Source organism: Streptomyces flavotricini, assembly GCF_020639365.1.
Lineage (GTDB): Bacteria > Actinomycetota > Actinomycetes > Streptomycetales > Streptomycetaceae > Streptomyces > Streptomyces flavotricini.
The window spans coordinates 2857107-2914777 of the sequence record NZ_JAINUL010000001.1; the positions used below are offsets into that span (position 1 = coordinate 2857107).

At 72.1% G+C, this 57671-nt stretch carries 46 protein-coding genes and 2 pseudogenes (1 of these 48 only partly in view); 14 read left to right on the forward strand and 34 right to left on the reverse strand.

The features are described 5' to 3' along the window. Nucleotides 1–265 (forward strand): hypothetical protein (locus K7B10_RS12595; RefSeq protein WP_229336182.1); only part of this gene is annotated, 265 nt, incomplete at its 5' end. Between the two features lie 209 nt (nt 266–474). Here K7B10_RS12595 and K7B10_RS12600 read toward each other — a convergent pair. The 3 genes from K7B10_RS12600 to thyX form a co-directional block, all read right to left on the reverse strand. Continuing rightward, nucleotides 475–2160: a ribonuclease J gene (locus K7B10_RS12600; RefSeq protein ID WP_229336183.1), complete on the reverse strand. Its 1686-nt coding sequence runs from the start codon at nt 2158–2160 to the stop codon at nt 475–477. A gap of 121 nt (nt 2161–2281) precedes the next feature. Next, nucleotides 2282–3181, reverse strand: coding sequence for a 4-hydroxy-tetrahydrodipicolinate synthase (gene dapA, locus K7B10_RS12605; protein ID WP_229336184.1), 900 nt, complete (start codon nt 3179–3181; stop codon nt 2282–2284). A gap of 249 nt (nt 3182–3430) precedes the next feature. After that, complete coding sequence (gene thyX / locus K7B10_RS12610; RefSeq protein WP_053693203.1) at nt 3431–4171, reverse strand: FAD-dependent thymidylate synthase; 741 nt, start codon at nt 4169–4171, stop codon at nt 3431–3433. Between the two features lie 247 nt (nt 4172–4418). Between thyX and K7B10_RS12615 the strand changes: the two genes are divergently transcribed. Beyond that, nucleotides 4419–4658 carry a hypothetical protein gene (locus tag K7B10_RS12615; RefSeq protein ID WP_229336185.1) on the forward strand — a complete coding sequence of 80 codons (240 nt, stop codon included), beginning with the start codon at nt 4419–4421 and terminating at the stop codon, nt 4656–4658. A gap of 47 nt (nt 4659–4705) precedes the next feature. Further along, entirely contained in the window at nt 4706–5272 is a 567-nt protein-coding gene (locus K7B10_RS12620) for an SCO5741 family PH domain-containing membrane protein (protein ID WP_229336186.1), read from the forward strand. 95 nt (nt 5273–5367) lie between these two features. On the opposite strand, the gene K7B10_RS12625 is transcribed toward K7B10_RS12620, so the two are convergent. From K7B10_RS12625 to eccD, 6 genes are all read right to left on the reverse strand, one after another. Then, nucleotides 5368–5826, reverse strand: coding sequence for a hypothetical protein (locus tag K7B10_RS12625; protein WP_229336187.1), 459 nt, complete (start codon nt 5824–5826; stop codon nt 5368–5370). 19 nt (nt 5827–5845) lie between these two features. Further along, a complete protein-coding gene (gene dapB / locus K7B10_RS12630) occupies nt 5846–6601 on the reverse strand; it encodes a 4-hydroxy-tetrahydrodipicolinate reductase (protein ID WP_229336188.1) in 756 nt (251 codons plus the stop codon). 75 nt (nt 6602–6676) lie between these two features. Beyond that, a complete protein-coding gene (locus K7B10_RS12635; protein WP_229336189.1) occupies nt 6677–8056 on the reverse strand; it encodes a M16 family metallopeptidase in 1380 nt (459 codons plus the stop codon). Then, nucleotides 8053–10275 carry a polyribonucleotide nucleotidyltransferase gene (locus K7B10_RS12640; RefSeq protein WP_229344979.1) on the reverse strand — a complete coding sequence of 741 codons (2223 nt, stop codon included), beginning with the start codon at nt 10273–10275 and terminating at the stop codon, nt 8053–8055. Before K7B10_RS12640 ends, K7B10_RS12635 begins: the two co-directional genes overlap by 4 nt. 313 nt (nt 10276–10588) lie before the next feature. Beyond that, nucleotides 10589–10876, reverse strand: a complete 288-nt coding sequence (gene rpsO, locus K7B10_RS12645; RefSeq protein WP_030859744.1) for a 30S ribosomal protein S15 — start codon at nt 10874–10876, stop codon at nt 10589–10591. 173 nt (nt 10877–11049) lie between these two features. Then, nucleotides 11050–12567 carry a type VII secretion integral membrane protein EccD gene (eccD, locus tag K7B10_RS12650; protein ID WP_229336190.1) on the reverse strand — a complete coding sequence of 506 codons (1518 nt, stop codon included), beginning with the start codon at nt 12565–12567 and terminating at the stop codon, nt 11050–11052. Between the two features lie 218 nt (nt 12568–12785). Between eccD and eccCa the strand changes: the two genes are divergently transcribed. Together eccCa and K7B10_RS12660 are read left to right on the forward strand one after the other, a co-directional pair. Further along, nucleotides 12786–16751 (forward strand): type VII secretion protein EccCa, encoded by a 3966-nt coding sequence (gene eccCa, locus K7B10_RS12655; protein ID WP_229336191.1) that lies wholly within the window; start codon nt 12786–12788, stop codon nt 16749–16751. 159 nt (nt 16752–16910) lie between these two features. Then, nucleotides 16911–17156, forward strand: a complete 246-nt coding sequence (locus K7B10_RS12660; protein ID WP_229336192.1) for a DUF397 domain-containing protein — start codon at nt 16911–16913, stop codon at nt 17154–17156. Between the two features lie 79 nt (nt 17157–17235). Here K7B10_RS12660 and K7B10_RS12665 read toward each other — a convergent pair whose 3' ends face one another. The 4 genes from K7B10_RS12665 to eccB all read right to left on the reverse strand — a co-directional run bounded on the left by K7B10_RS12665 (nt 17236) and on the right by eccB (nt 21053). Continuing rightward, complete coding sequence (locus K7B10_RS12665) at nt 17236–17544, reverse strand: WXG100 family type VII secretion target (RefSeq protein WP_134070720.1); 309 nt, start codon at nt 17542–17544, stop codon at nt 17236–17238. Between the two features lie 63 nt (nt 17545–17607). Continuing rightward, the gene (locus K7B10_RS12670; RefSeq protein WP_030859748.1) at nt 17608–17943 is read right to left on the reverse strand and encodes a WXG100 family type VII secretion target; all 336 of its coding nucleotides are present in this window, start codon (nt 17941–17943) and stop codon (nt 17608–17610) included. 213 nt (nt 17944–18156) lie between these two features. Further along, nucleotides 18157–19437: a type VII secretion-associated serine protease mycosin gene (gene mycP, locus K7B10_RS12675; protein WP_229336193.1), complete on the reverse strand. Its 1281-nt coding sequence runs from the start codon at nt 19435–19437 to the stop codon at nt 18157–18159. Nucleotides 19438–19448: 11 nt separating this feature from the next. Further along, nucleotides 19449–21053, reverse strand: coding sequence for a type VII secretion protein EccB (eccB, locus tag K7B10_RS12680; RefSeq protein ID WP_229336194.1), 1605 nt, complete (start codon nt 21051–21053; stop codon nt 19449–19451). Nucleotides 21054–21327: 274 nt separating this feature from the next. On the opposite strand from eccB, the gene eccE reads away from it, so the two are divergent. The 3 genes from eccE (at nt 21328) to K7B10_RS12695 (ending at nt 26045) form a co-directional block, all read left to right on the forward strand. Continuing rightward, nucleotides 21328–22605: a type VII secretion protein EccE gene (eccE, locus tag K7B10_RS12685; protein WP_229336195.1), complete on the forward strand. Its 1278-nt coding sequence runs from the start codon at nt 21328–21330 to the stop codon at nt 22603–22605. Next, nucleotides 22602–23300: a hypothetical protein gene (locus K7B10_RS12690; protein WP_030859752.1), complete on the forward strand. Its 699-nt coding sequence runs from the start codon at nt 22602–22604 to the stop codon at nt 23298–23300. Before eccE ends, K7B10_RS12690 begins: the two co-directional genes overlap by 4 nt. 225 nt (nt 23301–23525) lie before the next feature. Beyond that, nucleotides 23526–26045, forward strand: coding sequence for an SCO5717 family growth-regulating ATPase (locus K7B10_RS12695; RefSeq protein WP_229336196.1), 2520 nt, complete (start codon nt 23526–23528; stop codon nt 26043–26045). Nucleotides 26046–26135: 90 nt separating this feature from the next. Here the strand turns inward: K7B10_RS12695 and K7B10_RS12700 are convergent, their stop codons facing one another. The 8 genes from K7B10_RS12700 to rimP form a co-directional block, all read right to left on the reverse strand. Beyond that, a complete protein-coding gene (locus K7B10_RS12700) occupies nt 26136–27092 on the reverse strand; it encodes a bifunctional riboflavin kinase/FAD synthetase (RefSeq protein WP_229336197.1) in 957 nt (318 codons plus the stop codon). 331 nt (nt 27093–27423) lie between these two features. Next, nucleotides 27424–28332, reverse strand: a complete 909-nt coding sequence (gene truB, locus K7B10_RS12705) for a tRNA pseudouridine(55) synthase TruB (protein ID WP_229336198.1) — start codon at nt 28330–28332, stop codon at nt 27424–27426. Continuing rightward, entirely contained in the window at nt 28329–28781 is a 453-nt protein-coding gene (rbfA, locus tag K7B10_RS12710; protein ID WP_031148855.1) for a 30S ribosome-binding factor RbfA, read from the reverse strand. Before rbfA ends, truB begins: the two co-directional genes overlap by 4 nt. A 28-nt stretch (nt 28782–28809) precedes the next feature. Continuing rightward, nucleotides 28810–29103 carry a DUF503 domain-containing protein gene (locus tag K7B10_RS12715; protein ID WP_229336199.1) on the reverse strand — a complete coding sequence of 98 codons (294 nt, stop codon included), beginning with the start codon at nt 29101–29103 and terminating at the stop codon, nt 28810–28812. 152 nt (nt 29104–29255) lie between these two features. After that, on the reverse strand, nt 29256–32384 hold the full coding sequence (gene infB / locus K7B10_RS12720) for a translation initiation factor IF-2 (RefSeq protein ID WP_229336200.1): 3129 nt from the start codon (nt 32382–32384) through the stop codon (nt 29256–29258). A 148-nt stretch (nt 32385–32532) separates the two neighbouring features. After that, on the reverse strand, nt 32533–32820 hold the full coding sequence (locus K7B10_RS12725) for a YlxR family protein (protein ID WP_229336201.1): 288 nt from the start codon (nt 32818–32820) through the stop codon (nt 32533–32535). Between the two features lie 118 nt (nt 32821–32938). Beyond that, a complete protein-coding gene (gene nusA, locus K7B10_RS12730) occupies nt 32939–33949 on the reverse strand; it encodes a transcription termination factor NusA (protein WP_229336202.1) in 1011 nt (336 codons plus the stop codon). A gap of 2 nt (nt 33950–33951) precedes the next feature. Next, nucleotides 33952–34449: a ribosome maturation factor RimP gene (rimP, locus tag K7B10_RS12735; RefSeq protein ID WP_030859760.1), complete on the reverse strand. Its 498-nt coding sequence runs from the start codon at nt 34447–34449 to the stop codon at nt 33952–33954. A 113-nt stretch (nt 34450–34562) separates the two neighbouring features. On the opposite strand from rimP, the gene K7B10_RS12740 reads away from it, so the two are divergent. From K7B10_RS12740 to K7B10_RS12755, 4 genes and pseudogenes are all read left to right on the forward strand, one after another. Next, nucleotides 34563–35165 (forward strand): hypothetical protein, encoded by a 603-nt coding sequence (locus tag K7B10_RS12740; protein ID WP_229336203.1) that lies wholly within the window; start codon nt 34563–34565, stop codon nt 35163–35165. Then, the gene (locus K7B10_RS12745) at nt 35162–35620 is read left to right on the forward strand and encodes a ferritin-like domain-containing protein (protein ID WP_229336204.1); all 459 of its coding nucleotides are present in this window, start codon (nt 35162–35164) and stop codon (nt 35618–35620) included. The genes K7B10_RS12740 and K7B10_RS12745 overlap by 4 nt, the downstream gene beginning before the upstream one ends. Nucleotides 35621–35636: 16 nt before the next feature. After that, complete coding sequence (locus tag K7B10_RS12750; RefSeq protein WP_229336205.1) at nt 35637–36539, forward strand: aminoglycoside phosphotransferase family protein; 903 nt, start codon at nt 35637–35639, stop codon at nt 36537–36539. 60 nt (nt 36540–36599) lie between these two features. After that, a pseudogene (locus K7B10_RS12755) lies at nt 36600–37401 on the forward strand (slipin family protein); the annotation flags it as partial. Between the two features lie 20 nt (nt 37402–37421). On the opposite strand, the pseudogene K7B10_RS12760 reads toward K7B10_RS12755, so the two are convergent. From K7B10_RS12760 to K7B10_RS12815, 12 genes and pseudogenes are all read right to left on the reverse strand, one after another. After that, nucleotides 37422–37514, reverse strand: a pseudogene (locus K7B10_RS12760) (3-deoxy-7-phosphoheptulonate synthase); the annotation flags it as partial. Nucleotides 37515–37628: 114 nt separating this feature from the next. Then, the gene (locus tag K7B10_RS12765) at nt 37629–39329 is read right to left on the reverse strand and encodes a proline--tRNA ligase (RefSeq protein WP_229336206.1); all 1701 of its coding nucleotides are present in this window, start codon (nt 39327–39329) and stop codon (nt 37629–37631) included. A 42-nt stretch (nt 39330–39371) separates the two neighbouring features. Then, nucleotides 39372–39944, reverse strand: coding sequence for a GNAT family N-acetyltransferase (locus K7B10_RS12770; protein WP_229336207.1), 573 nt, complete (start codon nt 39942–39944; stop codon nt 39372–39374). Nucleotides 39945–40045: 101 nt separating this feature from the next. Next, the gene (locus K7B10_RS12775; protein WP_229336208.1) at nt 40046–40891 is read right to left on the reverse strand and encodes a GNAT family N-acetyltransferase; all 846 of its coding nucleotides are present in this window, start codon (nt 40889–40891) and stop codon (nt 40046–40048) included. A gap of 172 nt (nt 40892–41063) precedes the next feature. Further along, entirely contained in the window at nt 41064–42221 is a 1158-nt protein-coding gene (gene ispG, locus K7B10_RS12780; RefSeq protein ID WP_229336209.1) for a flavodoxin-dependent (E)-4-hydroxy-3-methylbut-2-enyl-diphosphate synthase, read from the reverse strand. Nucleotides 42222–42406: 185 nt separating this feature from the next. Then, nucleotides 42407–43708: a M50 family metallopeptidase gene (locus tag K7B10_RS12785; RefSeq protein WP_229336210.1), complete on the reverse strand. Its 1302-nt coding sequence runs from the start codon at nt 43706–43708 to the stop codon at nt 42407–42409. Continuing rightward, the gene (gene dxr / locus K7B10_RS12790; protein WP_229336211.1) at nt 43705–44958 is read right to left on the reverse strand and encodes a 1-deoxy-D-xylulose-5-phosphate reductoisomerase; all 1254 of its coding nucleotides are present in this window, start codon (nt 44956–44958) and stop codon (nt 43705–43707) included. Before dxr ends, K7B10_RS12785 begins: the two co-directional genes overlap by 4 nt. 20 nt (nt 44959–44978) lie before the next feature. Then, on the reverse strand, nt 44979–46337 hold the full coding sequence (locus K7B10_RS12795; protein ID WP_229336212.1) for a hypothetical protein: 1359 nt from the start codon (nt 46335–46337) through the stop codon (nt 44979–44981). Between the two features lie 91 nt (nt 46338–46428). Next, on the reverse strand, nt 46429–48363 hold the full coding sequence (locus tag K7B10_RS12800) for an acyl-CoA dehydrogenase family protein (protein WP_229336213.1): 1935 nt from the start codon (nt 48361–48363) through the stop codon (nt 46429–46431). Between the two features lie 153 nt (nt 48364–48516). Then, nucleotides 48517–49962 (reverse strand): aldehyde dehydrogenase family protein, encoded by a 1446-nt coding sequence (locus K7B10_RS12805; protein ID WP_229336214.1) that lies wholly within the window; start codon nt 49960–49962, stop codon nt 48517–48519. Nucleotides 49963–50132: 170 nt separating this feature from the next. Next, nucleotides 50133–51713 (reverse strand): PucR family transcriptional regulator, encoded by a 1581-nt coding sequence (locus tag K7B10_RS12810; RefSeq protein WP_229336215.1) that lies wholly within the window; start codon nt 51711–51713, stop codon nt 50133–50135. Between the two features lie 113 nt (nt 51714–51826). After that, nucleotides 51827–53986: an ATP-binding protein gene (locus K7B10_RS12815; protein ID WP_229336216.1), complete on the reverse strand. Its 2160-nt coding sequence runs from the start codon at nt 53984–53986 to the stop codon at nt 51827–51829. A 249-nt stretch (nt 53987–54235) separates the two neighbouring features. Here K7B10_RS12815 and gabT point away from each other — a divergent pair, with 249 nt between their 5' ends. Next, complete coding sequence (gabT, locus tag K7B10_RS12820; RefSeq protein ID WP_229336217.1) at nt 54236–55582, forward strand: 4-aminobutyrate--2-oxoglutarate transaminase; 1347 nt, start codon at nt 54236–54238, stop codon at nt 55580–55582. Between the two features lie 133 nt (nt 55583–55715). After that, nucleotides 55716–56510: a phosphatase PAP2 family protein gene (locus K7B10_RS12825; protein ID WP_229336218.1), complete on the forward strand. Its 795-nt coding sequence runs from the start codon at nt 55716–55718 to the stop codon at nt 56508–56510. On the opposite strand, the gene K7B10_RS12830 is transcribed toward K7B10_RS12825, so the two are convergent. Further along, on the reverse strand, nt 56507–57671 hold the 3' portion of the coding sequence (locus tag K7B10_RS12830) for a chitinase (RefSeq protein WP_229344981.1). Its footprint extends 635 nt past the window's final position; the window shows 1165 of its 1800 coding nt (coding positions 636–1800); the start codon falls outside the window, past its right edge; its stop codon occupies nt 56507–56509. The two genes, K7B10_RS12825 and K7B10_RS12830, sit on opposite strands and share 4 nt — an antisense overlap.

Here is a 57671-nt window from a genome sequence, read left to right on the forward strand (position 1 = left end):
ATCCACCGAAGTGGACGGGGTATCAACTTCTGGCGTTGATTTTTGGCACGCTGTTGAGTTCTCAAGGAACGGACGCTTCCTTTGTACTCACCCTCAGCAACACTTGCTGGGGCTTTCCTCCGGGCTTTCGTTCTTCATTCTTGCGTTTCCGACTCTATCAGAGTCAGTTCCGCTCGCTTTCCAGGTTCTTCGCTTTCGCGTTTTCCCTTTCCGGCGGTTCCAACCTTACCAGATCTTTTCCCCTCCGTTTCCGGAGTGGAATTGAATTCGGTGGCCGTTGGAGGGCCTTTCCCTTTCGGGTGGATCAGACTTTATCAGGTCTCCCTGGTCTCAAATCCCACCCGCTCGCACATGGCACGTACGGGCACACGTGTGTGCCCGGGTGTTGTGCGAGGTGGAGACGTAAACGTACTGGAGCGGGGCCCCGGATGCAAATCCGGTTGCCCCGCTCCGGTGACGGCGCTACGGCGAGGCTCAGACCTCGACGACGACCGGGAGGATCATCGGGCGGCGGCGGTAGCCGTCCGAGACCCACTTGCCCATGGTCCGGCGGATGAGCTGCTGGATCTGGTGCGGTTCCGCGACGCCGTCGGCGGCTGCGCGGGCGATGGCTTCCTCGATCTTCACCATGACGGACCCGAAGGCCGAGTCCTCGATGCCGGAGCCGCGGGCCTGGATGTTCGGGCCGCTGACGACCTTGCCCGTGCTGCTGTCCACGACCACGTAGACCGAGATGATGCCCTCGTCGCCGAGGATCCGGCGGTCCTTGAGCGAGGCCTCCGTGACGTCGCCGACCGAGAGGCCGTCCACGTACACGTACCCGGCCTGGACCTTGCCGGAGATCCGGGCCTTGCCGTCGATCAGGTCGACGACCACGCCGTCCTCGGCGATGACGATGCGGTCCTTCGGAACGCCCGTCATGGCGCCGAGCTCGGCGTTGGCGCGCAGGTGGCGCCACTCGCCGTGGACCGGCATGAGGTTCCGCGGCTTGCAGATGTTGTAGAAGTACAGCAGCTCGCCGGCGGAGGCGTGGCCGGAGACGTGCACCTTTGCGTTGCCCTTGTGCACGACGTTGGCGCCCCAGCGGGTCAGGCCGTTGATCACGCGGTAGACCGCGTTCTCGTTGCCCGGGATCAGCGACGACGCGAGGATCACCGTGTCGCCGGGGACGATCCGGATCTGGTGGTCGCGGTTGGCCATGCGGGACAGGGCCGCCATCGGCTCGCCCTGGGAGCCCGTGCACACCAGCACGACCTCGTCGTCCGGCAGGTCGTCGAGGGTCTTGACGTCGACGACGAGGCCGGCCGGGACGCGCAGGTAGCCCAGGTCACGGGCGATGCCCATGTTGCGGACCATGGAGCGGCCGACGAACGCGACCCGGCGGCCGTACTCGTGGGCGGCGTCCAGGATCTGCTGGATGCGGTGGACGTGGCTCGCGAAGGAGGCCACGATGATCCGCTTCTGCGCGCTCGCGAAGACGCCGCGGATGGCGTTCGAGATGTCGCGCTCCGGCGGGACGAAGCCCGGGACCTCGGCGTTCGTCGAGTCGGAGAGGAGGAGGTCGATGCCCTCCTCGCTCAGACGCGCGAAGGCGTGGAGGTCGGTCAGACGGTTGTCCAGCGGGAGCTGGTCCATCTTGAAGTCGCCGGTGCACACGACCATGCCCGCACCGGTGCGGATGGCGACGGCCAGGGCGTCCGGGATGGAGTGGTTGACCGCGATGAACTCGCAGTCGAAGGGGCCCAGGTTCTCGCGCTCGCCTTCCTTCACCTCGAGGGTGTAGGGGCGGATGCGGTGCTCCTGGAGCTTGGCCTCGATGAGGGCAAGCGTCAGCTTGGAGCCGATCAGCGGGATGTCCGGCTTCTCCCGGAGGAGGTACGGGACGGCGCCGATGTGGTCCTCGTGGCCGTGCGTGAGGACGATGCCCTCGACGTCGTCGAGCCGGTCCCGGATGGACGAGAAGTCCGGCAGGATCAGGTCGATGCCCGGCTGCTCCTCCTCGGGGAAGAGAACGCCGCAGTCGACGATCAGCAGGCGGCCGTCGAACTCGAAGACGGTCATGTTGCGGCCGATCTCGCCGAGACCGCCCAGGGGGGTGACCCGGAGGCCGCCCTTGGGGAGCTTCGGCGGCGGACCGAGTTCAGGGTGCGGATGGCTCAAAAGTATCTCCTCACCACACACGCCACGTACCTCGTCGTAAGGCACGCGGCGCGCATGTCATTCGTGCACTTGCATTCGTCTGTTGTGTTCGTCTTGTCTTATTCAGTTGTGAAGTCTGATGTCAGAGCTGTACCCCGCCGGCGGCAAGATCGATCTTGAGCTGGGCCGTCTCTTCGGCCGTCAGGTCGACCAGCGGGAGGCGGAGCGGGCCCGCGGGCAGGCCCTGCAGGTTCAGCGCGCCCTTGGTGGTGATCACACCCTGCGTGCGGAACATGCCGGTGAAGACGGGCAGCAGCTTCTGGTGGATCTCGGTGGCCTTCTGGACGTCGCCGCCCAGGTGGGCCTCGAGCATCGCGCGGAGCTCGGGGCTGACCACGTGGCCGACCACGGAGACGAAGCCCACGGCGCCGACGGACAGCAGCGGCAGGTTCAGCATGTCGTCGCCGGAGTACCAGGCGAGTCCGCTCTGGGCGATGGCCCAGCTGGCGCGGCCGAGGTCTCCCTTGGCGTCCTTGTTGGCCACGATACGGGGGTGCTCGGCGAGCCTCACCAGGGTTTCGGTGTTGATCGGGACTCCGCTGCGGCCGGGGATGTCGTACAGCATCACCGGGAGCTCGGTGGCGTCCGCGATCGCCGTGAAGTGCCGGAAGAGGCCCTCCTGCGGCGGCTTGCTGTAGTACGGGGTGACCGCGAGCAGGCCGTGGGCGCCGGTGCGCTCGGCCTGGCGGGCGAGCTCCAGGGTGTGGCGGGTGTCGTTGGTGCCGATGCCGGCGACGACGTGGGCCCGGTCGCCGACCGCTTCGAGGACGGCTCGTACGAGGTCGTTTTTCTCCGCGTCGGTGGTGGTCGGGGACTCACCGGTGGTCCCGTTGATGATCAGGCCGTCGTTGCCTGCGTCCACCAGGTGGACGGCGAGCCGCTGCGCGCCGTCGAGGTCGAGTGCGCCATCCGCCGTGAACGGCGTGATCATGGCGGTGAGGACCCGCCCGAAGGGGGTCTGCGGAGTCGAGATCGGAGCCATGGGTAACACGCTACTCGCTGCCATGCTCGCGTTGTCCCCTCGGGGGACGTCAAGAGGGTGTGGCTCCCGGCACGCGCCCGGGAGGGTTGTTGGATCCCGGCACTGCCTGCTCGGGGGTTCAAGCAGTGCCGGGTCCGTTTGATCAGCCTAGATGAACTTTACGAAACGTGGCAATACGGACACTTCGGACTTGACTCCGTACATCTGTACGTCACGGGCTCATCCGTCCCCATCGGGCCGTACCGACCCTTACGGGGCGACCCGTCCGTTGGCGTTGTACGCGGCGTACGTGAGCGGCATGAGCGAGGCCCAGTGCCGCTCCATCTTCTCGCCGACCATCTCGATCTCCCGCTGCGGGAAGGACGGGGTGGTCGCGAGCTCGTGCTGCGTGCGCAGGCCGAGGAAGTGCATGAGGGAGCGCGCGTTGCAGGTGGCGTACATCGAGGAGAAAAGTCCGACCGGCAGGACCGAACGGGCAACCTCCCGGGCCACGCCCGCCGCCAGCATCTCCTGGTAGGCCTCGTAGGCCTGCCGGTACGAGTCCTCCATGACCCGGCCCGTCAGTTCCTGCTGGGCCGCGGTGCCCTCGACGAAGACGTACTTGCCCGGACGGCCCTGCTGGACGAGCTTGCGCTCGGCGTCGGGAACGTAGAAGACCGGCTCGAGCTCCCTGTAGCGGCCCGATTCCTCGTTGTACGACCAGCCGACGCGGTGCCGCATGAACTCCCGGAACACGAAGATCGGGGCGCTGATGAAGAAGGTCATCGAGTTGTGCTCGAACGGGCTGCCGTGCCGGTCGCGCATCAGGTAGTTGATGAGGCCCTTGGAGCGCTCCGGGTCCTTCTGGAGCTCCTCGAGCGACTGCTCGCCGGCCGTGGAGACACGGGCGGCCCACAGCACGTCGGAGTCGGCGGCGGAGTGCTTCACCAGCTCCACCGTCACATCACTGCGGAAGCTGGGTTTCAGGTCTGAAGCGGCGGTCTCGCTCACCGGGGGTCCTTCCGAACGACTCTCTTGGGGCGCGCCCACTCTACGGCGCGGCCCGAGGCGGGGCGCACAGCTCTCCGTCCGGCCCGGAAGGCGCCACGGTCACCCTTTCGGCTGACGCCCAGCCATAAAATTTGGTTAATGTCCCGAATTCGGGCACCGATTGGGCGGTTCGTACGTCTTTCCCAGTACACGCCACACGCACCTGTCATCGCCGCCCCCGGGCCCCGACCGTGAGGAGAGTCGCTCTATGTTTCGCCGGAGCGAGCCCGTTCCGTTCGCCTTCGTCGCCGAGGCCGACCGCTTCCGCAGCAACGTCACTCCGCCGCCGCGCGAGCGTCTGGGCACGGCCCAGATGGCCGCCCGTAGTCTGGTCGGGCTGACCGTGGTGGCCGGGCTCGTCGGCTCCCTGCTCTTCGGCATTCCGGCACTGCAGCCCCACCAGGCACCCGCCAAGTCGCAGCAGTCGGAGGCCTCCGAGGGGCGGTAGCCTCACGGTCAAGCCCAACCGAACGTGCATGTGAGTGAGGTACAGCCGTGCCCCTGCCCTTCTTGACGGCCGACCGCGCGTTCGACGCGCACGAAGACAGTGCCGGCGAGGACGTACTGGCCCACGAGGACCCCGACCGCTGGCGCCGGCCGTACCGGCCGGGGCCCTGGCGGGTGGCCGGCGCCGCGCTGCTGCTCCTGCTGGCCGCGTTCATGCTGCTCTCCACGATGATCATCGCGTTCGCCGGCACCTGGGCCGGAGCACTCGTCTGCCTGGCCGCCGCGCTCTGCGTGATCGGGTCCGCGCTGCGGATGCTCATGTCGGGCGTCTGGGTGAGCCCCGCCGGGCTGCGCCGGGTGTCCTTCTTCCGGACCCGTTCGATCGCCTGGAACGAGATCACCGAGGTCCGTACGGTCCAGCAGCCGGTGCGCTGGCTGGGGCTGCCGCGGACCGTCCAGGGCCAGGCCCTGACGGCGGCCGGGCGCGGCGGTGCGGAGCTGCCGGTGCTGCTGACCGACCACAACGCCGATTTCCTGTCGCGGACCGAGGCGTTCGACCGGGCCGCCGACATGGTCGAGGCCTGGGCCGAGGAGTACCGGGCCGTGCCCGCCTGAGGCGGACCCCGCAGAGCCCTGGAAGCCCGTACGGGATCCGCCGAGGCGGGCCGTACGGGCTTCCGGGTTCCACGGGGCTCGCGGGCCCGGCGGGACTACCGGGCGGCCTGCCGGCGCGCTCCGCCGTGCAGGGCGATGGCCCGCTGCATGGCCTTGCGGGCCCGCGGGGTGTCGCGGGCGTCGTGGTAGGCCACGGCGAGGCGGAACCAGCTGCGCCAGTCCCCCGGCGCGTCCTCCGTCTCGGCCTTGCGGCGTGCGAAGACCTCGTCGGCGGAGTCGCGCAGGATCCGGCCGTACTGGTCCCGCTCCAGCTCGTCGACGGGCAGCCCGCCCTCGGCCTCCAGCTCGGTCGCGAGCTGGTTGGCCCTGGTCACGAACTGCGTGTTCTTCCAGAGGAACCAGACGCCGATGACCGGCAGGATCAGCACCGCGGCGCCGAAGACCACGGTCAGCGGGGTGCCCTGCCGGATCAGCAGGACCCCCCGGCTGCCGGCCAGGACGAAGTAGACGACCAGGACGGCGGCCGTGAGGAAGTAAGTGATCTTCGCGCGCATGGGTACTACTGCCTGCTCATCAGCCGAGGTCGAGGAAGTTTTCCAGGCCGAACGTGAGGCCCGGGTGCTGCACGACGCGCCGCGCGCCGAGCAGGATGCCCGGCATGAAGCTGCTGTGGTGCAGGGAGTCGTGACGGATGGTCAGGGTCTCGCCCTCGCCGCCGAGGAGCACCTCCTGGTGGGCCAGCAGGCCGCGCAGGCGGATCGCGTGCACCGGGACCCCGTCGACGTTCGCGCCGCGCGCGCCGTCCAGGGCGGTGGCGGTGGCGTCGGGCTGCGGGGCGCAGCCGGCCTCGGCGCGGGCGGCCGCGATGAGCTGCGCCGTACGGGTCGCGGTGCCGGAGGGGGCGTCGACCTTGTTGGGGTGGTGGAGCTCGACGACCTCGACGGACTCGAAGTAGCGGGCGGCCTGGGCGGCGAACTTCATGGTGAGGACGGCACCGATGGAGAAGTTCGGGGCGATGAGCACACCGGTCTGCGGGGAGCCGGCCAGCCAGGTGTCCAGCCGGCCGAGGCGCTCCTCGTTCCAGCCGGTGGTGCCGACGACCGCGTGGATGCCGTGGCCGATGAGGAAGTCGAGGTTCCCCATGACCGAGTCGGGGGTGGTCAGCTCGACCGCGACCTGCGCGCCGGCCTCGGCCACCGTCTCCAGTTCGTCGCCGCGGCCGAGGGCGGCCACCAGCTCCATGTCCTCGGCGGCCTCGACGGCCTTGACCGCTTCGGAGCCGATGCGGCCCTGGGCGCCGAGGACCGCTACCCGCAGCTTGCTGCTCATGCTTCTTCGCTTCCTGTCGTACGGGCCGGGCACCGGCCGGCGGCGGCCGGTGCCCGGCCTCGGGGTGTCAGCGTCTCAGGCGACCGCTTCGTCGAGGCGGGCGGCCTGCTTCTCCTTCAACGGGCCGACCACCGCGAGCGACGGCCGCTGGGCCAGTACGTCGGCGGCGACCGCGCGGACGTCGTCCGGGGTGACGGACGCGATCTCGGCCAGCATGTCGTCGACGGACATCTGGTCGCCCCAGCAGAGCTCGCTCTTGCCGATGCGGTTCATGATCGCGCCGGTGTCCTCCAGGCCGAGGACGGTGGAGCCGGACAGCTGGCCGATGGCCCGCTTGATCTCCTCGTCGGCGAGTCCCTCGGAGACGACCTTGTCGAGCTCGTCGCGGCAGATCCGCAGCACGTCGTGGACCTGGTTCGGGCGGCAGCCCGCGTACACGCCGAAGAGACCGGTGTCGGCGAAGCCCGAGGTGTACGAGTACACGCTGTAGGCCAGGCCGCGCTTCTCCCGGACCTCCTGGAAGAGGCGGGAGGACATGCCTCCGCCGAGGGCCGTGTTCAGCACGCCGAGCGCCCAGCGGCGCTCGTCGGTACGGGCCAGGCCGGGCATGCCGAGGACCACGTGGGCCTGCTCGGTCTTGCGGTTGACCAGCTCGACCCGGCCGGCGGTGCGGATGCGCTTGGTGCCGCCGCGCGGGCCGATGGGCTCGGCGTCGGTGTGCCCGAGGGCGCCCGCCTTCTCGAAGGCCGCGCGGACCTGGCGTACGACCTTGTTGTGGTCGACGTTGCCGGCCGCGGCCACCACCAGGTGCCGGGGGTCGTAGTGCTTCTTGTAGAAGCGGCGGATCCGGTCGGCGCCCAGGGCGTTGATCGTGTCGACGGTGCCGAGGACGGGGCGGCCCAGCGGGGTGTCCCCGTACATGGTCTGCGCGAACAGGTCGTGGACCATGTCGCCCGGGTCGTCCTCGGTCATCGCGATCTCTTCGAGGATGACGCCGCGCTCGGCGTCGACGTCCTCCTCCCGGATCAGCGAGCCGGTGAGCATGTCGCAGACGACGTCGATCGCCAGCGGCAGGTCGGTGTCGAGCACCCGCGCGTAGTAGCAGGTGTACTCCTTCGCCGTGAAGGCGTTCATCTCGCCGCCGACCGCATCGATCGCGGAGGAGATGTCGAGGGCGCTGCGCTTGTGCGTGCCCTTGAAGAGGAGGTGCTCCAGGTAGTGCGTGGCGCCGTTGAGCGTGGGCGTCTCGTCCCGGGAGCCCACGTGCGCCCAGATGCCGAAGGTGGCGGAGCGGACCGAGGGCAGTGTCTCGGTGACGACGCGCAGTCCGCCGGGGAGGACCGTGCGCCGGACGGTGCCGATGCCGTTCTCGCCCTTGAGGAGGGTTTGGGTACGGGCGACGGCCCGCCCCTCCGAAGAGGGGCGGGCCGTCACACGGGAACTACGCGACGTCACTTGTCGGAGTCGTCCTTGTCAGCATCGTCGCCGGCGGTCTCGCCGTCGATCACGGGGACCAGCGAGAGCTTGCCGCGCTGGTCGATCTCGGCGATCTCGACCTGGACCTTGGTGCCGACCGCGAGCACGTCCTCGACGTTCTCCACGCGCTTGCCACCGGCGAGCTTGCGGATCTGCGAGATGTGCAGCAGGCCGTCCTTGCCCGGCATGAGGGAGACGAAGGCACCGAAGGTGGTGGTCTTGACGACCGTACCCAGGTAGCGCTCGCCGACCTCCGGCATGGTCGGGTTGGCGATCGAGTTGATCGTGGCACGGGCGGCCTCGGCGGCCGGGCCGTCGGAGGCACCGATGTAGATGGTGCCGTCGTCCTCGATCGTGATCTCGGCGCCGGTGTCCTCCTGGATCTGGTTGATCATCTTGCCCTTGGGGCCGATGACCTCACCGATCTTGTCCACGGGGATCTTGACCGTGATGATCCGCGGGGCGAACGGGGACATGGCGTCCGGCGTGTCGATCGCTTCCATCATCACGTCGAGGATGTGGAGACGGGCGTCGCGGGCCTGCTTGAGGGCGGCGGCCAGGACCGAGGCCGGGATGCCGTCGAGCTTGGTGTCCAGCTGGAGCGCGGTGACGAACTCCTTGGTGCCGGCGACCTTGAAGTCCATGTCGCCGAAGGCGTCCTCCGCACCGAGGATGTCGGTGAGGGCGACGTAGTGCGTCTTGCCGTCGATCTCCTGGGAGATCAGGCCCATGGCGATGCCGGCGACGGGGGCCTTGAGCGGCACACCGGCGTTCAGCAGCGACATGGTGGAGGCGCAGACCGAGCCCATGGACGTCGAACCGTTGGAGCCGAGGGCCTCGGACACCTGGCGGATCGCGTACGGGAACTCCTCGCGGGTCGGCAGCACCGGCACGATCGCGCGCTCGGCGAGCGCGCCGTGGCCGATCTCGCGGCGCTTGGGCGAGCCCACGCGGCCGGTCTCACCGACGGAGTACGGCGGGAAGTTGTAGTTGTGCATGTAGCGCTTGCGGGTCACCGGGGAAAGGGTGTCCAGCTGCTGCTCCATGCGGAGCATGTTGAGGGTGGTGACGCCCAGGATCTGGGTCTCGCCACGCTCGAACAGCGCCGAGCCGTGCACGCGCGGGATGGCCTCGACCTCGGCGGCGAGGGTACGGATGTCCGTGATCCCGCGGCCGTCGATGCGGACCTTGTCCTTGATGACGCGCTCGCGCACCAGGGCCTTGGTCAGGCTGCGGTAGGCGGCGGAGATCTCCTTCTCGCGGCCCTCGAAGGCCGGGAGGAGCTTCTCGGCGGCGATGTCCTTGACGCGGTCGAGCTCGGCCTCGCGGTCCTGCTTGCCCGCGATGGTCAGCGCCTGGGCGAGGTCGCCCTTGACGGCGGCCGCGAGGGCCTCGTACACGTCGTCCTGGTAGTCCAGGAAGACCGGGAACTCGCCCTCGGGCTTGGCGGCCTTGGCCGCCAGGTCCGCCTGGGCCTTGCAGAGGGCCTTGATGAAGGGCTTCGAGGCGTCGAGGCCGGCGGCCACGATCTCCTCGGTCGGCGCCTCGGCGCCGCCCTTGACGAGGGCGATGGTCTTCTCGGTGGCCTCGGCCTCGACCATCATGATCGCGACGTCGCCGTCCTCCAGGACGCGGCCCGCGACGACCATGTCGAAGACGGCGTCCTCGAGCTCGGTGTGCGTCGGGAAGGCCACCCACTGGCCGCGGATCAGCGCGACGCGGACGCCGCCGATCGGGCCGGAGAAGGGCAGGCCGGCCAGCTGCGTGGACGCGGACGCGGCGTTGATCGCGATGACGTCGTACAGGTGGTCCGGGTTGAGCGCCATGACGGTGGCGACGACCTGGATCTCGTTGCGCAGGCCCTTCTTGAAGGACGGGCGCAGCGGGCGGTCGATCAGGCGGCAGGTGAGGATCGCGTCCTCGGAGGGGCGGCCCTCGCGGCGGAAGAAGGAGCCGGGGATCTTGCCGGCCGCGTACTGGCGCTCCTCGACGTCCACCGTCAGGGGGAAGAAGTCGAGCTGGTCCTTGGGCTTCTTCGACGCGGTGGTGGCGGAAAGCACCATCGTGTCGTCGTCCAGGTAGGCAACGGCGGAGCCGGCGGCCTGGCGGGCCAGACGGCCCGTCTCGAAGCGGATGGTGCGGGTGCCGAAGGAACCGTTGTCAATGACGGCCTCGGCGTAGTGGGTCTCGTTCTCCACTAGCGTTTTCTCCATTTTCGTCGTCTCCGTCCGCTGCCCGTGTGGCTGCGGACGGTTGCGGAGAAGCGCTCCTTGCGTGCGGGCCGGTCTTCGATCGAAGTACCCGGTTCGGTGCCCTCGGGGGCATTCCGGGTACCACTACCGAGGACCGGCGGCCTGGGAGGGCGCTCCTCCTCTTCAGTTGTGCACGTGGTTCGCCGTGCACGTGCGTCCAGACTACAAAGCGTCCGGTACGTCCCGCACGTAGAGCGTCAGCACGTACAGCAAAGGGAGCGGCCCCCTCAGTGTGGGAACCGCTCCCTTCACAGCGTCCTTACTTGACGCCGGCCGCACCGCGGCGGATGCCGAGGCGCTCGACCAGCGCGCGGAAGCGCTGGATGTCCTTCTTGGCCAGGTACTGCAGCAGGCGGCGACGCTGGCCGACCAGGATCAGCAGACCACGACGGGAGTGGTGGTCGTGCTTGTGGGTCTTGAGGTGCTCGGTCAGGTCCGAGATGCGCTTGGAGAGCATCGCGACCTGGACCTCGGGGGAGCCGGTGTCGCCCTCCTTGGCACCAAACTCGGCGATGATCTGCTTCTTCGTAGCGGCGTCGAGCGACACGCGTACTCCTCGTATAGGTCTTCGTAGCCACCGAGTGCCCCAGGTCGAATTCTCTGGGGATCTTCCGTAACTCGGGAGGCGGGGTCCGCTGAGCGCAGCCTCCAGAGGATTTCCGGGGGCGCGTACACAAACGGCCGTCACACAGCGTACCAGGCTGCCGCACGGCCCCCGTCTCAGCTGGTGAGAGAGCGGGCCCGGGCGTACACGTCCAGCACGGCGAGGGCCAGCGGGACGAGGCTGAGCAGTACTGCCGCCTCGGTGAGGTCGAGCAGCCGTCCCCAGAAGGGTGACAGGCCCTTGCTCGGGATGACAAGCGCAATTCCCGCGAGGAGGGCCGCGCCGGCGGCGACGGCCGCGGAGAGCCAGATCGTACGGAGGTCCAGGCCGCCGCGGTCGTGGTACTGGACGAGCTCGCGGACCAGGTCGGCCGGCGGGTGCAGGGCCAGGCCCAGGATCAGCAGGGCGATGGCGGCCAGGCCGGCGGCCAGGGTGCACACGACCTGGGAGGTGTACCGGAAGAGCCGGGCGCGCAGCAGCATGGCCAGTCCGGTGGTCAGGGCCAGGAGCCGGCCCCAGGTGTTGTCGGAGAAGCCGAGCACGGCGGCGGAGCCGACGGCGACCGCGGCGCAGCCGCCGACCAGGCCGAGCAGCATCTCGTGGCCGCGGCGGGCCTGGGCGGCGATGGCCTCGGCGTCGAGCGGGGCGCCCGGGTCGTGCTGCTCGGCGGCGGCGGAGTCGGAGTACGGCTCGCTCTCGTAGCGGTCGGGGGTCCCCGCGTAGTCGACGTAGTCGTCGGTGGCGCTCTGCGGGGCGGCGTAGCCGATGGGCAGCCGGGCGAAGCGGGCCGAGAGGCCGGGCAGGAAGGCGACGAGGCCGATGGCAACGGGGGCGCAGACGGCTGCGGTCGCGGTGGCGGAGGCCTCGGTGACGATGGCGACGAAGGTGGCCAGGGTGCCGGTGGCGGCGAGGAAGGTGGCCGCGACGAAGGGGGCGTCCCCGTTCGGGGTGAGCGCGACCAGGGCGACGGCGGCGACGAGCACGCAGACGCAGCCGAGCAGGAACTGGAGCCGGCCCGGCCCCTCGCCCGCGCCGGCGGCGACGATGCCGGAGCCGGCGATCAGCAGGAGCGGGAGGGCGCCGAGGCCGAGGGCGACGGCGGAGCCGCGGTCGCGGTAGACCCGGGCGCGCACGCCGGAGGCGGCGGTCAGGAGCACGCCCGCGGCGCCGGCGATGATGCCGGGCAGGCCGTGCATGTCGTGGCGGACCGGGTCGGCGTACCAGAGGACGAAGCCGAGCAGGACGAGCAGCAGGGCGGCGCCGATCAGGCCCGCGCCGCGGAGCATGTCGTCGCTCCAGCGGTGGCGGTCGCGGACGACGGCGGAGGCGACGGCGTCGGAGACGTCGTCGAAGACGGCGGGCGGCAGCGAGTCGGCGAACGGGCGCAGGCTCAGCACCTCGCCGTCGAGGACCTGCTGGGCGGCGAGGGTGCGGGCGCCGTCGAGGACGGTGCCGTCGCGGCGGACCAGGTGGAAGCCGGTGGGGGCGCCGACGGGCTGGGTCTGGCCGGTGAGGCGCAGCAGTTCGGGGTAGACGTCGGCGACGGCGATGTCCTCGGGGAGGGCGACGTCGATGCGGCTGTCGGGAGCCACGACGGTGACCCTGCAGAAGCCCGTCGTTGCGGCCGTACTCACCTGTGTGACCCCCCTGGTTGGCGAAGCGGGTGCATGCACCTCTGCCGTGGATTCGCCGTGGATTCGCGGATGCGCATGCTGCGCGGGCCACCCTACCGGGCGTATGAGTGACTGTCGGCAAGTAGGATCACCGTCGCGCAGGGGAGACCCCCTTCGCGCCCGGGACTTGGGGGCGCCGGTAGCGACGTCCCGTCCGTTTTCGAGGGATTGATGCTCCGGTGAGTCAGATCGTCGTCAAACGCCCGCCGCGGTCCCTGCCGCCCGAAGTCCCTTCGGACGAGCTGAGACTGGAGGCTCCGCCGGAGCTTCCCCGCGGGCAGCAGGAGGGCATGCTGATGCAGCTCCTGCCGATGCTCGGCATGGGCTCGTCGGTCGTCTTCTTCTTCATGCCGGGTGCGGCGCCCTTCATGCGCATCATGGGTGTGCTGATGCTGGTGTCCACGGTGGGCATGGTCCTGGCCCAGCTGGTGCGCCACCGGCGTGGTACGCAGGGGCAAATGGCCGATGTCCGGCGGGACTACCTGAAATACCTCGCGCAGACCCGCCGTCAGGTCCGCAGGACCGCTCGGGCGCAGCGCGACGCGCAGCTGTATCTGCACCCGGCCCCCGAGCAGTTGTGGTCGGTGGTGGCCGAGGGCTCGCGGCTGTGGGAGCGGCGCGTCGGTGACGAGGACTTCGGGCAGGCCCGGCTCGGGCTGGGCGCGCAGCGTCTGGCGACTCCGCTGGTGGCGCCGGACACGGCGCCGGTGGACGAGCTGGAGCCGCTGACGGCGGGCGCGATGCAGCGCTTCCTGAAGGTCCACTCCTCGCTGGACGGGCTGCCGGTGGCGGTGTCGCTGCGGGCGTTCTACCACGTGACGGTGTCCGGTGAGCCGGAGTCGGCGCGCGGGGCGGCGCGGGCCCTGGTGGCGCAGCTGGCGACGCTGCACTCCCCCGAGGACCTGGTGGTGGCCGTGGTGGCCGCGCCCGGGGCGGTGCCGTCCTGGGACTGGACGAAGTGGCTGCCGCACACGCAGGTGCCGGGGCAGGTCGACGGTGCCGGTACGAAGCGGCTGTTCAGCGATGACCTGACCGAGCTGGAGGGGCTGCTGGCGCCCCGGCTGGAGGGGCGTCCGCGGTTCAGCCGGGACGTGTCCCCGGTACTGGACCAGCCGCACCTGGTCGTCGTGCTGGACGCCAACTCGCGCGGCGGGCTGGTGCCGCCGGACTCGGCGTTCGCGGCGGCCGAGGGACTGCAGGGCGTGACCATCGTCGAGGTGGTCGCGGGCGAGCTGGACGAGCCGCGCGGCGGGCTGTCGGTCGTGGTGCGGCCGGGCCGGCTGCGGCTGGAGTCGGGCGCGGGGATCGCGTACGAGGGCGTGCCGGACACGCTGTCGCTGCCGGCGGCGGAAGCGCTCGCGCGGCAGCTCGCGCCGCTGCGCACGGGCGGCGGGGACGACGACGAACCGCTGCTGGCCAACCTGGACTTCACGGACCTCCTGAACCTGGGCGACGCGGCTTCGATCGACGTGGCCCGGACCTGGCGGCCGCGTTCGGCCGGTGAGCGGCTGCGCGTGCCGATCGGTGTGGGCGAGGACGGCGCGCCGGTCATGCTGGACCTGAAGGAGGCGGCGCAGGAGGGCATGGGCCCGCACGGCCTGTGCGTGGGCGCGACCGGCTCCGGCAAGTCGGAGCTGCTGCGCACCCTGGTGCTGGGCCTGGCGGTCACGCACACCTCGGAGACGCTGAACTTCGTGCTCGCCGACTTCAAGGGCGGTGCGACCTTCACGGGCATGGGGCAGATGCCGCACGTGGCCGCGGTCATCACCAACCTGGCGGACGACCTCACCCTCGTGGACCGCATGGGCGACTCGATCCGCGGTGAGCTGCAGCGCCGCCAGGAGCTGCTGCGTTCGGCGGGCAACTACGCGAACATCCACGACTACGAGAAGGCGCGCGCGGCGGGCGCCCCGCTGGAGCCGCTGGCCTCGCTCGTACTGGTCATCGACGAGTTCAGCGAGCTGCTGACCGCGAAGCCCGACTTCATCGACATGTTCATCCAGATCGGCCGCATCGGCCGTTCGCTGGGCGTGCACCTGCTGCTGGCCTCGCAGCGCCTGGAGGAGGGCAAGCTGCGCGGGCTGGACACGTACCTGTCGTACCGGATCGGTCTGCGGACCTTCTCGGCGGCGGAGTCGCGGACCGCGATCGGCGTGCCGGACGCGTACCACCTCCCGTCGGTGCCGGGTTCGGGCTACCTGAAGTTCGGTACGGACGAGATGACGCGCTTCAAGGCGGCGTACGTCTCGGGCACCTACCGCTCGGGCGGGCCGGACCTGTCGGTCGGGCTGTTCCCGGTGGAGCGGCGGCCCGCGCTGTTCACGGCGACGCCGGTGCCGGTCGTGTACGCGGCTCCGGACCCGGCGTACCTGGCGGCGCAGTCGCAGCGGGAGGACGACGCGCTCGCGGACACGGTGCTGGACGTGATCGTGGGCCGGCTGGAGGGGCAGGGGGTGCCTGCGCACCAGGTGTGGCTGCCGCCGCTCGACCAGGCCCCGCCGCTGGACCAGCTGCTGCCGGCGCTGGCGCCCTCGGCGGAGCGGGGGCTGCACGCGGAGGGGTACACGCGGCCCGGCGGGCTCGTCGTCCCGCTCGGCCTCATCGACAAGCCGTTCGAGCAGCGGCGCGAGGTGCTGTACCGGGACTTCTCGGGTGCGGCGGGCCACATGATGGTGGTCGGCGGCCCGCAGTCGGGCAAGTCGACGCTGATGAGGACGCTGATCTCCTCCTTCGCGCTGACGCACACCCCGCGCGAGGTGCAGTTCTACGGGCTCGACTTCGGCGGCGGCAGCATGTCGTCGATCGCCGAGCTGCCGCACGTGGGCGGGATCGCCTCGCGCCTGGACCCGGAGCGGGTGCGGCGCACGGTCGCGGAGGTGGGCGGCATCCTCAACCGCCGTGAGGAGTTCTTCCGCTCGAACAACATCGACTCGATCGGTACGTACCGGCGGCGGCGCGCGGCGGGCGACCTGCCCGGCGAGGCGTGGGGCGACGTGTTCCTCGTCATCGACGGCTGGGGCGGCTTCCGGACCGAGTACGAGGGCCTGGAGCCGGTGGTCACGGACATCGCCTCCCGGGGTCTGGGCTACGGCATCCACGTGGTGATCACGGCGGCGCGGTACATGGAGGTGCGGGCGGCGCTCAAGGACCAGATGCTGAACCGGCTGGAGCTGCGGCTCGGCGACGTCATGGACTCCGAGTTCGACCGCAAGGTCGCGGCGAACGTGCCGACGGGGATGCCCGGCCGCGGCCAGGTCGCGGAGAAGCTGCACTTCCTGGGCGCGCTGCCGCGGATCGACGGCGCGCACGACCCGGAGGAGCTGTCGGAGGCCACCGCCGCGTTCGTGTCGGCGGTGAAGCAGAACTGGGCGGGGGCCGCGGCCCCCGGCGTACGGCTGCTGCCCCGGCTGCTGCACGCCGACCAGCTGCCCCGGGGCGGGGACCAGCCCGGCCGCGGGCTGGCCATCGGCATCGACGAGACGGACCTGGAGCCGGTGTTCGTCGACTTCGAGAGCGACCCGTTCTTCCTGGTGTTCGGTGAGAGCGAGTCCGGCAAGACGAACCTGCTGCGGCTGATCTGCCAGCAGATCGCGGAGCGGTACACCCCGGACCAGGCCCGTCTGGTCGTCGGCGACTACCGGCGCAGCCTGCTCGGGGCGCTGCCGGAGGAGCACCTGCTGGAGTACGCGCCGATGGCGAGCTCGCTGCAGACGCACATGGAGGCGCTGGGCGGGGTCTTCTCCCGGCGGCAGCCGCCGACCGACGTGACTCCGCAGCAGCTGCGCGACCGCAGCTGGTGGACGGGCCCGGACGTGTTCATCGTCATCGACGACTACGACCTGGTGGCCACCAGCCAGGGCAATCCGCTGGCCCCGCTGGTGGAGTACCTGCCGTTCGCCCGCGACACGGGGGTCCGCTTCATCATCGCGCGCAACTCGGCGGGCGCCTCGCGCTCGATGTACGAGCCGTTCATGCAGCGCTTCAAGGAGCTCGGCGCGCAGGGCGTGGTCCTGTCGGGCGATCCGTCCGAGGGGGACCTGATCGGCAACGTCCGCCCCCGCCCGATGCCCCCGGGCCGCGCGTACTTCTCCTCGCGCAAGCGCGGCACGTCCCTGGTCCAGCTGGGCCGCCTGCCCGGCGCGTAGGGGCGCAGGAGCGGCACGGACGAGAAAGCGGGGCCCGGCCGGCGGCCGGGCCCCGCTTTCTCGTGATCGACGGGAAACACTCCCCCGCGGTGGGCCGGAGCGCCGATAATCGGGAGGGAAGACCGCGGGAGCACCGCACCGCCGAGGGAAGGGCCGCACATGGGCACTCAGCAGGAGAAGGACGAGCTGTACGCGCTCGACATCAGCGGCGTCGAGTGGGAGGGCCCCCCGGGATCCAGCCCCGACGAGGAGCGGGTCGAGATCGCGCGGCTGCCCGAGGGTGCGGTGGCCATGCGGTCCTCGCTCGACCGGGAGACCGTCCTGCGCTACACGGCGGCCGAGTGGGAGGCCTTCGTGCTCGGGGCCAGGGACGGGGAGTTCGACCTCGACCGCGGACCGCGCTGAGGCCCGTACGGCGAAACGGCACGAAGGGGCGCGCCCGGTCGGGCGCGCCCCTTCGTCATGCGGCTGTTGCCGACCGGGCTCAGTAGGCCTCGGTGAACAGGCGCGAGGCCTTCACGTCGGTGGCGCGGTAGTCGCCCTTGCCGCGCTCGATCAGTGTGGCGACCTGCTCCAGCTGCTTGTGCATGTGGTCGGCCTTGCCCTTGTACTTCCCCTGGAGGGTGACGTAGGCCTGGTGCGCCTCACCGTCCCAGGTGTCCGTGACGACCTTGAGGGCCTGGTCCATCTCCTCCAGGTCCGTCATGATCTTCTTCGAGACGACGCGGATGCGGTTCGCCATCTCCTGGACGCTCTCATACCGGACCTTGGTGTGCCCGCTGTCACCGGACATGTTGTGCTCCTTCGCGCTGAGTTGAGTGGGAACGGCGTGGCCGCGTAAGACCTGGACGGCAGGTCAGATGCCGTTGAGGCCCGAGCCGCCCTGGCCGGCGCCGGCCTGGACCGTCTTGAACGCCGCGCGCACGTCGTCGTCCTGCGCGTTGCTGAGATTCTTGGTCTGCGCGACCGCGTTGTGCAGCACCCCGAGCAGACGACGGATCTCGTCGTGGTCCTCGTTGACGACCGTCTGGGCGGAGACGAAGCCCGAGGCACCCACACCGGTCCAGCCGGCGCTCACCGTGGCGAGGATGTCGGCCAGCTCGCGGGACTGGGTGGTGACGGCGCGGGCCGTCGTCTCGATCTTGTTCTTCGCCTGGACGATCGGATCGTCTGCGAGTCCGAAATTGCTCATCCGAAGCTCCTCACTTCTCAATTCGCCGGCAGAACCGGCGGATTGCGCAGCGGAAGGGAAGTTCCGGGCGCGGATGCGAGTCACGCGCCGCCGGAAATCCCCTCCGCCTCACGCGATCCCCCGATCACAGTCGTGAAGCCTGGTGTCACTCTAGCCAGTTCATCTGACAGCCCCAACACCAGTGGGCCGCTACCGTTGATGAACTGTGACGGTTCACTGCAAACGGCCCCGGCGCTTGCGGGCGTCGCGCACCACCGTCGCCGTGCCCGCGATGACCGCGATCAGCACGCCCGCGATGCCGAGAGCGTACGTGCCGAACCGCTCCTCACGCTCCTGCGCCGTCTCCGTCATCCGCAGCGCCGCCGCCTCGGGCGCGGCCGCCGGGGGCGGGCCGGGGTCCGGGACCGGCGCCTTGGGGGTCTCGTGGTCCTGGGTGAGCGCGCGGACCGGGTCGACGACTCCCCATCCGACGTAGTCGTCACGGCCGTTGACCGAGCGCTCGGCGGTCCCCTGGATCTGCCAGATGATCTGCTGCGGGGTCCAGTCCTCGTGCTTGGCGCGCAGCAGGGCGGCGACTCCGGCGACGTACGGGGCCGAGAAGCTCGTGCCGTTGTCGATGCACTGGCCGAAGCCGGGGACGGTGGAGACCATGTCCACGCCGGGCGCCGCGACCCCGATGAAGTCTCCGGGCTGGGAGAACGCGGCCCGCTCGTTGTTGCGGTCCGAGGCGGCCACGGCGAGGACGCCGGGGAAGGCCGCCGGGTAGGTCTTGCGCTTCTCGCCGGTCATGCCGTCGTTGCCGGCCGAGGCCACGACCACGACCTTGGCGTCGACGGCCCGCTGGACGGCCTTGCCGAGATCGGAGTCGGCGCTCAGGGGGACGTCGGTGTCCTGGGAGATGTTGATGACCTGGGCGCCCTTGGCCACCGCGTGGTCGATCGCCTGGCCGAGCGAGGCGGCGTTGCCCTTGCCCTGTCCGTCGTTCTGCCGGATCGGGATGATCACGGAGTCGGGGGCCAGGCCGACGAAGCCGGTGCCGTCCTGCGGGCGGGCCGCGATCAGCCCGGCGACCTTGGTGCCGTGGCCGACCGTGTCGGTGGTGCCGTCACCGCCCTTGGGGTCGATGAAGTCCTTGCCCGCGCCGACGTCGATGGCGCCGCTGAGCTGCGGGTTCGCCCGGTCGACTCCGGTGTCGATGACCGCGACGCGGACGGGTTTGCCGCTCTTGTCCTTGCCCTTGGTCTGCGCCCAGAGCGCGTCGAGCAGCAGCCGCTGCAGGGCCCAGGGGCGGTCGGCGATCTGCTTCTTCATCGGGAAGGTGCACTCGCCCGCGCCCGCCAGCTCCAGCGGGGCGGCGGCCGGGATGCGGACGGGGCCCGGGTACGTCGCCGCCGCGGCGGCGCCGGCCGCGGCCGTCGTACCGGACAGGGCGGCGAGGGCGAGGACGGCGACGGCGAGGGCGCCGCGCGCGGACGGGGGCTTGGGGATCGGCATCGGCGGCTTCCTCACGAACCCTGCGGCTGGCGGGCGGAGTTGGTGTCCAGGCGCGGGCCCTTCGAGAGGAACTCGGACCACGCGATGGGCACCAGGGCCGGGGTGACGGTCCCGTAGCCGAGCCGGATCTGCGCCTGGCTGGCCTCGGGCCGGCCGTCCGCGGTGGCCTGGCCGTTCTGCTGGTCGGGGGCGCCGATCTTCGACTTCTCCGCGTCGCTGTCCCCGTTGGCCTGCACCGCGTACCGCAGGCCGGTGTCGGTGACCAGGAAGAGGGCACCGCCCGCCGTGGTCTGCTTGCCCTGGACCTGCGTGTAGAGCAGCCCCGAGCCCGGCGTGACGTACGCGCTGGTCCCGCTGGCGGTGATGTCGATGGGGAATCCGGTGCCGGCCCACGTGCTCAGCGTCTGGTTGCCCTGGCCGTCGACCGAGCGCAGCACGTTGCAGACGGTGTCGCGCGCGCCGGCGCCCTGCGAAGACGCGCCCTGCGCACCGGCGGCGTCCGCCGGGGCGGCCGTCATGTTGATCCGGTCGCCCTTCTTCTGCGGCCACTTGGCCTCGGCCTTGAACGCCGCGGTGTCCGGGTTGAGGGACTGGAGGTCGACCTCGTGGGGCTTGCCGTGCATGTTGAGGCCGTCGGTCGCGGGAGCCGAGATCAGCAGCCACGCCACGAAGTCGGAGACCGGCGCGACCTTCCCGGGCAGCACGACGTAGTGCTGCGCGCCGGAGCCGGTCTGCGCCATCAGCACCATGCCGACCTTGTTGTCGGCGGTGGTCAGGCCCTGGACGTCCGCCTTCGTGCCGGCCGGGACCGGCAGCTGCGGGAAGGCCAGGTCGTCCCCGGAGTTGAGGGTGGCCAGCCACGACTCGGTGACCTGCTGCGGGGTCGCTCCGGTGCTGCCGACCAGCGCGTTGGTCATCTTCCCCGCGTCCGCGCCGCCTTCGGGGAACTTGTACTTCGTCCCCGAGGCGTCGATCAGGTAGCGCTCCTTGGCCCCGCCCGTGCTCTGCACGTACAGCATCTGCGTGTCGGTGAGCTTGCGGGCGTCGTCCATCAGTCCCGCCTCGCGGTCGGCGAGGACGAACGTCGCGGTCTGCACGGTCTTGCCGTTGCCGCCCGGCGCCTGGCAGACCGCCCACCGCTTCGCCTTGCCCGCGTCCTGCGGGGCCGGGAGCCGGTCGGGGGCGTAGGGGATGCCGATGATGGGCCCGCGCGGCGGCTTGCCCGCGTCCAGGACCTTGTCGTCGATCTGGATGACCTTGAACTTCTGCGGGTCCAGGAGGAGTCGGGCCGAGGCGAGGTTGAGCACCGGGTGGAGCCGGGTCTGGTCCTTGCCGTTCACCTTCGTCGTCAGGACCACGTACCGGGTCGTCGACTGCTTGCCCACGATGACCTTCGTACCGGCCTCGTCCCAGCCCTTGGGGGCCTGCGGCTTGAACATCCCCCACGCACCGAACCCGGCGAGTACGAGCGCCCCCGCCACCAGCCCGGGCAGGACCGCGCGCAGCGGCCGCGGCGCGCCTTCCTCGGAGCCCGTGGCGGAAGGCTGGAGGAACGCGGCCACGGTGCGCCGCTTCGCAAAGGTGTACGCGTTGAGTTCATCACGTCGTGATGCCATGACCGCCTGCTTCTCCCCGCACGGCCCGGTCGGTGAGTACGGTCCCCGAGCCTCGATTGTCGGACCGGGCACCTACTATGCCTCTTGACGGAGGGCGGGTACCGGCCGGGTAGGGTGAGGCCGCCGCTTCCTGCCTTCCGGACCGCGCGAATTCGCGGGTCCTCGGGACATCAGGGCTTGTTGGGGTGGATTGGGGAGATTCCGGGGTCATGCGGCGGGCAGCGTCCGGCTCCGGCACTCACGGGGTACGGCCCCGGGAAGGGGAGGTGGGCGCATGATGACCACCGCGACGCAGCCGCAGACGGGTGCGCCCGCACCCGCACGCGGCGGGGTGACGCCGTATCCGAAGTCGAGCCCGGGCCGCTTCGGCCCGTTCCGATTGCAACAGCTCGTACTGCTCCAGATCGCCGTGGCCGCCCTGCTGGTGGCCTGGGTCGTGGAGCCGATGCTGCTGGTGCCGGCCGGTGTGCTGGCGCTCGCCCTGGTGGTGCTCGCCGTCGTACGCCGCCACCAGCGCTCCCTGCCCGAGTGGCTCGGCGGGGCCCTCGAACTGCGCGCGCGCCGCCGCCGGGCCGCCTCCTTCACGGTGCCCGCGGGCACCGAGCCCGGGCTGGCCCCGCTCGTCGAGGCCGATCCGGCACTGCGGACCCTCACGTTCAGCGACCGTGACCGGCGGCCCGTCGGGATGGTCGGTGACGGCACGTTCCTGACCGCCGTCGTCCAGGTGGACATGGACGCCACCGCGCTGCGGCCCGACCGCGGCGCGCGGCCGCTGCCGCTGGGGCTCGTACGGGACATCCTCGAAGTCGACGGCATCCGGCTGGAGTCGGCGCAGCTCGTGCAGCACACGCAGCCCGCGCCGGCCCCGCACCTGCCGGCCCAGTCGATGGCCACCCGCAACTACGCGCCGCTGCAGGCCGCCACGGGCACCCCGGCGGTGCGGCTGACGTGGATCGCGCTCAAGCTCGACCCGGAGCTGTGCCCCGAGGCGGTCACCGCGCGCGGCGGCGGGCTCGCGGGCGCCCAGCGCTGTGTGGTGCGGGCGGCCGACCAGTTGGCGAGCCGGCTGACCGGGGCCGGGTTCCGGGCCACCGTGCTCACCGAGCAGGAGCTGACGGGCGCGCTGGCCACCTCCTCGTGCGCGAACCCGATGGCGATCACGCAGGCCGGGCGCACCGCGAGCACCGGCCGGCGGACGGAGGAGACGGCGCGGATCTGGCGCTGCGACGACCGGCGGCACACCACCTACTGGATAGCCCGCTGGCCGCAGCTCGGCGGCGGCGGGTCGGCGTCCCTGCCGCAGTTCGTGGCGCTGCTGACCTCGCTGCCGGCGCTGGCGACGAACTTCAGCCTGACGATGGCCCCGGCGGAGCGCCAGGGCGTGACCCTGACCGGGCACGTACGGGTCACGGGGCGCAGTGACGAGGAACTCGTGGCGGCCCGCCGGGAACTGGAACGGACGGCCCGCGGCGTGCGCACCGGGCTGGTCCGGCTCGACCGCGAACAGGTACCGGGGCTGCTGGCTTCGCTGCCGCTGGGAGGGGCGCGATGAGGGGCGGCTTCGGGCTGATCGGCCCGCGCCGGGAACGGCACGTGGTCCAGGCGGCGGACCTGGACGGGCTGGCGCTGCCCGTCGGGGACGACGGGGTCGTCATCGGCGTGGACGCCGAGGGGCGTCCGGCGGTGCTCGGCATCAACCGGCCGACGCCGTACGAGGTGACGCTGATCGGCGGCCTGTGGACGGCGCAGGTGCTGGCGCTGCGCGCGGCGGCGACCGGTGCGCGGGTCGCGGTGGAGACCGGGCGCGGGCAGGTGTGGTCCGGGCTGGCCCAGGCGGCGGGCGGCGGCCAGCAGTGCGTGACCCTGCACGAGGTCGGCCGGGTGCCGCCGCAGGGCGCGTCGGCGGGCAGCCCGGTGCTGGTGATCCGGGACTGCGGGATGCGGCCGCCGCGCGGGCGCGTGGTGGCGGGGCCCTGGCAGTCGGTGCTGACCCTGCTGCCGTACCTGAGCCCGACGGCGCCGCGGCTGCTGCAGAACTCCTCGCTGGTGGGCGTCCAGCGGGTGTCCCCGGACGAGGCGGAGCAGCTCGGCCGTCTGATGAACCTGCCGCGGGCGGCGGTGGACTCGCTGCCGACCCTGGGCGACGGGGTCACCCTGTGGTGCACGCCGCGGGACCGCCAGTTCGTGATGACCCAGGGCACGGAGGCCGAAACCGGACTCCTGGGCCCCTCCCGCCGCATCGACTGAGCCGCGGTCCGGGGCGCAGCCCCGGCGAGGGCCGGTGACGGTTGCTCAGGACGCGGCCACCCTGTAGGCAGGACGGGAAGGACGATGCCGACGGCCGCCCCGCGGGGCCCGGCCCGCGGCCCGTCCACGGGGGCGGACACCGGCGTCGGCGCGCACGATTAGGCTGAGCGTGGGCGCGGCGTCGAGGTGGGCGCCGGACCAGTGTTCGACATACCAGGAGGACCAGTGAGCGGCGATCGGAACGAGAGGCGCGGCGGGACGTGGGACGTCCCGACGGACGATCAGTCCGACGCGGAGCCCGAGGTGACGGGCGAGTTCACCATCGACTACACCCCGCCTGCCTGGTACACGCAGGGTGCGGCCCCGGCCACGCCCGTACCGGGGCTCCCCGAGGGCAGCGGTTTCGAACCCCACCGCCCGTCGGACGTGGCCTCGCCCCCGACCATGCGGATCGCCCCGCCGGCTCCGCGCACCCCGTCGGACGGCGCGGGCGTACCGTCCCCCTTCCCGCCGCCGGCCGCGCCGGTCCCGGCCGCCGCCGACGGCGCGGCGCCGCCCGTGCCGCTCCCGGCACCGGCACCGGCACCGGCACCGGCACCCTCCGGTACCCCGGCCGACACGCCGCCCCCGCCGGTCCCCGCACCGGCACCGGCCGACATGCCTGCGCCCCCGTCGTTCCCGGCCCCCGCCGACAGCGCCGCCCCGCCCGCGGCCTTCCCGGCACCGGCACCGGCACCGGCACCGGTCGACGCGCCTTCGCCGACGGCGCTCCCTGCCGACGGCGTCGGCGCTCCCGCCGCCGAGGTGCCTCTTCCGGCGGCCCCGGCCCCCTTCGCTCCCCCGGCCCTCCCGGCTCCGGTCGACGCGCCCGCGCTGCCTGCTCCGGCTCCGGCTCCGGCTCCTGAGCCCGCGGACGCGCCCGGGCAGCTCGGCAAGGCCTCCTTCGACGCGCCCGACACCGTCAGGCGGCAGGACACGCCGCCCGACGGGACCCCCGTCCCGTTCGCGAGCCCCGAGCCCGCGGCTGCGGCCGCGGAGGACGAGCCCCGCGACGCCGTGCCCGCGCCGGAGGGCCTGGCGCCCGTCAGCCCCCCGGACGCGGTTCACCCGCCCGTGGGAGCCCCCTTCGGGGGACCCGGAGGCGAACTCCCGGCGCTGCCGCCCGCGTTCCCCTCCACCACGCCACCGCGGGACGGGTACGGCTTCCCGCCCTCCCCCGGCCCGGTCGCGCCGGCGCCCCAGGACGGCTACGGCTTCCCCCCGCACCCCGGCCCTGCCGCGCCGACGCCCGCGCCCGCGCCGCAGGACGGGTACGGCTTCCCTCCCGCCCCCGCACCGGCGCAGCCGATGCCGCAGGCCCAGCCGCCCGCCGACGCGGGCGACTACGCCTTCCCGGCCGCGCAGTCCACGCCCGTACCGCCGCAGCCCCAGCAGCCCCAGCAGCCCCAGACCCACCAGCAGCAGCAGCAGCCCCAGTACGACCCCCGTGCCAACGTCCAGTGGCCCTCCGGGCCCCAGCCGGGCCCGCAGCCGCACGACCCGCGGTACCAGCCCGGTCCCGGCACCGGCGGTGGCGCGCCCCTCGGCTACACCGCCGCGGTCGAGCTGTCCTCGGACCGCCTGCTGCGCGGCAAGCAGAAGCCGCGGCCGCAGCGCTCCGGGTTCCGGTTCGGCGGCAAGGCCGCCGAGGCCGAGCGCCTGCGCAAGCTGGAGCTGATCCGCACCCCGGTCATGTCCTGCTACCGCATCGCCGTCATCAGCCTCAAGGGCGGCGTCGGCAAGACCACGACCACCACCGCCCTCGGCGCCACCCTCGCCACCGAGCGCCAGGACAAGATCCTGGCCATCGACGCGAACCCCGACGCGGGCACACTCGGCCGCCGCGTCCGCCGCGAGACCGGGGCCACGATCCGGGACCTGGTCCAGGCGATCCCGTACCTGAACTCGTACATGGACATCCGGCGGTTCACCTCCCAGGCCCCCTCCGGCCTGGAGATCATCGCCAACGACGTCGACCCGGCCGTCTCCACGACGTTCAACGACGAGGACTACCGCCGCGTCATCGACACGCTCGGCCGCCAGTACCCGATCATCCTCACCGACTCGGGCACCGGTCTCCTCTACTCCGCGATGCGCGGCGTCCTGGACCTGGCCGATCAGCTGATCATCATCTCGACTCCGTCGGTGGACGGCGCCAGCAGCGCGAGCACCACGCTCGACTGGCTCTCCGCGCACGGGTACGCCGACCTGGTCTCCCGCTCCCTCACCGTCATCTCGGGGGTCCGCGAGACCAGCAAGATGATCAAGATCGAAGACATCGTGCAGCATTTCGAGACCCGTTGCCGGGGCGTCGTCGTGGTGCCGTTCGACGAGCACCTCGCGGCCGGTGCCGAGGTCGACCTCGACATGATGCGGCCGAAGACGCGGGAGGCGTACTTCAACCTCTCCGCGCTCGTCGCCGAGGACTTCCTCCGCGCCGCCCAACAGGCACCCCAGGGCCACTGGGGAGCACCTCAGCAGCCCCAGCCCCAGCCCCAGCAGCCGCAGGCGTACCAGCAGCCTCCGCAGCAGCCGCAGGGCCAGCCGCCCTACACCCCGCCCCAGGGCCCGTCCCCGTACCAGCAGCCTCCGCAGCCGTACGCCCAGCCCTACCCGCAGCCCGGCCAGCCCTGGCAGCCCCAGCAGCAGCCGCCCCAGCACCCGCAGCAGCCCCAGCAGCCCCCGCGCGACCCGCGCCTCGGCTGACCGGCCACGGCAGCAGGAAGGGCCCGTACCTCCCCGGGGGAGGTACGGGCCCTTACGCGTTCGGGGGCGATCAGCCGCCCGCGAGCCGGCTCAGCGCTCCGCGTCGTACGACTCGGTCAGCGTCCGAGCCCGCTTCACGTCGTCCGCGATGGCTTCGAGGAGGCCGTCCAGCGATTCGAACTTCGCCATGCCGCGCACGTACGCGAGGAAGTCCACGGTCACGTGCAGGCCGTACAGGTCCAGGCCGACCCGGTCGATCGCGTACGCCTCCACGGTCCGCTCGGTGGCGTCGAACTGCAGGTTCGTGCCGACGGAGATCGCGGCCGGCATCCGCTCGCCGCCGGCCGTGAGCCAGCCCGCGTACACGCCGTCCGCCGGGATCGCGGTGTGCGGGGCCGTTTCGACGTTGGCCGTCGGGTAGCCGAGCTCGCGCCCGCGCTGGGCGCCGCGTACGACGACGCCCTCGACCCGGTGCGGGCGGCCCAGGATCTCGGCCGCGCCGTCCATGTCGCCCTCGGCGACCAGCCTGCGCGCCAGGGTGGAGGAGAACGGCACGCCGCCGCCCGCCTCGCCCCGCTCGACCAGGTCCACGACCTCGACCTCGTAGTCGTACGTGGCACCCAGCTCGCGGAGGAAGGCGACGTTCCCGGCGGCCCGGTGGCCGAAGCGGAAGTTCGGACCCTCGATGACGGCGCGCGCGTGCAGCTTGTCGACGAGCACCTTCACGATGAAGTCGGCCGGGGAGAGCTGCGAGAACTCCGCCGTGAACGGCAGGATCAGCAGTGCGTCCACACCCAGCCCGGCCATCAGTTCGGCACGGCGGTCGTACGGGGCCAGGATCGGCGGGTGGCTGCCGGGGCGCACGACCTCGCTCGGGTGCGGGCTGAAGGTGACGACGACGGACGGGACGCCGAGCGCGCGGGCCTTGGCCACGGCCCGCCCGATGATCAGCTGATGGCCCCGGTGCACACCGTCGTACGAGCCGATGGTGACGACGCTGCGTCCCCAGTCCTGGGGGATGTCCTCCAAGCCACGCCAGCGCTGCACTGTGACCGCTCCTCGCCCGAACCGTGTAGGCCCTTGTACTGGTTGCCGATTGCTGGTCTAAGACTGCCATGCCCGTGCCCGGTGGCCAGCACCGGCATCTGGCTGGGGTCTGTCTCCGTCATCTCGGGCGGTCGGCGCCCCGGCGGGGAGGGAGCACGAGTGGCGAAAGCGCCCCCTTACGCTCCCTCCAGTCACTCCGAGCGCCTGCCCGGACGGGTGAATACGAGGGCCCCGCTGGATAGAGACCTACCCGAGGGGGGTCGTGGAGCGGTGAGCCGCAGACGATGTGCGCTCACCGCTCCACGTCGAAGCGGATCGGCGGATCGACGGATCAGGCGAAGACCGCCAGCGACTTCGCCTTGCCGCCCTTGCTCTCCACCAGACCGAGCAGCACGCCTTCCGGCCCGTAGACCGCCACCGTCCGCCCCGCGGGGTACGCGTCCGGCATGTCGATCCGCACGCCGTTGGCGAGCAGCGAGGCCCGCCGGGCGTCCAGGTCCCAGCGCGGGAAGGCCGCGGCCGCCGCCTCGCCGATCGGCATGACGGTCAGCTCCTCCTGGAGCTGGTCCAGGGTCCGCGCCCGGTCGATCTTGTACGGGCCCACCCGGGTGCGCCGCAGCGCGGTGAGGTGCCCGCCGACGCCCAGGTCGGCGCCCAGGTCACGAGCGAGCGCGCGGATGTACGTACCGCTGGAGCAGACGACGGAGACGACGAGGTCGACGACCTTGGTGCCGTCCTCGGCCTCCGCCTCCCGCATGTCGTACACCTGGAACGACGAGATGGTCACCGGCCGGGCCGGGATCTCGAAGTCCTCGCCGTCGCGGGCGCGCTTGTAGGAGCGCACGCCCTTGATCTTGATGGCGCTGACCTTCGAGGGGACCTGCATGATCTCGCCGGACAGCTTGGCGATGCCCTTGTCCACGGCCTCTCGGGTCACCGCGGAGGCGTCCGTCGAGGAAGTGATCTCACCTTCCGCGTCGTCCGTCAGGGTGTCCTGGCCGAGGCGGATCGTGCCGAGGTACTCCTTCTCGGTGAGCGCGAGGTGGCCGAGGAGCTTGGTGGCCTTCTCGACGCCCAGGACGAGGACGCCCGTCGCCATCGGGTCGAGCGTGCCGGCGTGGCCCACGCGGCGGGTCTTGGCGATCCCGCGCATCTTGGCGACCACGTCGTGCGAAGTGAAGCCGGACGGCTTGTCGACGATGACAAGGCCGTCCGGCGTCTTCCCTGCGTTGGTGCTCATTCCGCGGCTGCGTCCTCGTCGTCGTCCTCGCCCGGCTTCTTGTACGGGTCGGCGTCGCCGGCGTACTGGGCGCCGGAGGACACCTCGCGCACCTGGGCGTCGGAGGTGCGCGCCTTCTCGAGGAGGTCCTCGATGGTCTTCGCGTTCTCCGGGAGGGCGTCCGCGACGAAGGTCAGGGTGGGCGTGAACTTGGTGCCCGCCGCCCGGCCGACCGCAGAACGCAGTACGCCCTTGGCGCTCTCGAGGCCCGCCGCCGCGCTGGCGCGGTCCTCGTCGTCACCGTAGACCGTGTAGAAGACCGTGGCCTCCCGCAGGTCGCCGGTGACCCGGGTGTCCGTGATGGTCACGTGCGTACCGAGGCGGGGGTCCTTGACACCACGCTGCAGCTTCTCGGCCACCACCTCCCGGATGAGGTCCGCCAGCTTCTTCGCCCGCGCATTGTCGGCCACTGGTCCGTCTCCTTCTTATGTCTTGCAGTCAGTCTTCATCACCGTGCAGCCGCCGTCTCACCGACAGCAGCTCCACTTCCGGACGTGCCGCGACCAGCCGCTCGCAGCGGTCCAGTACATCCGAGAGGAACCCCGCGTCCCCGCTGACCAGAGCGACCCCGATACGGGCCCTGCGGTGCAGGTCCTGCTCGCCCACTTCGGCCGCGCTCACGGAGAACTTGCGTTGGAGCTCGGCGACGATGGGCCGGACGACAGAGCGTTTCTCCTTCAGCGAGTGGACGTCGCCGAGGAGCAGGTCGAAGGACAGAGTCCCCACGTACATTCAGTTCCGGATATCCCGCCGGTTCGGGTTCGGTGGCCTGCCGGCGTCGCGCGGCAGGGTCACCAGAACCGTACACGCAACGGCCGGGGCCGATCGACGGATATTCCGCCGACCGGCCCCGGGCTTACGACACGGTACGAACCGCCTCGCGCTTACGCGCGGGGCTTCTCGCGCATCTCGTACGTCGCGATGACGTCGTCGATCTTGATGTCGTTGAAGGAACCGAGGTTGATACCACCCTCGAAGCCCTCGCGGATCTCGGTGACGTCGTCCTTGAAGCGGCGCAGACCGGTGATGGTGAGGTTCTCGGCGATGACCTTGCCATCGCGCAGGAGCCGCGCCTTGGTGTTGCGCTTGACCTCGCCGGAGCGGATGAGAACACCCGCGATGTTGCCCAGCTTGGACGAGCGGAAGATCTCGCGGACCTCCGCCGTACCGAGCTCGACCTCTTCGTACTCCGGCTTGAGCAGACCCTTGAGGGCCGCCTCGATCTCCTCGATGGCCTGGTAGATCACCGAGTAGTAGCGGACGTCGACACCCTCGCGGTCCGCCATCTGCGCGGCACGGCCGGCCGCACGGACGTTGTAACCGATGACGATGGCGTCGGAGCCCATCGCCAGGGCGATGTCGGACTCGGTGACCGCACCCACACCGCGGTGCAGGACGCGGATGTCCACCTCTTCGCCGACGTCGAGCTGGAGCAGCGAGGACTCGAGGGCCTCGACCGCACCGGACGCGTCGCCCTTGATGATGAGGTTGAGTTCCTGGACCAGACCGGCCTTGAGGACCGAGTCGAGGTCTTCCAGGGACACCCGGCGGACGCGCTTGGCGAAGTTGGCGTTGCGCTCACGCGCAGCACGCTTCTCGGCGATCTGACGGGCGGTGCGGTCCTCGTCGACGACGAGGAAGTTGTCGCCGGCGCCGGGGACGTTGGTGAGACCCAGGACCAGGACGGGGGTCGACGGACCCGCTTCCTCGACGTTGTTGCCCTTGTCGTCGAGCATGGCGCGCACTCGGCCGTAGGCGTCGCCCACGACCATCGTGTCGCCGACGCGGAGGGTACCGCGCTGGACGAGGACGGTGGCGACGGCACCGCGGCCGCGGTCGAGGTGGGACTCGATCGCAATACCCTGAGCGTCCTGCTCCGGGTTGGCGCGCAGGTCGAGCGAGGCGTCGGCGGTGAGGACGACGGCCTCGAGCAGGGAGTCGATGTGCAGACCCTGCTTGGCGGAGATGTCGACGAACATCGTGTCGCCGCCGTACTCCTCGGCGACCAGACCGAACTCGGTGAGCTGACCGCGCACCTTGACCGGGTCGGCACCCTCGACGTCGATCTTGTTGACCGCGACGACGATCGGGACGCCGGCGGCCTTGGCGTGGTTCAGCGCCTCGATCGTCTGCGGCATGACGCCGTCGTTGGCGGCGACCACGAGGATCGCGATGTCGGTCGACTTGGCACCACGGGCACGCATGGCGGTGAACGCCTCGTGACCCGGGGTGTCGATGAAGGTGATGCGACGCTCTTCGTCGTTGACCTCGGTGGAGACCTGGTACGCACCGATGTGCTGCGTGATGCCACCGGCCTCGCCCGCGACGACGTTCGTCTTGCGGATGGCGTCGAGCAGACGGGTCTTACCGTGGTCGACGTGACCCATGACGGTGACGACCGGCGGACGCGGCATGAGGTATTCCTCGCCGCCCTCGTCCTCGCCGAACTCGATGTCGAAGGTCTCGAGGAGCTCGCGGTCCTCTTCCTCCGGGCTGACGATCTGAACCTGGTAGTTCATCTCGCCGGCCAGCATCTCGAGCGTCTCGTCGGAGACGGACTGCGTGGCGGTGACCATCTCGCCGAGGTTCATCATCACGGCGACGAGCGACGCCGGGTTGGCGTTGATCTTCTCCGCGAAGTCGGTGAGCGAAGCACCGCGCGACAGGCGAACGGTCTCGCCGTTGCCGCGGGGCAGCATCACGCCGCCGACCGACGGGGCCTGCATGGCCTCGTACTCCTGGCGCCTCTGACGCTTCGACTTGCGACCGCGACGGGCGGGCCCGCCGGGACGGCCGAAGGCACCCTGCGTGCCACCACGGGCACCGGGACCGCCGGGACGGCCACCGAAGCCGGGACGACCGCCGCCACCGGCGCCGGCCGGGCCGCCGCCGAAGCCGCCGCCACCCGGACGCGGGCCGCCGAAGCCGCCGCCGCCCGCGGGACGCGAGCCGGGACCGGCCGGACGGCCGGCGAAGCCGCCGCCACCGGGACGACCGGCGCCGCCACCGGGACGCGCGCCACCGGCACCGGGACCACGGCCACCGGGGCCGCCACCGGGACGGGGACCGGGACCACCGGCAGCGGGACGCTGCGGCATCATGCCCGGGTTCGGACGGTTACCGCCGGGAGCACCACCGGGACGCGGGGCGCCGCCCTGCGGACGGGGCATGCCACCCGGGGTCGGACGACCCGCACCGGGACCCTGCGGACGCGGAGCGCCACCGGGACCACCCTGCGGGCGGGGAGCACCCTGGCCAGCGCCGGCGCCGGGGGCACCGGGACGGGGAGCGCCGGCCGGACGGGGCGCCTGCGGGCGCGCCATGCCGGTGGAGCCACCAGAGGTGAACGGGTTGTTGCCCGGACGGGGACCGGCCGGACGGGCGCCCTGCGGACGCGGGGCCTGGGAACCGGGACCGGCGGGACGCTGTCCCTGACCGGGGGCGGTGCCGGCCGGGCGCGGAGCGCCGGGACGGGCGCCTGCCTGGCCGCCCTGGGCCGCGGGACGCTGCTGCGCCGGACGCGGGCCGGGGGTCGCGCCGGGACCGGCGGGACGCTCGGTGCGCGCCGGGGCGGCGGGGGCCGCCGGAGGCGCGGAGAACTCGGTCGCCACGGGAGCCGCCGGAGCGGGCTTCGGGGCGGCCGGGGCCTTCGGGCCGGGACGCGGGCCGGAGGCGGCCGGGGTCACCGGGGCAGCCGCGGCCGGAGCCTCGGCAGCGGCCGGCTTGGGGGCCGGTGCACCGGGCTTCGGCGCACCGGGACGTGCAACGGCACCCGGGGTGGGAACCCCGGGCTTGGCGGGCGCGGCCTTGCGGGGCGCGCCCGGCTTCGCAGCGGACTTGCCGGCGCTGCCGCCGGGCCCCTGCAGTGCGTCAGTCAACTTGCGTACAACCGGCGCCTCGATCGTCGAGGACGCCGAACGGACGAACTCACCGAGTTCCTGGAGCTTGGCCATGACGACCTTGCTCTCAACTCCGAACTCCTTGGCGAGTTCGTATACCCGGACCTTAGCCACTTCGCTCCTTTTAGGTCCGGGTTACGCCGGACCGTCGCTACTTCATGGGCGTACTCATCGCGTACTCATCGAGTGCTCATCGCAATCTCGACCTACTTCCAACTCGCGAGGTACCTGACCGCACGGGGTATCCGTGCCGTACTACTTCTTACGGTGTCGCCTCGGCCACGACGGCCACGGCTTTGCTCAGTCCGGTCGTGTCGAGTGCTCCCGGGGACCGAAGGGCCCGGGGGAACGCTCTGCGACGGACCGCCTTGTCCAGACAGACCACGGCAGGGTGCACATAGGCGCCCCGGCCGGGCAGCGTACCGCGTGGATCGGGGACGCATTCGTCCCCGACCGCCACGATGCGCAGCAGATCGCTCTTGGCCGCTCGCTCCCGACACCCCACACAGGTGCGTTCGGGGCATGCGCGGGCTTGCGTCCGGCCAGACACGCCTAAGTCTACCTCCCCGCACCGACCTCACCCCTTCGGGCGAAAAATCGAACGGATGTTGTCGAGATCTGCTGTCTTGATCCTGTCTACCGGCCGGACAGCTCCGACCGGTACGGATTTATTCCCCGCCCCGGGCCCGGTCGGCGTCGGGGGACACCTCGGTGTCGGGGCGGATGTCGATGCGCCAGCCGGTGAGCCGCGCGGCGAGGCGGGCGTTCTGGCCCTCCTTGCCGATGGCCAGCGACAGCTGGTAGTCGGGCACGGTCACCCGGGCGGAGCGCGAGTCCCAGTCGACGACCTCGACCCTGCTCACCCGGGCGGGTGACAGCGCGTTCGCGACCATCTCCGCCGGGTCGTCCGACCAGTCGACGATGTCGATCTTCTCACCGTGCAGCTCGGCCATGACGTTGCGCACACGGGCGCCCATCGGGCCGATGCAGGCGCCCTTGGGGTTGAGCCCCGAGCGGGTGGACCGTACGGCGATCTTGGTGCGGTGGCCGGCCTCGCGGGCGATCGCCGAGATCTCGACGCTGCCGTCCGCGATCTCCGGGACCTCCAGCGCGAAGAGCTTCTTCACCAGGTTGGGGTGGGTGCGCGACAGGGTCACGGACGGACCGCGGACACCCTTCGCCACCCGTACGACGTACGCCTTGAGGCGGAGGCCGTGCGTGTACTCCTCACCGGGGACCTGCTCCTGCACCGGCAGGATGGCCTCCAGCTTGCCGATGTCGACGAGGACGTTCTTGGGGTCCTTGCCCTGCTGGACGACGCCGGTGATGACGTCGCCCTCGCGGCCGGCGAACTCGCCGAAGGTCAGGTCGTCCTCGGCGTCGCGCAGACGCTGCAGGATCACCTGCTTGGCGGTCGTCGCGGCGATCCGGCCGAAGTCCGACGGGGTGTCGTCGAACTCCTTGGCCTCCTGCCCCTCCTCCAGGTCCCGCGGGTCCTCCGTCGCCCACACGACGACGTGGCCGTTGGTGCGGTCGAGCACCACGCGCGCCCGCCGGAAGCTTCCGTCGGTGCGGTGGTACGCGATGAGGAGGGCCGACTCGATCGCCTCGACGAGCAGGTCGAAGGAGATCTCCTTCTCCCGGACCAGACCCCGCAGGGCACTCATGTCGATGTCCACGGCTACGCCTCCTCTTCCTTCTTGTCCTTGCGGTTGAACTCGATCTCGACCCGCGCCTTGGCGATGTCGGAAAAAGCAATGCGGCGGGCGGTGGCCTTGCGGCCCTTCACGCCCGGGACCTCCAGGTCCATTCCCTCGTCGTCCACGTCGAGGATGCGGGCGATCAGTTCCCCGCCCTCGGCGAGCTGGAACTTCACGAGGCGGTCGATCGCCCGTACGTAGTGACGGTGCTCGGTCAGCGGGCGGTCGGCGCCCGGCGAGCTCACCTCGAGGACGTACTCGTCCTCGCCCATCACGTCGGATTCGTCGAGCTTGTCGGAGACCTCACGGCTCAGCTCGGCACACGCGTCCAGTTCCACGCCCTCGTCGGAGTCCACGATGATGCGCAGCATCCGGCGCTTGCCGGCCTTGGACATCTCGATGTCCTCGAGATCCAGGCCCTTGGCGGCGACGAGCGGCTCCAGCAATCCGCGCAGCCTGTCGCTCTGGGTGGTGCTCATCCGGGTGACTCCTCGGCCGCGTGTGCTGTTGTGTTTACGTCGCGTGTCAGGTCAAAGGGTATCCGGTCGCGGAGGGTGTTGCCGTCCGTCGTGGAGACGGAGCCCCGGGTACGGTGATCACACCCTGCCCCGCCACCACTTTCGAGGACGTCTCCGTGCCCTGGACTCCGCCTTCGCGGCCCTCTCGCAGGAGCCTGCTCGCCGGCGCCGCCGGCGTGGCCGGCGCCGCGCTGCTCACCGGGTGCTCCGACGGAGGCGGCTCGCCGGACACCGGTGGCGGTGTTCCACTCGAACGGCGGATGCGCGAGACGGCCGTTCGGGAGAGCGAACGGCTGCTGGAACGTTACGACGCCACGGCCGCCGCCCATCCGGCCCTGGCCGCGCGCCTCGCCCCGCTGCGCTCCGCGGTCGCCGCGCACGCGGGGGCGCTCGCCTCCGCGGACGCCGCGACGGGCAGGACCCCGGGCTCCGCCCCGCCGTCCGCGTCGCCCTCGTCCGCCGCGGCCGGCGCCCCCGTGCCGAGCGCCGATCCCGTGCCGCCGAAGCCCGAGGAGGCCCTGACCGCCCTCGCGGACGCCGAGCGGAGCCTCGCCGAGGCGCGGACCGTCACCCTCGCCGGGGCGCCCGGGGAGCTGGCCCGGCTGCTGGCCTCGGTGGCCGCCTGCGGCGCCGTCCACGCCTACCTGCTGACCTCGCCCCAGGGAGACAAGCCGTGACCCCCGAACCCTCCTCCGCGAGCCGCGCCCTGGAGGCGGCGCAGGCCGCGCTCGCCGCCGAGCACGCGGCCGCCTACGGCTACGGGGTCATCGGCGCCCGGGCCGCCGCCGGCCGGTCGGCCGAGGCCCGCGAGGCGTACGGCGGCCACCTCTCGCGCCGGGACGCGCTCGCCCGGACGGTGCGCGAGATGGGCGGTGCGCCGCGGCCCGCGGAGGCGGCGTACGCGCTGCCCTTCGAGGTGCGCACCCCGGCCGACGCCGAGCGGCTGGCCGCCGAGATCGAGGACCGGGTGGCGGGCGCGTACTCCGATCTGGTGCGGGCGGCGGATGGCCGGCTGCGCCGCGAGGCGGCCGACGCGCTGAGCGCCGCGGCCCTCCGCGCGGCACGCTGGCGCGGGGTCGGCGTAGCCTTCCCTGGGCTCACTGAACGCGGAGAACGAGCCCGGACCAGCTGAAAGGGATCACGCACGCATGGCTTTCGAACCGCCGCAGCGGCTCGTACGGGCGCTCGGCGAGACGCCGGATTCGGCGCAGAACGCGGACTGGCTGGGGCAGTTGCCCCGGCTCGCCGAGGAGGCGCCGGCCCGGCGTGGGGTGCGGGTCCAGCGGGTGCAGGCCCCCGGCGGCCGGAGCAGTCTGGTCCTCCTCGTCCACTACGCCGACGGGACGCCGGCCGCGCTGAAGCTGGCTCCCCCGCAGGCCCGGCCCGACCGGGAGCTGGCCGCGCTGGCGCACTGGGGCGGTTTCGGTGCCGTACGGGTCCTCGACACCCGGCACCACGAGGAGGACGGGGCGCTGCTGCTGGAGCGGCTCCACCCGGAGGTCTCACTGCGCTCCCTCCCGGAGGCGAAGGCCCTGCTGGAGGCGTGCGGGACGCTGCGCAGGCTGTGGGTGACCCCGCCGGCCCGGCACCCGTTCGAGACGGTGGCCGAGCGTACGGCGCAGCAGGCGGAGCTCCTGCGCAAGGCTCCGCCGGAGGCCGGGGCGCTGGCCTCCTCGGCGCTCGCGGTCCGGGAGGAGCTGACCGCGCTGCCCGGTGAGGAGCTGCTGCTGCACGGGAACTTCCGGCAGGGCAAGGTACTGGCGGGCGAGCGCGCGCCGTGGCTGGCGGTGGGGCCCGATCCGCTGGTCGGGGACCGTGCGTACGACCTGGCGCGGCTGGTCCGGGACCGGCTGGAGGACCAGGTCGCCTCTTCTGCGGGGGCGGCGGGGGCCCGGCGCCGGGTGAACAAGCTGGCCGACTCCCTGGAGGTGGACCGGGACCGGCTGCGGGGCTGGACGCTGTTCCGCGCGGTGGAGTCCGGCAACCGGGCACTGGCCGCGGGGCGGCGCCGGGAGGCGGAGCTGCTGCTGGAATTCGCGACCTGGTTGTAGGGCATACCGTAGATACGGGGTGCCTCGTGGATTGCGGTCGGCGCCCCGCAGGAGGCCGTCATGCTCCAGGAACTGCTGACAGCGGGACTCGCGGCGGCCGCGGGAATCGCGGTGTACTCGGGTGTGGCCGCACGCGTGGTGCGGCAGTACGAGCGGGGCTTGGTCTTCCGCTTCGGCCGCCTGCGGCAAGGGGTCCGGGGGCCCGGCTTCACCATGATCCTCCCGTTCGTCGACCGCATGCGGAAGGTGAACATGCAGATCGTGACGCTGCCGGTGCCCGCGCAGGAGGGCATCACGCGGGACAACGTCACGGTGCGGGTGGACGCGGTCGTCTACTTCAAGGTCGTGGACCCGGCGAACGCGATCATCGAGGTCGAGGACTACCGCTTCGCGGTCTCGCAGATGGCGCAGACCTCACTGCGCTCGATCATCGGAAAATCGGACCTGGACGATCTGCTGTCCAACCGGGAGCAGCTGAACCAGGGGCTGGAGCTGATGATCGACAGCCCGGCGGTGGGCTGGGGCGTGCAGATCGACCGGGTCGAGATCAAGGACGTCTCGCTGCCGGAGACGATGAAGCGGTCGATGGCGCGGCAGGCGGAGGCGGACCGCGAACGGCGGGCGCGCGTCATCAACGCGGATGCCGAACTGCAGGCTTCGAAGAAGCTGGCCGAGGCGGCGGCGGTCATGTCGGAGCAGCCGGCGGCGCTGCAGTTGCGGCTGCTGCAGACAGTGGTGGCGGTGGCCGCGGAGAAGAACTCCACGCTGGTCCTGCCGTTCCCGGTGGAACTCCTGCGCTTCCTTGAGCGCGCGGCCCCGACCCCGGCGCCGGGCGGGGCGGAGCCGGCCGCGGCCCCCGCGCCGCCCCCGCCCCCGCCCCCGGTCACCGGTGAGCTCGACGTGGATGCCGCCCGGGTGCGTGCCCAGGGCCTTGTGGACCTCGAAGAAGCCCTTGACCTCGTCGAGCACGTCGTCGACCCCGCCCCCGCCCCCGGTCACCGGTCCGGACCCGGGCCCCGAACCCGGCCCGGGCCCCGGCCCCGGCGAGCCGGAAGCGGACTGACCGCGGGCCGGGCGACGGGAGGCGGATCAGGCCGCCGTCAGGCGGGCGAGGGCGTCCGCCAGGGGGAGTTCCTCGCGCGTGCCCGTGGCGCGGTGCTGGAGTTCGACCACCTCGTCGGCGGAGCGGCGGCCCGCCACCAGGATCCACGGGACGCCGATCAGTTCCGCGTCCGTGAGCTTCACGCCCGGGGACAGGCCCGGGCGGTCGTCCAGCAGGACCCGCAGCCCGGCCCCCGCGAGGGCCTCGGCCGCCCGCTCCGCCAGCGCGAGCGGTACGGCCTTGCCCGCCGCCACGACGTGGACGTCGGCCGGGGCCACCGCCGCCGGCCAGGCCAGCCCCCGTTCGTCCGCGGTCTGTTCGGCCAGTGCGGCCACCGCCCGCGAGACGCCGATGCCGTACGAACCCATGGTGACCCGCACCGGCTTGCCCTCCCGGCCGAGCACGTCGAGCCCGAAGGCGTCCGCGTACTTGCGGCCCAGCTGGAAGATGTGCCCGATCTCGATCGCGCGGTCCAGCCGGAGCCCGGCGCCGCAGCGCGGGCAGGGGTCGCCCGGCTCGACGACGACCACGTCGAGGTACTGGTCCACCTCGAAGTCCCGCCCGCAGACCACGTTCCGGGCGTGCGTGTCGGCGCGGTTGGCGCCCGTCACCCACGAAGTGCCGGGCGCCACGCGGGGGTCGGCGAGGTAGCGGACCTTGCCGAGACCCTGCGGGCCCACGTAGCCGCGTACCAGGTCGGGGCGGTCGGTGAAGTCCTCGGCGGTCACCAACTCCACGACGGCGGGGGCCAGATGCTCCCCGAGCTTGCCGAGGTCCACCTCCCGGTCACCGGGTACGCCCACGGCCGTGATCTCGCCGTCGACCTTCACCAGGAGGTTCTTCAGCGTCGCCGAAGCGGGCACGCCGAGGTGCGCGGCGAGGGTCTCGATCGTCGGGGTGTCGGGGGTGTCCACCTCCTCGATGGCGGGGTGTTCGGCGTCCACCGGGGCCAGCGCGAAGGTCACGGCCTCCGTGTTCGCCGCGTAGTCGCAGGACGGGCAGTCGACGAAGGTGTCCTCGCCGGCCGGCGCGGGCGCCAGGAACTCCTCCGACGCCGAGCCGCCCATCGCGCCCGACACCGCGGACACGATGCGGTGGTCCAGGCCGAGGCGTTCGAAGATGCGCTGGTAGGCGGCCCGGTGGAGGGCGTACGACTCGGCGAGGCCCTCGTCGCTCACGTCGAAGGAGTACGAGTCCTTCATCTGGAACTCGCGGCCGCGCAGCACGCCGGACCGCGGCCGGGCCTCGTCGCGGTACTTGGTCTGGATCTGGTACAGCATGACCGGCAGGTCCTTGTAGGACGTGCACTGGTCCTTCACCACGAGGGTGAAGATCTCCTCGTGGGTGGGGCCGAGCAGGTAGTCCGCGCCCTTGCGGTCCTTGAGCCGGAAGAGCAGGTCCCCGTACTCCGACCAGCGTCCGCTGACCTCGTACGGCTCCTTCGGCAGCAGCCCCGGGAGCAGCACCTCCTGGGCGCCGATCGCGTCCATCTCCTCGCGGACGATGCGGGAGACGTTGTCGAGGACCTTCTTGCCGAGCGGCAGCCAGGTCCACACGCCGGCGGAACTGCGGCGGACGTATCCGGCGCGGACGAGGAGCCGGTGGCTGAGGGTCTCGGCGTCGGCCGGGTCCTCGCGGAGGGTCTTGGCCATGAGGCGGGACATGCGCTGCACGTGTTGCGATGACATGTCGGGAGGCTACCGGGGGTGCCCGGCGCCCCGGAAACCGTTTCAGGGCCGGCGCAGTGGCAGCGGGGCGCCCATCACGGCGTACGGGAGGCTGGCACTCGGGAAGTGCACCTGGCGGGCCAGGTCCGTGTAGCCGAGGGCCCGGTAGAGTCCGCGGGCCGGGCTCTCGGTATCGATGGCGGAGAGGATGGAGCGGGGCTCCTCAGCGGCGTCGGTGAGCCGGGTGATGAGGGTGCGGCCGACGCCGCGGCCCTGGAAGCCGGGGTGGACGTGCAGCTCGGTGATCACGAAGGAGTGGTCGAGCCATCCGTCGACGCCTTCGGACCGCAGGTACGGCTCGACGACGGAGGACCACCAGTACGCCCGGTCGTTCGGCATCCCGTACACGAACCCGGCGAGGGCGCCGTCCTCGGTGAACGCGCCGAGGGCGCGGGCTCCGCGGCAGGTCATGTGGCGCTGCACGATGTAGCGCCGGATGCCGACCTCCTCGGGGCTGAGTCCGAAGGCCACGGCCTGCACGCGCAGGGCCTCGTCCACGCGGTCGGCGAGGTCGAGGGGAGCGATGCGGAGTCCGGCGGGCCGGTCGGGGCCGTCGCCCTCGGGGGTAGGCAGCATGCCGCGACCTTACTGGGCGTCCGGCGCCGGCGTCCGTACGGCCCCCGCACCCGCGCGGGGCCGGTGAGGCCTCCCGGGGGCGGGCCGTGCGTGCGGCGCGTTCAGAACAGCACGCTCATGAACGCGCCCACCTCGCGGAAGCCGACGCGGCGGTAGGCGGCGCGGGCCGCCGTGTTGAAGTCGTTGACGTAGAGACTGACCACGGGAGCGACGTCGCGCAGCGCGAAGTCGACGACCGCGGCCATCCCGGTCTCGGAGTGCCCGCGGCCGCGGAACTCGGGATCGACCCACACGCCCTGGATCTGGCAGGCACGGGCGGTCGCGGCGCCGATCTCCGCCTTGAAGACGACCTTGCCGTCCTCGACGCGGGCGAAGGAGCGTCCGGTGCCGACGAGCTCCGCGACCCGGGCCTGGTAGAGCAGCCCGCCGTCGCCCGCCATCGGCGAGACGCCGACCTCCTCGGTGAACATGGCCACGCACGCCGGCATGATCACGTCCATCTCGTCCTTGCGGATCCGGCGCACGAGCGGATCGGGACGCACCTCGGCGGACGACTGCTCGGTGACCATGAGCGGCTGGTGGGAGCGGACGTCGCGGGCTGGTCCCCAGCTGGGCTCCAGGAGCCGCCACAGCAGCCGGGTGGCCTCGGCGGGGCCGACGATGGAGGAGCAGCGGCGGCCGGTGCGGCGGGCCCGGTCGGCGAAGGCCCGGACGGCGTCCGTGTCGGCGCAGACGGGGACCAGGTTGGCGCCGGCGTAGCACAGGGAGCGCAGCCGGCCGTCGGTGTAGTAGCCCCACATCTCGCCGCCCAGGCGCCACGGGTCGAGACCGGCGACCTGGACCCGGGAGGTGACGAAGGCGTTCGCGACCGGCTCGCGTCCGAGGACTTCGAGGGCGGCGTCGAGATCACTGGGCTCAAGGACCCGGGTGGTGGTCTGCGTCAACACTGGGGCCTCACCATACAAGTCTGCTGATCTCCGCACTGTACCCGCCGTCACCGGAGGATGCCTGGTCCCACGGGTCACGAAAAAGCCCCGGCCCCCGCCCGCGAGCTGCGGGAACGGGGCCGGGGCCGATGCGTGCGGGGTGCCGGGCGCAGGGCCCGGGCGACCGCCGTGCTCAGACGCCGATGGCGACGGTGGGCTCGCCGGAGGCGACGCCGTCCTTCTCCATCTGCTCGGCGATCTTCATCGCCTCTTCGATGAGGGTCTCCACGATCTTCGACTCGGGAACGGTCTTGATGACCTCGCCCTTCACGAAGATCTGGCCCTTGCCGTTGCCGGAGGCGACGCCGAGGTCGGCCTCGCGGGCCTCGCCCGGGCCGTTCACGACGCAGCCCATGACCGCGACGCGCAGCGGGACCTCCATGCCCGTGAGGCCCGCCGTGACCTCCTCGGCCAGCTTGTACACGTCCACCTGGGCGCGGCCGCAGGACGGGCAGGAGACGATCTCCAGGCGGCGCGGCTTGAGGTTCAGCGACTCCAGGATCTGGATGCCGACCTTGATCTCCTCCACCGGCGGGGCCGAGAGGGAGACGCGGATCGTGTCGCCGATGCCCTCGGAGAGCAGCGCGCCGAAGGCCACGGCGGACTTGATGGTGCCCTGGAAGGCCGGGCCGGCCTCGGTGACGCCGAGGTGCAGCGGGTACTCGCACTGGGCGGCGAGCTGGCGGTAGGCGTTGACCATGACGACCGGGTCGTTGTGCTTGACCGAGATCTTGATGTCGCTGAAGCCGTGCTCCTCGAAGAGGGAGGCCTCCCACAGCGCGGACTCGACGAGCGCCTCGGGGGTGGCCTTGCCGTACTTCTTGAGCAGTCGCGCGTCGAGGGAGCCGGCGTTGACGCCGATCCGGATCGGGGTGCCCGCGTCCTTGGCGGCCCGCGCGATCTCCTTGACCTTGTCGTCGAACTGCTTGATGTTGCCCGGGTTCACGCGGACGGCGGCGCAGCCGGCGTCGATCGCGGCGAACACGTACTTGGGCTGGAAGTGGATGTCGGCGATGACCGGGATCTGCGACTTCTTCGCGATCACGGCGAGCGCGTCGGCGTCGTCCTGCGTCGGGCAGGCCACGCGCACGATGTCGCAGCCGGAGGCGGTCAGCTCTGCGATCTGCTGGAGCGTGGCGCCGATGTCGGAGGTCCTGGTGGTCGTCATCGACTGCACCGAGATCTGTGAGTCGCCGCCGACGGCCACCGAGCCGACCTGGATCTTGCGGCTGACCCTGCGGTCGGCAAGCTTCGTCGGCACGGCCGGCATTCCGAGTGAGATGGCAGTCATCTGCTGTGCAACCCCAAGGTGTGGATCAAGGTCCCGAGATCGGCGGGCTCCAGGCTTCGAGATTACGCCAATCACGGGGACGCTCACGCATCCGAGGGGCCGGAACACCCGAACGTAGGGAGCCGGGCACGAAGCGTGCCCGGCTCCCCCACGGCTCCTGTACGTCCCGTACGGGTGCGGGCGTACTAGGTGATCTTGATCGGGTTCACCACGTCGGCCACGAGCACGAGCAGCGTGAAGCAGACGAAGACTCCGGCCACCACGTAAGCGGCCGGCATCAGCTTCGCCACGTCGAACGGGCCGGGGTCGGGGCGCCGGAACACGCGCGCCACGGTGCGCCGGACGGACTCCCACAGGGCGCCCGCGATGTGCCCTCCGTCCAGCGGCAGCAGCGGGAGCATGTTGAACAGGAACAGCGAGAGGTTGAAGAACCCGACGAGCTGGAGGAAGAACACCAGCCGCTGCTCGGCCGGGATGTCCAGGGTGGCGATCTCGCCGCTGATCCGGGCCGCGCCGACGATGCCCATCGGGGAGTCGGGCTCGCGCTCGGCCCCGCCGAAGGCCGCGTTCCACAGCGCCGGGATCTTGGCGGGCAGCTTGAGCAGCCCCTGGACGCTGTTGTCGACGACCTCGCCCATGTGGTCCACGGACTGGCCGAAGGACAGCGGGGCGATCTCGCTCTTCGGGGTGAAGCCGAGCCAGCCGGCCGTCACGTACTCGCCCTTGACGTACCCGCCGTGGCCGTCGGTCTTGGCGACCTTGTTCTCGATCAGGTTGACGGGGAGGGTCTGCTGCTGCCCGCCGCGCACGACCGTGACGGTGGCGGGACCGACGGTGTCGCGGATCTGCTTCTGCAGGGCGGCCCAGTCGGTCAGCTTGTGGCCGTTGAACGCCACGATCCGGTCACCCGCCTGCAGCCCGGCGGCCTTGGCCGGGGCGACCGGGTCGCCCGCCTTGCAGACCTCGCGCTTCTCGCTCTGCTGGATGACGCACGGCGAGACGTTCGCGACCTGCGTGGTCGTCTGGCTGATGCCGAAGCTCATCCAGACGCCGAAGAAGATCGCCAGCGCCAGCACCAGGTTCATGAACGGGCCCGCGAACATCACGATCACGCGCTTCCACGGCCTGCGCGTGTAGAACAGCCGCGTCTCGTCGCCGGGTTGGAGCTCCTCGTACGCCGCCGAGCGCGCGTCCTCGATCATCGAGCGGAACGGCGAGGTCGACCGGGCGGTCACCTTGCCGTCCTCGCCGGGCGGGAACATCCCGATCATGCGGATGTAGCCGCCCATCGGGATGGCCTTGATCCCGTACTCGGTCTCGCCCTTGTTCCGCGACCAGATGGTCGGGCCGAAACCGACCATGTACTGGGGCACGCGGATGCCGAAGAGCTTGGCCGTGGAGAGATGGCCGAGCTCGTGCCACGCGATGGAGACGAGCAGACCGAATACGAAGATGAGTATTCCGACCACCGTCATGAGTGCTGTCATGCGCGCGCCTCCACGGCGGCCCGGGCCGCCATCTCCTGTGCCCGGGCCCTGGCCCAGGTCTCCGCTTCGAGGACGTCCGCGACCGTCAGGGAAGTTCCCGCGTCCGGCGTCCCGTGCTCATCGACCACGGCAGAGACCGTATCCATGATTGCTGTGAACGGCAGCCGACCGGCCAGGAACGCCTCGACGCACTCCTCGTTCGCCGCATTGAACACGGCGGGGGCGGTGGAGCCCAGGGTGCCCACGTGCCGGGCCAGGCCGACCGAGGGGAAGGCCTCGGTGTCCAGCGGGAAGAACTCCCAGGTCGAAGCCTTGGTCCAGTCGAACGCGGGGGCCGCGTCCGGGACGCGCTCGGGCCAGCCGAGGCCGATCGCGATGGGTCCGCGCATGTCCGGCGGGGTGGCCTGGGCGAGCGTGGAGCCGTCGGAGAACTCCACCATCGAGTGGACGTAGGACTGCGGATGGACCACGACCTCGATGCGGTCGAAGGGGATGTCGTAGAGCAGGTGCGCCTCGATGACCTCCAGCCCCTTGTTGACCAGCGTCGCAGAGTTGATGGTGATCACCGGGCCCATGGCCCAGGTGGGGTGCGCGAGGGCGTCCTTGACGGTGACTCCGGCCAGCTCGGCGCGGGTACGGCCGCGGAAGGGGCCGCCGGAGGCGGTGACCACGAGCTTGCGCACGTCGGCCCGGGTGCCGGCGGCGAGGGCCTGGAAGAGGGCCGCGTGCTCGGAATCGACCGGGATGATCTGGCCGGGCTTCGCGAGGGCCTTGACCAGCGGGCCGCCGACGATCAGCGACTCCTTGTTGGCGAGGGCCAGGGTCCGGCCGGCCCGCAGCGCGGCGAGGGTGGGCGCGAGGCCGATGGAACCGGTGATGCCGTTGAGGACGGTGTGGCACTCGGACGCGGCGAGATCGGTCGCCGCGTCGGGCCCGGCCAGGATCTCGGGCAGCGGCTCCGAAGCGCCGTACTGGGCGTTCAGGGCCTCCTTCAGGGCCGGTACGACGTCTTCGCGGGCGACGGCCACGGTGTTCACCCGCAGCTGCCGGGCCTGCTCGGCCAGCAGCCCGACGCGCCCGCCGGCGGCGGACAGGGCGGTCACCCGGAACCGGTCCGGGTTGCGCAGGGCGAGGTCGATGGCCTGGGTCCCGATGGACCCGGTGGATCCGAGGATGACGATGTCCCGCCGGCCGGCCGCGGGGTCGAAGAGGAGGTGCGGATCGGCAAGGGGGGCTGGGCGGTCGCTCATGCCCCCATTGTTGCCGCAACTCAGGGGCGCGTGGACACGGAGTCCCCGTCGGTGACCCGCAGCAGCAGGTGCGGGAGCGTCCCGGCGAAGTCGGGGAGGGTACGGGCCACCCTCCACCAGGCCTGCGGGTCCTCGCCGAGGGCCAGGGCGAACAGCCGGTCCGCCTCGGCGCGGGCGGCGAGCACGGCCCCGGGGCGGTCGTGGCGGTCGGGGTGGTCCACGTCACCGAGCCAGTGGTCCTCGTCCAGGGCCCAGCAGGCGGGCAGCTTGTGCCGGACCACGTCGGCGCCCGTGAGCAGGCCCCGGTCCAGGCAGTCCCGCACCCAGCGGATGTCCTCCTGGACGGTCTCCATCGGCACGGCGAGGCTGGCCAGGGCCAGTTCCCGCTCCACTCCCCCGGCCACCGGCTCGGCGGCGGTCGGGGCCAGGTGGCGTACGGCCCGCGCGAGGGCCCCGTCGGGCCCGGTCCCGGAGGTTGCGGCGGAGCCCGCGGCCGGGCTCCGCGGTCCGGGCGGGCTTCCCGCGACCACGGCGGCCACCAGCTCCGGCAGCGGCCCCGCGAAGCCGGGGGCGTGCCGCAGCAGTTCGGACCACAGCCGGGGGTCGTCCCCCAGCGGGGTCAGCGCCCGGGTGACGGCCGTCCGCATCCCCGCCTGTTCGGGCAGGGTCCAGCGCAGGCCCGGGCCGGGCGGCAGGTGGCCGAGGAGCAGCGTGTGGCGGGCCGGGGCCACGCGGGCGACGAGCTCCTCGTGGGTGAGCCGGCCCATCCGGACGGCGCGGACGGCGGGCCGGTGCCAGGAGCGTCCGTCCCGCTCGGCGGCGGGGGTGGCGAGCAGCGCCCCCACGGTCTCCTCGGGGAGCTCCGCGGCGAGCAGGAGCGCCTCGACGGCGCCGGGCGGCAACGCCTGCCGGGCGTGCTCGGCGGCCAGCTCGCCCGGGTCGAGTACGTACGGGAGCCGCAGGACGTCGAGGGCGACGCGGGGCCTGCGCACGCCGTGCCTGCGCAGCAGGCCGATCAGCTCCGCGGTGGTGAGGGCGCCGTCGGCGGGGTCCCGGCCGAGCTCGGCCCGCAGGACGGGCGCCAGTCCGGGCGGGGTCCGGCGGCGGGCGTACCGGGCGGGGCCGGGCAGCCCGGGCAGGGGCCGCCCGACGACGCGGGGGTTGCGGGCTATGAAGTGGCGGTCCGCCTCGCTGCCGTGGCGCAGGAGCAGCGTGACGGCGGAGGCGGGGAGCCACTCGTCGCGGCACAGGTACTTGCGGGTCGGCCCGTCGAGCCGGCCCAGCAGGTCGAGGGCGATGTGGTCCGGTGCGTGGCGCAGGACGTGCGCCACGCACCAGGCCAGCCGCCGGCTGTCCCGGTCTTCCACGGCCGTCGACATCGCTGCCCGCCTTGCCCTCGTGCCGGTGGGCGTACGCCCACCCGTACCCGTGCACCCGTACATCAGTGCGCCTGAGGTCGATCCTCTCAGGTCAGCGGAGGGGACGGTGCACGTTTTTGTGAGTCGACGGGCCGGGAGTGGCGTCCGCGATCCAGGGGCCGTCGCCGGAGGGGTCGAGCACGCCTTCCTCGAGCCAGGTGTAGGTGCCGGACAGGACGCCCGCGACGACCTTGCGGTCCAGTTCGTCGGTGTTGGACCAGAGCCGGCCGAAGAGCTCTTCGACGCGGATCCGGGACTGCCGGCAGAAGGCGTCGGCCAGCTGGTAGGCCTCGCGGCCGTGTTCCCCGGAGGCCCGCAGGTGCTCGGCGCGCACGCAGGCCGCGCTCATGGCGAAGAGTTCGGCGCCGATGTCGACGATCCGGCCGAGGAAGCCCTGCTTGGTCTCCATCCGGCCCTGCCAGCGGGACATGGCGTAGAAGGTGGAGCGGGCGAGTTTGCGGGCGCTGCGCTCGACGTAGCGCAGGTGGACGGAGAGGTCGGGGTGGCCGCCCGGGTGGAAGGCCCGGTACGTGCCGGGAACGTGGCCGGGGCCGGTGGCCAGCTTGGGCAGCCAGCGGGCGTAGAACCCGGCGGCGCGGGCCCCGGCCTTGGCCTTGTCGCCGAGGTCCTTCTCGGGGTCGATGAGGTCGCCGGCGACCGACAGGTGGGCGTCGACGGCCTCGCGGGCGATCAGCAGGTGCATGATCTCGGTGGAGCCCTCGAAGATCCGGTTGATCCGCAGGTCCCGCAGCATCTGCTCGGCGGGGACGGCGCGCTCACCGCGGGCGGCCAGCGATTCGGCGGTCTCGAAGCCGCGGCCGCCGCGGATCTGGACGAGCTCGTCGGCCATCAGGCAGGCCATCTCGCTGCCGTAGAGCTTGGCGAGGGCGGCCTCGATGCGGATGTCGTTGCGGTCCTCGTCGGCCATCTGGGAGGCCAGGTCGACGACGGCCTCGAGGGCGAAGGTGGTGGCGGCGATGAAGGAGATCTTGGCGCCGACGGCCTCGTGCCGGGCGACCGGACGGCCCCACTGCTCGCGCACGGCGGACCATTCGCGGGCGATCTTCAGGCACCACTTCCCGGCGCCGACGCACATGGCGGGCAGCGACAGCCGGCCGGTGTTCAGCGTGGTCAGCGCGATCTTCAGCCCGGCGCCCTCGGCACCGATGCGCTGCGCCGCGGGCACCCGGACCCGGTGGAAGCGGGTCACACCGTTCTCCAGGCCGCGCAGGCCCATGAAGGCGTTGCGGTGTTCGACGGTGATCCCGGGGGAATCGGCCTCGACGACGAAGGCGGTGATCCCGCCGCGGTGGTTCTCCGACTTCGGTACGCGGGCCATCACCACCAGCAGGTCCGCGACGACCCCGTTGGTGGTCCAGAGCTTCACCCCGTCGAGGACGTACGCGTCCTCGCCGTCGGGCACGGCGGTGGTGGCCAGGCGCGCCGGGTCGGAGCCGACGTCCGGCTCGGTGAGCAGGAAGGCGCTGATGGCGGTGGTCGCGCAGCGCGGCAGGTAGGTTTCCTTCTGCTCCTGCGTGCCGAACATCTTCAACGGCTGCGGGACGCCGATCGACTGGTGTGCGGAGAGCAGGGCGCCGATGGCGGGGCTGACGGAGCCGACCAGGGCCAGCGCCTTGTTGTAGTACACCTGGGTGAGGCCCAGGCCCCCGTACTTGGGGTCGATCTTCATGCCGAGGGCGCCGAGCTCCTTGAGCCCGCGCACGGTCTCGTCGGGGATCCGCGCCTCGCGCTCGATGCGCGCGCCGTCGATCTCGGTCTCGCAGAACGCCCGCAGCCGGGCCAGGAAGGCCTCGCCGCGCCGGACGTCTTCGTCCGCCGGCATCGGGTGCGGGTGGATCAGGTCGAGCCGGAAGTGCCCCAGGAAGAGTTCCTTGGCGAAGCTGGGCTTGCGCCAGTCCTGTTCCCGGGCTGCTTCCGCGACCTGCCGTGCCTCGCGCTCGGTCACCTTGGGCTGTGTTGCGGACATGAGGGGACTCACCTCGCCGCCGGAGTCGGTGGGATCGGCCTACTGGCCGGTGCTACCTGTGAGTCGTACCCAATCCGGGCCCGTGGGAAAAGGGGGACGGCCGGAGCCCCCGCACAGTGGGCTCCGGCCGTCGGCTTTTTGGCGGTACGGGAATCAGATGTCGAGGCCGGTCAGGACCAGGACTCGCTCGTACGTGTAGTCGTCCATCGCGTAGCGGACACCCTCGCGGCCGACACCCGACTGCTTGACGCCGCCGTACGGCATCTGGTCGGCGCGGTAGGACGGCGCGTCGCCGACGATCACGCCGCCGACCTCGAGCTCGCGGTGGGCGCGGAACGCGGTCTGGATGTTCCGGGTGAAGACGCCGGTCTGCAGGCCGAACTTCGAGTCGTTGACGGCGGCGAAGGCCTCGTCGGTGTTCTCGACCTTCGTCAGCGTCAGCACCGGCCCGAAGACCTCCTCGACGGCGAGGGTGGTGTCCGCGGGCAGGTCCGCGATGACGGTGGGCTCGTACGAGGCGCCCTCGCGCTTGCCGCCGGTCAGCAGCTTGGCTCCGGCCGAGACGGCCTCGTCGACCCAGGACTCGACGCGCTTGGCGGCGTCCTCGGAGACGAGGGGGCCGACGTCGGTGGCGTCGTCGTTCGGGTCGCCGGTGACCTGGGCCTGGACCTTCGCGACGACCTTCTCGACGAGGCGGTCGTAGACGGAGGCGTCGGCGATCACGCGCTGCACGGAGATGCAGGACTGGCCGGCCTGGTAGTTCGAGAAGGTCGCGATACGGGTCGCGGCCCAGTCGAGGTCGGCCTCGGAGGACCAGTCGTCCAGGACCACCGCGGCGGCGTTGCCGCCGAGCTCCAGGGTGCAGTGCTTGTGGGGCACCGACTGCTGGATGGCGTAGCCGACCTTGTCGGAGCCGGTGAAGGAGATGACGGGCAGGCGCTCGTCCTTCACCAGGGCCGGCATCTTGTCGTTGGCGACCGGCAGGACCGACCAGGAACCGGCCGGGAGGTCGGTCTCGGCGAGCAGCTCGCCCAGGATCAGGCCGGAGAGCGGGGTGGCCGGGGCCGGCTTCAGGATGATCGGCGCGCCGACGGCGATGGCGGGGGCCACCTTGTGGGCGCACAGGTTCAGCGGGAAGTTGAACGGCGCGATGCCGAGGACCGGACCCTTGACGAAGCGGCGGGTCAGGGCGAGACGGCCGACGCCACCGGCGTCGGTGTCCAGGCGCTGGGCCTCTCCGCCGTTGAAGCGGCGGGCCTCTTCGGCGGCGAAGCGGAACACGGACACCGCACGGCCGACCTCACCGCGGGCCCACTTGATGGGCTTGCCGTTCTCGGCGGAGATCAGCTGGGCAATCTCCTCGGTGCGCTCGGTGAGCCGCTTGGACACGTGGTCCAGGGCGGCGGCACGGACGTGGGCGGGAGTCGCGGAGAACTCGGCCGTCACGGCGTACGCCGCGGCCACGGCCTCTTCGACCTGGGCGTCGGTGGGCACGCTGACGGTGCCGACGAGCCGGTTGTCCCACGGGGAGTGGACGTCGAAGCTGTCCTCGCCGGTGGCCTGGCGGCCGGCGAGCCAGAAGGCGTGGGTGGAAGTCATGCGAATCCCGGCCCTTCGAGTGTGTGCGGGGTCCTTGTCCCCCCCACCGTAGGACTCCGTCCGGGTTTCGGCGTTTAGCCGGGGTGGAGCATGCCGGGCACCGGCCGCGCCGCTTTGTCAGTGTCGCGCCGCGGGCTCCCGCCGCGCGGGGCCGTTTTCCGGCCCGGCGGCTACACGGCGGACGAGGTGGCCTTCAGGGCGAGCCACAGCTCCATGCGGACGTCCGGGTCGTCGAGGGAACGGCCGAGGATCTCCTCGACCCTGCGCATCCGGTAGCGCAGCGTGTGCCGGTGCACCCCGAGATCGGCCGCCGCCGCGTCCCACTGCCCGTGCCGCGACAGCCACGCCTGCAGCGAGGCCACCAGGTCCCCGCGCCCCTTCTCGTCGTGCTCGCGCAGCGCCCGCAGCGTGCCGTCCGCGAAGGCCCGTACCGCCTCGTCCGCCAGCAGCGGCAGGACCGACCCCGCCGCCAGGTCCTCGTGCTCCACCATCGGCCGCCCGCGCCGCCGGGCCACGGCCAGCGCCTGGTCGGCCTGTTTGAACGCCGCCGCCACTCCCGAGGGCACCGCGGCCGCGGACAGCCCGACCACCAGCTCGTCCGGCTCCGGACCGGTCGCCTCCCGCCCGCGCCGCGACTCCAGCGCGTCCGCGTGCTCCGTACAGGCCTGCACCGCCGCGCCCCCGTCGGCCGCCAGCACCACCAGCCGCCCCGGCTCCGGCACCACCAGCAGGGCCTCCCCCGCCCGGGCCGCCGCCGACTCCACCGCGTCGGCCAGCAGCGCCAGCCCCTCCGGCTGCGCGGTCCCCGGCAGCGCCGGCTCGGCCACGATCAGCCGGAACGGCGCCTCCAGCAGCGCCCCGTACAGGTCCCCGGCCACCGCCCGGGCGTGTTCGGCCTCGCCGTCCAGCAGCATCCGCAGCACCGCGGCCCCCAGCCGGGACTCGGCGTCGTGCAGCGACCTCGACCGCTCGGTGGTCAGGGTCAGGAGGGCCACCGCCGAGTGCACGGCGTACCGCTCGGCCGTGCCCAGAGGAGCCCCCGTGCCGACGGCGAGCGCGCCGCGGGCCCGCCGGCCCGTACCGAGCGACTGGAGCTCGACGCGGTCCTCCGACCCGCCCACCACGGCGCTCGCGGGCGCCGGCCGCTCCCGCAGCCGCTCCACGTCGGGGGTCAGCCGGGCGGCCCGCCGCGCGGCCCATTCCGGGGCGGCCGCGACCACCGCGCCCGAGGTGTCGTACAGGGCCGCCCAGCCGTGCACGTGCGCCGCCAGCCGGGCCAGCAGCTCGGCCGGCCCGTCGGCGGAGAGCGCGGCCCGGGTCAGTTCCCGCTGCGCCTCGAAACCGGCGGTGACCGCGCGGTACTGGTCCGCGGCCAGCGCCGCCGAGACGGCCTTGCTGATCGCGAGGAAGGGGGTCCTGCGCGGTACCTCCAGCAGCGGCAGGTCCTCGGCCCGCGCGGCTTCGACCAGTGCCTCGGGGATCGCTTCGTAGTTCACGCCGACGGCGAAGCCGATGCCGACGACCCCGGCCGCGGCGAGGCGGCGTACGTACCGGCGCATCTCCTGCGGATCCTCCGCGTCCAGCTTCATCGCGGTGATCAGGAGCAGCTCGCCGCCCTCCATATAGGGGACGGGGTCGGCGAGCTCGCTGACGTGGGCCCAGCGCACGGGGGTGTCGAGGCGGCCCTCCCCCGCCCGGACGCTGAGCTTGAGCGCCGAGTGCTGGACGAGTGAGGCGAGGGTGAGCGGCATCGGGTACCAGGGGCCTTAGAGGAGGAAGGGGTGCGAGAGGAGGGGGAGGCGCCGGAATTTCGCCCTGTCGTATGAACGACTCCCCTCGATTCTGCCACCTCGTACGGGTCGGCTCAGCCCGTCGCGATCAGCCGCACCAGCAGCGGAGCCGCCCGCTCCCCCTTGACCGAGGTAAGCGAGAGCACGGCGTGTCCGGGCGGTACGGCGTGCGCCAGGTCGGAGGCGGACCACCGCTCCCGTTCCACCTGCCGTACGGTCACCGCGTCCGTGGTCACGGCCTTGCCGGTGACCAGCTTGCGGAAGGCGTGGATGGCCCGGGTCAGCGGCTGGTCGGCGAAGACGGTCCGGTGGGTGACGTCGCGCGTCTCCACCCATTCGGTGCCCCAGGCCTCGGCGAAGCGCTTGCCGTCCCAGGTGGTGACCCCGGAGAAGGCCATCCGGCAGCCCACCGCCCCGAGCAGTGGGGTGCGCAGCGCCTCCGGTACGTCGTCCAGCGTGCGCAGCGTGAGCAGGACGCCCGCGTTCGCCGAGCGGAGCCGCTGCAGGCCGCGCACGGTCTGCGGGGTCAGGGTGTGCGAGGCGTCGTCGAAGGCGAGGAAGGCGAACAGGGACCGGTCGGCGCGGGCCGCGGCGCAGGCGTTGAACTGCGCGAGCAGCAGCCGGGCCAGGATCCGGGAGGCGTCGGCGTGGCCGCGCTCGGGCAGGTCGACGCGGACGCGCAGCGGGTGCTCCAGGGCGCCCGGCGAGAGGGAGAACGGCCTGCCCTGCCCGCTGGTGTCGGGGGCTTTGACGTTGAAGAAGCCGGCGAAGGCGGGCCGGTCGAGGAGCGCCACCCGGTCGGCGAGGGCCGGCCCGGGGTCGTCGTGGGCCCCGTACTGGCGTTCGCGCGCGTCGAGTTCGCGGAGCATCACGTGCGCTCCGGCGTCTTCGAGGACGGTGCGCAGCGCGCCGAGTGCGCCGGGGACCTGGTCGAGCAGTTCGCGCAGTTCGGGCACGGCGGGGAAGCGGCCGTGCGCGGCGCGGAACGGGCCGAGCAGCTGGGCGAGGGCCGTCGCGGCACGGCGTACCTCCATGCCGGGGACGTCGCCGACGAAGGCCTCGGCTAGCAGGGTGGCCGCCTCGTCGGCGTCGGTGGTGCCTCCGTAGAGGTCGAGGTCGTGGACGGACCCGGGGTCGCCGACGCGGACCACGACGTCGTACGCGGTGTCGGGCCCGAGCTGGGCGCCGGCCTGGGCGACGACGATGACGGCGGCCTGCCCGGCCAGCGCCTGGAGGGCGAGCGACTCGACGACGGGCCGCACCAGCTGCCGGGTCTTGCCCGCGCCGGAGGGTCCGACGGCGAGCAGCGAGGTGCCGAGGACGGCGGGGTCGAGGGCGAGGCGGGTGCCGCGGCGGCCGTACGGGTTGCGCGCGCTGTCGTCGACCGTGCCGAGCAGCACCTGCCGGGCCAGCAGATCGTGGCGCGCGGCCCGGACGGGCAGGTCCCGGGCCCCGGAGGGGTGGACGCAGGCGCCCGCGCCCTTGTCGCGCACGGAGTCGGCGAAGGCCACGGCCCGCGAGGGTTCGGCCCGTACGGACTCCCAGGCGCGCCGGATCCGCGCGTAGTCCACGTCGTTCATGCGGCCGGCCCCGGCCTCGGCGCCGAGCCGGTCGGCGATCTCCCCGAGCCCGGCCCCGCGCAGCTGCGGCCAGGCGGCGGGGTCGTCGGGGCCGCCCTCCTCGGGGCGGGCCGGTACGGTGGCCTGCACGGCCCGTACGGGGCGGCTGCGGAGCATCCGGCGGGCCAGCTCGGGCCAGCGGCCGAGCCGCCCGAAGCCGACGACCAGGGCGGCGCCGACCAGGGCGTACCAGATGTACGAGGCGACCACCGAGGGCAGCTTCCCGGCCCAGGAGTCGGGCGTGAACATGTAGAGCGGCCAGAGCCAGAAGCCGCCCAGGTAGCCGTTCCACAGCAGGGACCACAGCAGCAGCCCGGCCAGCAGGGCGATCAGCGCACCGCTGATCAGCTGCCGGGTCGGGGTCCGCTCGGGCTCCTCGGCGGCGCGCGGCACATGGCCGTACGTCCACACGCCGGGGCCGTCGGAGCTCCGCGGGGTGCGCAGCCAGTCGGCGAGGGAGGGCCCGGGGCCGGCGGGGGCGTGGGCGGGCTTCGGCGGGAGGCCGGGCGGCGGGCCCGCGGGCGGCCCGGCCGGCGGCGGGCCCGCGGGGCGCGGGACGTGCCCGGCGCGCGGCGGCCGCTTCTCGTCCGTGCCGTACGTGCCGTCGGTGTCCATGAAACCCCTGCCCCCTGCCCGTGCCTGCGCTGCGTCGCTCAATGTAGTTGCCCGCGGGCGCCCGTGGGCCCCGTACGAGCCCCTGTGTCCGCAGCGTCCACAAGACAGGCGGCGGGCCCTTCCTATGGCCGTCACGGACAAGGACACGCGGGCACCACTCCCGAACGGAGCATGCAGTACCCCCTCCCCCGGGCCTAGCCTGCGGACAAAGACACAAGCGCGCCCGAAAACACCCCCCAGGAGCCCTCTATGACCGCTGTTCCGCAGGAGCGCAAGATCGTCACCGCGATCCCCGGCCCGAAGTCGCAGGAGCTGCAGGCACGCCGTCTGCAGACGGTGGCCGGCGGCGTGGGCTCCGTGCTCCCCGTCTTCACGGCCCGCGCGGGCGGCGGCATCATCGAGGACGTCGACGGCAACCGCCTGATCGACTTCGGCTCCGGCATCGCCGTGACCTCGGTCGGCGCCTCCGCCGAGGCCGTCGTGCGCCGCGCCTCCGCGCAGCTCGCGGACTTCACGCACACCTGCTTCATGGTCACGCCGTACGAGGGCTACGTCGAGGTCTGCGAGGCGCTCGCCGAGCTGACCCCGGGCGACCACGCGAAGAAGTCGGCGCTGTTCAACTCCGGTGCCGAGGCCGTCGAGAACGCCGTCAAGATCGCCCGTGCGTACACCAAGCGCCAGGCCGTCGTCGTCTTCGACCACGGCTACCACGGCCGTACGAACCTCACGATGGCGCTGACCGCGAAGAACATGCCGTACAAGAACGGCTTCGGCCCGTTCGCCCCCGAGGTCTACCGCGTCCCGGTCGCCTACGGCTACCGCTGGCCCACCGGCGCCGAGAACTGCGGCCCCGAGGCCGCCGCGCAGGCGATCGACCAGATCACCAAGCAGATCGGTGCCGACAACGTCGCCGCGATCATCATCGAGCCGGTGCTCGGCGAGGGCGGCTTCATCGAGCCGGCCAAGGGCTTCCTGCCGGAGATCGTGAAGTTCGCCAACGAGAACGGCATCGTCTTCGTCGCCGACGAGATCCAGTCCGGCTTCTGCCGCACCGGCCAGTGGTTCGCGTGCGAGGACGAGGGCATCGTCCCGGACCTGATCACCACCGCCAAGGGCATCGCGGGCGGTCTGCCGCTCGCCGCCGTGACGGGCCGCGCCGAGATCATGGACGCCGCGCACGCGGGCGGCCTGGGCGGCACCTACGGCGGCAACCCGGTGGCCTGCGCCGGTGCGCTGGGCTCCATCGAGACCATGAAGGAGCTCGACCTCAACGCCAAGGCGAAGAAGATCGAGTCCGTCATGAAGGCCCGCCTGACGGCCATGCAGGAGAAGTACGACATCATCGGCGACATCCGCGGCCGCGGCGCCATGATCGCGATCGAGCTCGTCAAGGACCCGGTCTCCAAGACCCCGTTCCCGGAGGCGGCCGGCGCGCTCGCCAAGGCCTGCCACGCCGAGGGCCTGCTCGTGCTCACCTGCGGCACCTACGGCAACGTGCTCCGCTTCCTCCCGCCGATCGTCATCGGCGAGGACCTGCTGAACGAGGGCCTGGACCTCATCGAGGCGGCGTTCGCGGCCATCGGCACGGACGTCTGAGCGACCTTCCGAACACGAGAGCCCGCCGCTACCCCCGGTAACGAGCAGGCACTGTGAAGAAGATGTGGGGGGCCGATGGCAGGAGCGCGTTCCTGCTGTCGGTCCCCTTTCCGCTGCCGTACGGTTTCTGCAGATGAGTGAGACACCCCGCTCCCGGGAAACCGGGGGCGACACCAGTACCGGGCTTCCCCAGCGCCGCACTGGGCCTGCGTTCGCGCACACTCCTCACCGATCGGACGGCCGTTCGCCCCAAACCCCCCGGGGCGCTCGGCAACCCGGTCCGGCCGGCCGTCCCGGAACCACCCCCCCTGTTCCGGGACGGCCGGCCATCCTCCTCCTTCTCTCCCTGCTGGGGCTCGCCCTGACGACCTGGCAGGTCCTCGCCTCGGGTCCGCTGCTCACGCCGGACGAGAGCCTCAGCCGCGCCCTGGTCCGCACGCTCCCCGACTCCGTCACCGAGCGACTCTCCGACCTGGGCAACGTGCCGGTCGCCGTACCGGTCCTGGTCCTGGCGATGGCGTACTCGGTCCGGCGTTCGCGCGCCTGGGCACCGGCCCTGACGGCGGGTCTGGCGATGGCACTGGTCCCGGCCGCGATCGTGCCGCTGAAGGAGTGGACCGCCCGCCCCGGCCCCCTGGAGCCGTGGGCCGCCGGCTACTTCCCCTCGGGCCACACGGCCACCTCGGCCGTCGCGTACATCGGCGCGGCCCTGCTGGTTTCCCCGTACGCCCGCCGCCCCTGGCCGGTGGCCGTCGCCCTCTTCCTGACGGCCGCGACGGCCACCGGCCTGATCCTGCGCGGCTGGCACTGGCCCCTGGACGTCCTGGCCAGCTGCTTCCTGTGCACGCCCCTGCTGCTGGCCGTCGCCCGCGTGGTGCGCCGTGCGGCCGTGCCGGAGCCCGTCAAGGCTCCGGCACGCTCCGCCTAGCCTCCGAAGTAGGCGTCGAAGTTCTTCGAGAACTCCCAGGCGCCGAAGCGGTCCCAGTTGATCGACCAGGTCATCAGCCCGCGCAGGGCGGGCCAGGTGCCGTGGGTCTGGTAGGCGCCGCAATTGGTCTTCTTCGTCAGGCAGTCCAGCGCCTTGGTCACCTCGGCGGGCGACGTGTGCCCGTTGCCCGCGTTCGTCGTGGCCGGGAGGCCGATCGCCACCTGGTCCGGGCGCAGCGGCGGGAAGACGCGCGCGGTGTCGCCCGCGACCGGGAACCCGGTGAGCAGCATGTCGGTCATGGCGATGTGGAAGTCCGCGCCGCCCATGGAGTGGTACTGGTTGTCGAGGCCCATGATCGAGCCCGAGTTGTAGTCCTGGACGTGGAGCAGGGTGAGGTCGTCGCGCAGGGCGTGGATGACCGGGAGGTAGGCGCCGGCGCGCGGGTCCTGGCCGCCCCAGGGGCCGGAGCCGTAGTACTGGTAGCCGAGCTGGACGAAGAAGGTCTCCGGGGCCATGGTCAGGACGAAGTCCGGGCCGTACTTGGCCTTCAGGGTCTTCACGGCCGAGACGAGGTTGACGATCACCGGGGTGGTGGGTGAGCGGAAGTCGGTGTCGCCGGTGGCGAGGGAGAGGGAGTGGCCCTCGAAGTCGATGTCGAGTCCGTTGAGCCCGTACTCGTCGATGATCTTGCTGACGGAGGAGACGAAGGTGTCGCGGGCGGCCGTGGTGGCGAGCTGGACCTGGCCGTTCTGACCGCCGATCGAGATCAGGACCTTCTTGCCGGCCGCCTGCTTGGCCTTGACGGCCGCCTTGAACTCGGCCGCGGACTCCACGTTCGGGCATTCGCTCACCGGGCAGAGCGAGAAGCGGATGTCCCCCGAGGTCACCGACGTCGGTTCGCCGAAGGCGAGGTTGATGACGTCCCAGGAGGCGGGTACGTCGGCCATCCGGACGTAGCCGGAGCCGTTGGCGAAGCTCGCGTGCAGGTAGCCGACCAGGGCGTGGGCCGGCAGGCCGGGGTTGCCCGGATTGCCGCCGCTCGTCGTGGAGGCGGAGACGGGGGCGCTCTTCGCGGACTCCCCGGCCGCGTTCACCGCGCTGACCCGGAAGGTGTAGGAGGTGGACGCGGTGAGTCCGGTGACCGTCGCCGAGGTCCCGGTG

Bases quoted from the DNA above. Each gene is read 5' to 3' on its own strand.
- eccE (WP_229336195.1), top strand. From the start codon at position 21,328: ATGATGACCACCGCGACGCAGCCGCAGACGGGTGCGCCCGCACCCGCA.
- K7B10_RS12715 (WP_229336199.1), bottom strand. From the start codon at position 29,103: ATGTACGTGGGGACTCTGTCCTTCGACCTGCTCCTCGGCGACGTCCAC.
- dapA (WP_229336184.1), bottom strand. From the start codon at position 3,181: ATGGCTCCGATCTCGACTCCGCAGACCCCCTTCGGGCGGGTCCTCACC.
- K7B10_RS12815 (WP_229336216.1), bottom strand. From the start codon at position 53,986: ATGGACACCGACGGCACGTACGGCACGGACGAGAAGCGGCCGCCGCGC.
- K7B10_RS12800 (WP_229336213.1), bottom strand. From the start codon at position 48,363: ATGTCCGCAACACAGCCCAAGGTGACCGAGCGCGAGGCACGGCAGGTC.
- truB (WP_229336198.1), bottom strand. From the start codon at position 28,332: ATGAGCACCAACGCAGGGAAGACGCCGGACGGCCTTGTCATCGTCGAC.
- K7B10_RS12765 (WP_229336206.1), bottom strand. From the start codon at position 39,329: ATGTCATCGCAACACGTGCAGCGCATGTCCCGCCTCATGGCCAAGACC.
- K7B10_RS12810 (WP_229336215.1), bottom strand. From the start codon at position 51,713: ATGCCGCTCACCCTCGCCTCACTCGTCCAGCACTCGGCGCTCAAGCTC.
- dxr (WP_229336211.1), bottom strand. From the start codon at position 44,958: ATGAGCGACCGCCCAGCCCCCCTTGCCGATCCGCACCTCCTCTTCGAC.
- K7B10_RS12625 (WP_229336187.1), bottom strand. From the start codon at position 5,826: ATGCGCGCGAAGATCACTTACTTCCTCACGGCCGCCGTCCTGGTCGTC.
- rimP (WP_030859760.1), bottom strand. From the start codon at position 34,449: ATGAGCACCACCCAGAGCGACAGGCTGCGCGGATTGCTGGAGCCGCTC.
- ispG (WP_229336209.1), bottom strand. From the start codon at position 42,221: ATGACTGCCATCTCACTCGGAATGCCGGCCGTGCCGACGAAGCTTGCC.
- gabT (WP_229336217.1), top strand. From the start codon at position 54,236: ATGACCGCTGTTCCGCAGGAGCGCAAGATCGTCACCGCGATCCCCGGC.
- K7B10_RS12615 (WP_229336185.1), top strand. From the start codon at position 4,419: ATGTTTCGCCGGAGCGAGCCCGTTCCGTTCGCCTTCGTCGCCGAGGCC.
- K7B10_RS12805 (WP_229336214.1), bottom strand. From the start codon at position 49,962: ATGACTTCCACCCACGCCTTCTGGCTCGCCGGCCGCCAGGCCACCGGC.
- eccB (WP_229336194.1), bottom strand. From the start codon at position 21,053: ATGGCATCACGACGTGATGAACTCAACGCGTACACCTTTGCGAAGCGG.
- K7B10_RS12825 (WP_229336218.1), top strand. From the start codon at position 55,716: ATGAGTGAGACACCCCGCTCCCGGGAAACCGGGGGCGACACCAGTACC.
- K7B10_RS12690 (WP_030859752.1), top strand. From the start codon at position 22,602: ATGAGGGGCGGCTTCGGGCTGATCGGCCCGCGCCGGGAACGGCACGTG.
- K7B10_RS12670 (WP_030859748.1), bottom strand. From the start codon at position 17,943: ATGAGCAATTTCGGACTCGCAGACGATCCGATCGTCCAGGCGAAGAAC.
- K7B10_RS12750 (WP_229336205.1), top strand. From the start codon at position 35,637: ATGGCTTTCGAACCGCCGCAGCGGCTCGTACGGGCGCTCGGCGAGACG.
- mycP (WP_229336193.1), bottom strand. From the start codon at position 19,437: ATGCCGATCCCCAAGCCCCCGTCCGCGCGCGGCGCCCTCGCCGTCGCC.
- K7B10_RS12785 (WP_229336210.1), bottom strand. From the start codon at position 43,708: ATGACAGCACTCATGACGGTGGTCGGAATACTCATCTTCGTATTCGGT.
- K7B10_RS12770 (WP_229336207.1), bottom strand. From the start codon at position 39,944: ATGCTGCCTACCCCCGAGGGCGACGGCCCCGACCGGCCCGCCGGACTC.
- K7B10_RS12660 (WP_229336192.1), top strand. From the start codon at position 16,911: ATGGGCACTCAGCAGGAGAAGGACGAGCTGTACGCGCTCGACATCAGC.
- dapB (WP_229336188.1), bottom strand. From the start codon at position 6,601: ATGAGCAGCAAGCTGCGGGTAGCGGTCCTCGGCGCCCAGGGCCGCATC.
- K7B10_RS12665 (WP_134070720.1), bottom strand. From the start codon at position 17,544: ATGTCCGGTGACAGCGGGCACACCAAGGTCCGGTATGAGAGCGTCCAG.
- K7B10_RS12795 (WP_229336212.1), bottom strand. From the start codon at position 46,337: ATGTCGACGGCCGTGGAAGACCGGGACAGCCGGCGGCTGGCCTGGTGC.